The sequence below is a fragment of the Cupriavidus sp. 05N39 genome (genome assembly GCF_056397325.1).
Genome location: NZ_JBFTNE010000011.1, coordinates 1 through 55,785, shown reverse-complemented (window position 1 = coordinate 55,785; position 55,785 = coordinate 1). Strand labels below are relative to the sequence as shown.

Sequence of the window (55,785 nt, the reverse complement as noted above, 5' to 3'; positions counted from 1 at the left end):
CAGGCGATGCGGCTGGTGATCCTGCCGCAGGCCTTCCGCAACATGGTGCCGCTGCTGCTGACCCAGGGCATCATCCTGTTCCAGGATACGTCGCTGGTGTACGTGAGCGCGCTGGCGGATTTCTTCGGCCAGGCCTACGGCATCGGCGAGCGTGACGGCCGCATCGTGGAGATGCTGCTGTTCGCCGGCCTGGTGTATTTCATTATCTGTTTCTCCGCATCGCTGCTGGTTAAGCGTTACCAGAAAAAGGTGGCCGTATGATCGAAATCAATAACGTCTCCAAGTGGTACGGCGCCTTCCAGGTGCTGACCGATTGCACCACCAAGGTCGCCAAGGGCGAGGTGGTGGTGGTGTGCGGCCCGTCGGGTTCCGGCAAGTCGACGCTGATCAAGACCGTCAATGCGCTCGAGCCGTTCCAGAAGGGTGACATCATCGTGGATGGCACTTCGGTGGGCTCGCCCAAGACCAACCTGCCCAAGCTGCGTTCGCGGGTTGGCATGGTGTTCCAGAACTTCGAGCTGTTTCCCCACCTGTCGATCACCGAGAACCTGACCATCGCCCAGATGAAGGTGCTCGGCCGCTCGAAAGAGGAAGCCACCGCCAAGGGCCTGAAGTACCTGGACCGGGTGGGCCTGAAAGCCCAGGCGGCGAAGTATCCTGGCCAGTTGTCCGGCGGCCAGCAGCAGCGCGTGGCGATTGCCCGCGCGCTGTCGATGGATCCGATCTGCATGCTGTTCGACGAACCCACCTCGGCGCTGGACCCGGAGATGGTCAACGAAGTGCTGGACGTGATGGTGCAACTGGCGCAGGAAGGCATGACCATGATGTGCGTGACCCACGAAATGGGTTTTGCCCGCAAGGTGGCCAACCGCGTGATCTTCATGGACCAGGGCAAGATCGTCGAGGACTGCGCCAAGGAAGAGTTTTTCGGCAATATCGACGCGCGCTCCGAGCGGGCCAAGCAGTTCCTGTCGAAGATCCTGCATCACTGATGATGGGTCAAAACCATCAGGCATGACGAAGGCTGTCACTCCCTCTCCCCTCAGGGGGAGAGGGTTGGGGAGAGGGTTGGGGAGAGGGGGGGCTTAGCCAGGAGCCACTGGAGACGAAGCCAACGGTTTTATCCAGCGCGCGGCGGCATTTGATGCGTCCGCCCTCTCCACCGGCTTGCTCTCCCGCAGGCGGGAGAGGGGAGTCCACATTCCCGGATTCAACTCCCACTGCAATCGCGCCTCACAGTATCCGRCTCGCCGACTGGAAATCGGCCGCCTGCAGCGTCAGTTCCCGCATGGCGCCGACCAGCGGCCGCGAATCGTCGCGCCGCCATTGAAAAGAGTAGGCAAGGGGAAGCAGCGGCGGATCGCTGCGCAGGATGCGCAGCGCCCCGCGTTTCGCCAGCGATTGCGCCCAGCTCTGGGGCAGGATGCCGACACCTATTCCTTCGACCAGCATCCCGGCCACGGCGCCCCAGTGATTGCAGACGATGCGCCGTTCCGGCAGGCTGCCCCGGCCATCCAGCCATTCATCGAGCAGGCGCGTCACGCCCGAGCCGGTTGGCAAGGTCACCAGGGGCCTGTCGCCGAGGGTTTCCGGGCTGACCGGGGCGGAGCGGCCAGTTGCCTGTGCCGACATGCACCAGACAAATTTCGCTTGTGCTATCGCATGGGAAGCAACAGTGCCGCGCGTTGACTTGCCGGCCACCACGGCGAAATCGAGCTCGCCGTCTTCGACGCGCTTTTCCAGCGCCTCGCCAATGCTGACATGGGTTTCCAGTTCCAGGCCGGGATGTGCCTCGGTGATCATCCGCACCAGCCGCGGCAGCCAGGTCAGCGCGGTGAGTTCTCCCACGCCGAAGCGGCATTTGCCATGCAGGCCCGCCACGGTGCCGATCTCGATGCGCAGTTCGTCGGCCGCGCGCAGCAGCGCATGGGCGCGCGGAACCAGCCGGTTGCCGGCGTCGGTGAGGGCCGCCTTGTGCCCGCTTCGATCGAACAGTGCCTGACCCAGCGAATCCTCGAGCTCGGCGATGCGCTTTGAGAGCGATGACAGGGAAAGATGCAGTCGCTGGGCCGCAATGGCGAAGCTCGAGCAGGTGGCCGCCCAATAGAATGCCTCGAGTTGTTTGAGGGTCATGATCTGGTGAGATCAGGCCGGCCGGCGCGKGGCGCGCCGGCTTCTCCGCAGCGTTTTCCCCTGGCTGGCGATGCCTGATACTAATTGAATAAAAGAGAACATAGTATCGGAAATAAATTCGCTTTATGGAATAAAGAGGCCGGCATAGAGTGCGTGTCATCGATCCGCACCCATACCCCGACCATGACTTCAGCCACGGATGCCACCGGCTCCACCCGGCCTACCAACCGCGGCTTCGCCGCCCCGCTGAAACAGGCCTCGCGCGAGTTGCAGCGCATCCTGTCCCTGGATGATTTCGAGCACGCTGCCAGGCGCCGTCTGCCACGGCCGATCTATGGCTATATCGCGGGCGCGGCGGAAGACAACCGCTCGCGCCAGGAAAACCGCGCATCCTTCGACGACTACGCGCTGAGCACGCGCGTGCTTGTGGACGTATCCCGGCGCACCCAGAGCGTGGAGCTCTTCGGCAAGACCTATGCCTCGCCCTTTGGCATTGCGCCGATGGGACTGAGCGCGCTGTCGGCTTACCGCGGCGATATCGTGCAGGCGCGCGCGGCGCAGGCGGCCTGCATTCCGATGGTGCTGAGCGGCTCGTCGCTGATCCGCCTTGAAGACGTGTTCGCGCAGGCCCCGGATGCCTGGTTCCAGGCCTATGTGCCGGGCGACGCGGCACGTATCGATGCCCTGCTGGACCGCGTGCAAGCCTCCGGCTGCCGCACCCTTGTCGTGACCGTGGACATTCCGGTCGCGGGCAATCGCGAGAACAATGTGCGCAGCGGGTTCTCAACGCCGCTGCGGCCCAGCCTGCGCCTGGCGTACGACGGCATCACCCGCCCGAAGTGGCTGGCCGGCACGTTCGCGCGCACGCTGCTGCGCCACGGCATGCCGCATTTCGAGAACTCCTTTGCCGAACGTGGGGCGCCGATCTTGTCGGCCAATGTGCTGCGCGACTTTTCCGCGCGCGACCATCTGGACTGGAGCCACCTCGAGCATATTCGCCGCCGTTGGAAGGGCGTGCTGATCGTGAAGGGAATCCTCGGCGCGCAAGACGCCACGCTGGCCCGCGACAAAGGTGCCGATGGCATCGTGGTATCGAATCACGGCGGCCGGCAGCTCGACGGGGCAGTGGCCCCCTTGCGCGTGCTGCCCGAGATCGTGGCGGCGGTTGGCACGCTGCCGGTGATGATGGACGGCGGCATTCGCCGCGGCACCGACGTCCTGAAGGCACTGGCGCTCGGCGCGAAGCTGGTATTCGTCGGGCGGCCCTTCAACTACGCCGCATCCGTGGCGGGCGAAGCCGGCGTGACGCACGCGATCAACCTGCTGCGCGACGAAGTCGACCGGAACATGGCCATGCTGGGAGTTCGCCAGTGCGCCGAGCTGAGTCCGGCCTTGCTACATCACCGCTGACCGCTGACCGCTGACCGCTGACCGGTCGTCGGTCCATTCCAGACTACTATCAAGGAGACCGCATATGAACAGGCATTCTTTTCTCAAGCTGTGCACTATTGCCATCTGCGCCGCCGGTGCGCCGGCGATCCATGCCCAGTCCTACCCCACCAAGCCGGTGCGGCTGGTGGTGCCGTTCTCTCCCGGCGGCACGACCGATATCGTGGCCCGCGTGATTTCGGCGCCGCTGAGCAAGGAACTGGAGCAAACGGTAGTGGTGGAGAACAAGGCCGGGGCAGGCGGCGTGCTCGGCGCGGCCGAGATCGCGAGGGCCAACCCGGACGGCTACGCGCTGGGCGTGGCGACGGTGTCCACCACGGCCACCAATCCAGCCATCAACCCGAAGATTCCCTACGATCCGCTCAAGGACTTCACGCCCATCATCAATATCGCGGCGACGCCCAACGTCCTTGCGGTGCATCCTTCGTTCCCGGCGAAGAACTATCAGGCCTTCATCGCCGAGCTGAAGAAGAACCCGGCCAGGTACAGCTATGGCACGGCAGGCACCGGCTCCATCGGGCACCTGCAAATGGAGCTCTTCAAGAGCCTGGCTAACCTGTCGATCATGCATGTGCCCTACAAGGGCTCGGGTCCGGCGCTGAACGACGCCGTGGCCGGGCAGGTGGGGGTCGTCTTCGATAACCTGCCGTCCGCGCTTCCCTTTATCAAGGATGGCCGGCTGATTCCCATTGTCGTGTCCGCGCCGGCGCGGGTGGCACAGCTGCCGAACGTTCCCACCTTCAAGGAAGTCGGCCTCGAGCCTGCCAACCGCATGGCGTTCTACGGCATCTACGGCCCGAAGGCGCTACCGCAGGCCGTGGTGGAGCGCGTCAACGTGGCGGTGAGGAAATCGCTTCAGGATCCCGCCGTGCGCAGCCGCATCGAAGCGACGGGATCCCTGGTGGTGGCCAATACGCCCGAGCAGTTCCGCCAGCAGATCGCGCAGGAATACGAAATCTACAAGCGTACGGTAGCCGTGCAGAAACTCACTCTCGACTGAGGGCTGGCAGGGATCGGTGCCACAGGGGCATCCGGGGGGATGGTTCAGGTGCAGGCGCTGTTGGCGGCGTTCTTGGCCTGGACTTCGGGCGGGATCGGCACGGTCAGCGTCATCACCGCGCGGCCCTCCTCGAACATCATCAGCTCGCCCGGCGCGAAGGCGGTCCAGGTCTCGTTGTCGGTCAGCGGCGCGGTGGCGATCACCGCCACGCGGTCGTCGGGCGTGGTGACCTGGGCAAAGTCGATCGACAGGTCGGCGTCGATCAGGTGTGCGGTGGAGAATGGCCACTGGCGCACGATGTAGTACAGGCGGGTGGAGCAGTGGGCGAACAGCGCCTGCCCGTTCGACAGCAGGAAGTTGAAGACGCCATGCAGCGTGATCTCGCGCGTGATGTCGGCCAGCGCGTGGCAGAGTTCGTTGAGCGGCGGCTGCGAGCCGGGGAAGCGCTTGCGCAGCCCCTGCATCAGCGTGCAGAAGGCGAGTTCGCTGTCGGTATCGCCTACCGGCTGGTAGACCCCGGACAGGAAGGGCGAGAAGTCCTTCAGGTCGCCGTTGTGGGCGAAGATCCAGTGCCGGCCCCAAAGCTCGCGCATGAAGGGGTGGCAGTTCTCCAGCAGCACCGTGCCCTGGGTCGCCTTGCGGATATGCGAGATGACGTTCTTGGACTTGATCGGGTAGCGCTTGATCAGGTCGGCCACCGGCGAGGTGCCGGCGGACTGGTTGTCGATGAACAGGCGGCAGGCCTTGTCCTCGAAGAACGCCACGCCGAAACCGTCGGCATGGTGATCCGTGACGCCGCCGCGGGCGGCGAAGCCGGTAAAGGAGAACGTCACGTCGGTCGGCGTGGCGCAGTTCATGCCGAGCAGCTGGCACATGGCGGGGCACCGGACCGGCAGCGGGCCGCCGGATTGCAATAGAATGTTCCATTATCCGGCCTGCCCGGGTTATCTGCCAAGCGCATCGCGTTTTGCAGTGCGTTCCCTCCCGATTTCAAAGCCCGTTCAGCGGGTCTCCGAGACATGAGCAATTACAAGATCGCAGTCATCCCAGGCGATGGCATCGGCACCGAAGTGATGCCCGAGGGGCTGCGCGTGATGGACGCCGCCGCGCGCCGCTTCGGCATCGACATGCAGTTCGACCACTTCGACTTCTCCAGCTGCGACTATTACGCCCGCCACGGCAAGATGCTGCCGGACGACTGGTTCGACACCCTGGTCAAGTACGATGCCATCTACTTTGGCGCGGTGGGCTGGCCGGACGCCGTGCCCGATCATGTCTCGCTCTGGGGCTCGCTGCTGCAGTTCCGTCGCTCTTTTGACCAGTACGTCAACCTGCGCCCGGTGCGGCTGATGCCCGGCATCCGCAGCCCGCTGGTGGACCGCGACGGCAATGCGCGCAAGCCCGGCGACATCGATTTCTACGTGGTGCGCGAGAACACCGAGGGCGAGTATTCCAGCATTGGCGGGCGCATGTTCCCCGGCACCGACCGCGAGGTGGTGATCCAGGAGACAGTGATGACGCGCACCGGCGTGGACCGCATCCTCAGGTTTGCCTTTGAACTGGCGCAAAAGCGGCCGGGCAAGCATCTGACTTCGGCCACCAAGTCCAACGGCATCTCCATCACCATGCCGTACTGGGATGAGCGGGTGGAAGCCATGGCAGCGAACTACCCTGGCGTGAAGGTCGACAAATACCACATCGACATCCTGACCGCGCACTTCGTCCAGCACCCGGACTGGTTCGACGTGGTGGTCGCCAGCAACCTGTTCGGCGACATCCTGTCCGACCTGGGCCCGGCCTGTACCGGCACCATCGGTATCGCGCCCTCGGGCAATATCAATCCGGACCGCACCTTTCCCAGCCTGTTCGAGCCGGTGCACGGCTCGGCGCCGGACATCGCCGGGCGTGGCGTAGCCAACCCGATCGGCCAGATCTGGTGCGGCGCCATGATGCTGGAACACCTGGGCCAGCCGGAAGCCGGCGCGGCCGTGCTCGGTGCTATTGAAACGGTGCTGTCGGCAGGGCCGGACCATGCCCCGCTGACCCGCGATATCGGCGGCAAGGCCGGTACGGCTGACCTGGGCCAAGCCATCGCGGAGGCCCTGTGAACGCGATCGCCCAATCCCTCCCGGCCAGCGCGGCCGATGCCCGCGCCTTGCTGCTTGATACCTTCCGCGCCGCGGTGGCGGCGGCCGACCCGTTGCGCATCGTGGCGGACCACCTGCCGCCGCCCAAGCCAGGCGGGCGCACCCTGGTGGTCGGCGCGGGCAAGGCGGCGGCCTCGATGGCACTGGCGGTGGAGCAAGCCTACGCCGCGCTGGACCGCACCCACATGATCGAGGGGCTGGTGGTTACGCGCTACGCCCACGGCCTGCCGACCGAGCACGTCCGCGTGATCGAGGCCGGCCATCCGGTGCCGGACGAAGCCGGCGAGCGCGCCGCAGCCGAGATCCTCGCGCGGGTGAGCGCACTCGGCCCCGAGGACAGCCTGATCGTGCTGGTTTCGGGCGGTGGCTCGAGCCTGCTGTCGCTGCCCGCCGAGGGCATCGCCATGGCGGACCTCAAGGCCACCACGCAGGAACTGTTGCGCTGCGGCGCGCCCATCACGGACATGAACATCGTGCGCAAGCACCTGTCGCGCATCCAGGGCGGGCGGCTCGCCCAGGCCAGCCGCGCTCCCGTGACCACGCTGATCGTGTCCGATGTGGCCGGGGACGACCCGAGCGCGATTGCGTCCGGCCCCACCGTGCCGGACCCGAGCACCTATGCGGATGCGCTGGCTATCCTGCGCCGCTACGGCGCGGTGGTGCCGCCGGTGGTGCAGGACTACCTCGAACGCGGCGCCCGCGGCGAAGTGGCGGAAACGCCCAAGCCCGGCGATCCGCTGTTCGCGCGGGTCGAAAACCGCGTCATCGCCACTGCCCACGGCAGCCTGGTGGCCGCTGCGGATCACTTCCGCGCGCAGGGTATCCAGCCGGTGGTGCTGGGCGACACGGTGACGGGCGAGGCACAGGAAGTGGCGCGTGTGTATGCTGCGCTGGTCCGCGAGATTCGCGCGTACAATGCGCCGTTCGCGGTCCCGCTGGCACTGATTTCCGGCGGTGAATGCACCGTCACGCTGCCGCAGGGCGGTGGCGGGGCGGCCGCAAAGCCCCGTGGCGGGCGTTGCTCGGAGTTCCTGCTGTCGCTGGCGCTGGAACTGGACGGCGCCGATAATGTGTACGCCATCGCGGCCGACACCGACGGCATTGACGGCTCCGAGGACAATGCCGGCGCGTTGCTGGACCCGTCCACGCTAGACCGCGCGCAGGCCGCCGGCGCCCCGGCGCGTGCCCGGCTCGACGCGCATGACGCCTGGGGCTTCTTCGAGTCCGCGGGCGATCTCGTGGTGACCGGCCCCACGCGCACCAATGTGAATGACTACCGCGCCATCCTGATTCTGTAATCCCAAGAAAAGAGCCAGCCGCAACCGGCGGCCGGTTCCCCCCGAAGCCATGACCCAGACTCTCACCATCACCCGCCCGGACGACTGGCACCTCCACCTGCGCGACGGCACGGCCCTGGCGGCCGTCCTGCCCGATACCGCGCGCCAGTTTGCCCGCGCCATCATCATGCCCAACCTGAAGCCGCCCGTGACCACGGTGGCGCAGGCCGCGGCCTACCGCGACCGCATCCTGGCCGCGCTGCCGGCGGGGCTGGCGTTCGAGCCGCTGATGACGCTGTACCTGACGGACAAGACCAGCGCCGAGGAGATCGTCGCGGCCAAGGCCAGCGGCTTCGTGCACGGGGTCAAGCTCTATCCCGCGGGCGCCACCACCAATAGCGACGCCGGCGTGACCGACCTGCGCCACTGCGCCGCCGCGCTCGAAGCCATGCAGCGCGTTGGCCTGCCGCTGCTGGTGCACGGCGAAGTGACCGACCCGGCAATCGATATCTTCGATCGCGAAGCCGTCTTTATCGACCAGGTGATGACGCCGCTGCGCCGCGATTTCCCCGCCCTGAAAGTGGTCTTCGAGCACATCACCACCAAGGACGCCGCCGAGTACGTGCGCGACGCCGAAGGCCCGGTCGCCGCCACCATCACCGCGCATCACCTGCTGTACAACCGCAACGCCATCTTCACCGGCGGCATCCGCCCGCACTATTACTGCCTGCCGGTGCTCAAACGCGAGACCCATCGCGAGGCCCTGGTTGCCGCGGCGGTATCGGGCAGCCCGCGCTTCTTCCTCGGTACCGACAGCGCCCCCCACGCACGCGGCCTGAAGGAACATGCCTGCGGCTGCGCCGGTTGCTATACCGGGCTGCACGCCATGGAGTTGTACGCGGAAGCCTTTGAGGCGGCCGGCGCGCTGGACAAGCTGGAAGCCTTCGCGAGCTTCAATGGCCCGGCCTTCTACAGCCTGCCGCGCAACAGCGGCACGCTCACCCTGAGCCGCGAGGACTGGCAACTGCCGGCCGAACTGCCCTACGGCGATACCACCCTGGTCCCGCTGCGTGGCGGTGAAACACTGCGCTGGAAAGCCCGCTAAGCCACGCTGGCGAAGCGGAAGCGGATGCTGTAGTGGATGTGAAGAACCAGGGCCGGGCTACGTCGGCTTCACATGATGCGGCCGCCGGGACCCGGCTGGCCGCGGCGGTGGCGGAGGTCGACTGGGCCCGGCCATGGTTTCGCCCCTTCGCCGCGCACGGCACGGCACTTGCCTCGGCGCTGCAGGGCGGCGCCGACTTGCGCGCTGCCCTCAGCGAAATGGCCACGCGGCTCGCGTTGCGCAATGCCCGCGGCGTGCCCTTGCGCTTCGTGCCGCAAGCGGAGCTGCCGGCAGGCACCGCCTACGAGGCGCATATCTTCGCCACCGGTGCCGTGCCGACGCGCGACAACCTGCACGACTTCTTCAATGCCCTGATCTGGCTGCATTTTCCCCGGTCCAAGCGCGTGCTGAACCGGCTGCAGGCCCACGCCATCGCCGCGACCGGCGTGCAGAGCCGCCGTGGGAGCCTGCGCGATGCCGCCACCTTGTTCGACGAAAACGCCATCCTCTTCCTGAGTGCCGATAGCGGCCTGGAATCCGTGCTGCGCGGCTTTGGCTGGGAACATCTGTTCGTGGCGCGGCGATCGGTCTGGGTGGGTTGCGGCGACGCGGACGGCGACGGCGCCAGCTGCAGCGTGGTGCCGTTCGGTCACGCCCTGCTGGAAAAACTGGTGCGGCCTTACAAAGCCCTGACCGCGCACGCCTGGCCGCTGGCGGTTCCGCCGGAAGCCGGCGCCGCGCTGCCCGGCTCGCTGGACGATTCCGTGTGCGCCTCGCTCGAGGCCGCCGAACTGCACAGTGGCCGCTTTGCGCCATTACCGGTGCTGGGCATCCCCGGCTGGTGCGAAGCCAATTGCGATCCGGCCTTTTACGCGGATACCAGCGTGTTCCGCAGGGGGCGCCGCGCCCAGGCCGCCTAGCGGGCAAGGCGCGCGGGTGGCGGTTTTGCGGGCCAGGCGGCCAATCGGTGTTAGACTGCGGGCCGCAAAGCAGGCCAGACAATCGCTGCTTGCACCCGCAAGGTGTGCAAGGGGAGGAAAGTCCGGACTCCACAGGGCAGGGTGTTGGCTAATAGCCATCCACGGCAACGTGCGGAATAGGGCCACAGAGACGAGTCTTGCCGCCGGGTTCGCCCGGTGGGAAGGGTGAAACGCGGTAACCTCCACCTGGAGCAATCCCAAATAGGCAGGCATTGAGGCGGCCCGCTGAGCCTGCGGGTAGGGAGCTTGAGCCGGTCGGTAACGGCCGGCCTAGAGGAATGATTGTCACGTGCCGGCAACCGCAAGGAAGCCGGTGCGCACAGAATCCGGCTTATCGGCCTGCTTTGCTTCTCGAATTTCCCGGCGTGGCCAGCCGCCCATCCGCATGGGCGCGCGCTGGCCGGGCCTGCCGTGCGGGGCTTATGCCTCGACGATCTCCATCGTATGCGTGATTTCCGCCGTCTTGGCCAGCATGATCGAGGCCGAGCAATACTTGTCGTGCGACAGCTGGATGGCGCGCTCGACGGTGGCGGGGTTCAGGTTCTTGCCGCTGACCGTGAAGTGGAAGTTGATCCGGGTGAACACCTTGGGATCCTCGCCGGCACGCTCGGCTTCGAGCTTCACGCTGCAGCCGCGCACGTCTTGCCTGCCACGCTTCAGGATCAGCACCACGTCATAGGCGGTGCAACCCCCGGTACCCAGCAATACCATTTCCATCGGACGCGGCGCCAGGTTGTGGCCACCGCCTTCGGGCGCGCCGTCCATGGCCACGATATGGCCACTGCCCGTCTCGGCCACGAAGCTCATGCCGTCGGTGCCCATCCAAGTCACTTTGCATTCCATTTTGTTCGTTCCTGCGCTCTGGTGAGTGCGTATCCGATCACGAACACGCGATTTCGAAACTTGCTTTTTTGAGTATAGGGCACTTGTCCGGAAGTGCCGTAATTCGGCTATTTTGCCGAAAACTGAAGTTTTCCTCTAAGATGACAGTACGATGACAGTGTACGTTTCATCTAAGCATTTGATTTTATTGGATAAAAATTAAAATCCTGTGCTCTGACAATTTTTTACAATGCGAAATGACATTTCGCACTGCAAATTCCCTTGCGCTGCGAAGGCGCTCGTGTATAATTTGAATCATTGAACGACGGCGCACACGGCGCCGCAGAGTGCGAAAGCGAACCGCACCACGAGCCAGCCCCGTCGATCTCCCAGTGTCTCCTCCACCCTCCTCCTTTGGTGGATTCAAACCCAAGCTCGATAGCTTGGGTTTTTTTTATTCTGCGCCCGCCGGCGCAAGCGCGCCGGGCCAGCCAAGTGCTCGTTGCGCTGCTTCTGGCCGTCGCCATCGGTTTGGCGACGAACCACCGGCGGCAGGGATGGCACCATCTTGACGCAATCCCCCAACTTTGCTTGTACTTGTGCCTGATTCCGCAGTATACTCGTCGGCTTTTCCGTCATGCCCGCGGGAAAGAATTCAGGGAGAGCCTGCACACACAAGCAGGAAGGTCAGATCCTAAGGGTCGACCGACGACGCAAGTCATGTTTCGGGCAGGTTCTACAAAGTCTCAGGAAAAATCATGAAGACCTTTTCCGCMAAGCCTSMWGAGGTWAAGCGCGACTGGTACGTGATTGAYGCGACGGACAARGTCCTCGGCCGTGTTGCCAGCGAAGTGGCACGCCGACTGCGCGGCAAGCACAAGCCGGAATTTACTCCGCACGTCGACACGGGTGATTACATCATCATCGTCAACGCAGCCAAGCTGCGTGTCACGGGTACCAAAGAAACCGACAAGAAGTATTATCGTCACTCGGGCTACCCGGGCGGCATTTACGAAACGACGTTTGGCAAGATGCAGCAGCGTTTCCCGGGCCGCGCCCTGGAAAAAGCTGTCAAGGGCATGTTGCCGAAGGGCCCGCTGGGCTATGCAATGATCAAGAAGCTGAAGGTTTACGCCGAAGCTGATCATCCGCATGAAGCACAGCAGCCTAAGGCGCTGGAAATCTAAGGGGGCCATCCATGATCGGAAATTGGAATTACGGTACTGGCCGCCGCAAGAGCGCCGTGGCTCGCGTCTTCATCAAGTCGGGCAAGGGCGATATCATCGTCAACGGCAAGCCCATCAGTGAATATTTCGCTCGCGAAACCTCGCTGATGATCGTGCGCCAGCCGCTCGAACTGACTGCCAACGTAGAGACCTTCGACATCAAGGTCAACGTGACCGGCGGCGGTGAAACGGGTCAAGCCGGCGCAGTGCGCCACGGCATCACCCGTGCACTGATCGACTACGATGCCACTTTGAAGCCGACGCTGTCCAAGGCCGGTTTCGTCACGCGCGATGCGCGTGAAGTGGAACGTAAGAAGGTTGGTTTCCACAAGGCGCGTCGTCGGAAGCAATTCTCGAAGCGTTAATGTGTGTTCGGCGGATCCGGTGCAACCGGATCTGGCTGCGCAAAAAAAACCGCACGGTTCGCCGTGCGGTTTTTTTTTGCCGTGCCTGGCTGCAAGACGCGGGAGTTGCGCTCAATGACGGGTTTTAACCACCTTTTACAAATACTTTGCATCTCCCCGGATACAATCCCTGCTCCTGTCGCCCGGAGAACCCGCCGATGAACCGTTGGCCAGACAACCCGCACCGCGCCGGCCTGCCTGCGCTGTGCACCCGTGGCGCATGAAGTACCGTTTGCCGCGCCCGCGCCGGAGTTCGCTGTCCAGGCGCCTGGCGGTACGTTCGCATCTGCCGTGGCCGATGCGCGCGCTGGCCGCGGTCCTGGTTGTCGTTGTGGGGGCGCTTGTCGCAGGGTGGGCGTATGACGCCGGCCGGCGGCTGACGGGCGCGGCACCGGACATCACGGCGGAGAACGCGGCGCTGCGGCAGCAGGTGGCGTCGATGGCGGCGCAGCGTGAACGCTTGCAGGCGGTGGCCAATACGGCCGAAGCACAGCTGCAGATGGCGCGTGCCGCCCAGGAAGGCCTGGCCCAGCAGTTGAAGGCGGCGGAAGGCGAGGTCGCCCAGGTCAAGGAGGATCTGGCCTTCTTCGAAAGCCTGTTGCCGGCCAGCGGCAATACCTCCGGCATCCATGTCCGGAGTTTTCGCGTCAGTCTCGATGAGGCCGACGCACTGAAAATGCATTATCGCTTGCTGATAATGCAGGGTGGATCCAAGGCTTTTTCATCCTTGCCTGAATTCCGGGGTGAGTTACAGTTGGTCGTTTCGCTGATGAGGGATGGCAATCCGGTCACTTTGAGCCTGCCCGAAGCCGGGACCAGCGCGCTGCCGGGCTTGCGCCTGACGCATTACCAGCGGATCGAAGGTGCTTTCGCGCTGCCCGCCGGTGCCGTGGCGCGGGCGGTGACAGTACGAATTTTGCAAAACGGTCAGTTGCGCGCGACCCAGACGGCAATGCCGTGAGGCTTGCGCTGGGCCAGCAACGAGAAGAGGGACCTATGTTGTTTTCCAAGAAGAAAGGCCTGGCGATCGATACCCTGATTGGCCAGCACAGCGTGATCGAGGGCGACCTGACATTTTCGGGTGGTCTGCGCCTGGATGGACGGGTGCGCGGCAATGTGACGGCTGCCGCCGATCAGACCAGCATGCTGGTCATCAGCGAAAAAGGCGTGGTTGAGGGCGAAGTCCGCGTCGGCCACTTGATCCTGAACGGTACCGTCACCGGCCCGGTGCACGCTACCGAACTGCTGGAGTTGCAACCGCATGCGCGCGTGCAAGGTGAAGTGCACTACGCTGCGCTCGAAATGCACCAGGGCGCGTTAGTGGAGGGACGTCTGGTGCCGCTGGGCGGCGGCGAACCCAAGGCACTCCCCAACCTGCTCCTCGCCTCGGGTGCGCAGGAATCCGCCTGATACCGCATCTCCGGTCAGTCCGGGCAGCAGAACCCCTTGAATTCACAGGGTTTCGGCACGATCTTGCCAGAGCGCTTAAAATACAGGCGTATCTAAATAGGAGAACCCCATGAACGCAGTCGCAGAGGCACCCGTTACCGAGGACATGCCGGCCCCGTTCGTCTTTACCGACAGCGCTGCCGACAAGGTCAAGCAGTTGATCGAGGAAGAGGGCAATGCCGATCTGAAACTGCGCGTGTTCGTGCAGGGCGGCGGTTGTTCCGGCTTCCAGTACGGCTTCACCTTCGATGAAGAGGTGAACGAGGACGACACTACGCTGGACAAGAACGGCGTCACGCTGTTGATCGATTCGATGAGCTACCAGTACCTGGTGGGCGCGGAGATCGATTACAAGGAAGACATCAACGGCGCCCAGTTCGTGATCAAGAACCCCAACGCAAGCACCACCTGCGGCTGCGGCTCTTCGTTCTCGGTGTAAGGCTCGCCAGCGCGCCGCGGATTCGGCGGCAATAGAAAAGCGCACCTCGGTGCGCTTTTTTGTTGCTCAGGACCGCCGACGGCTTATTGATCTCGGCGCCACACAACCGGAAACCAGTCCTCGCGCATCCGCTCGCCGCTGCGCAGTCCGATTCCGGGGAAGGGCGGCGAGGTGCGCCCCGGCCGCTCCAGGTAGCGCACGTCGTCGCCCAGGAAACGGGCCGAGAAGGCGCGGCGGCGCCCCGTGCCGGCATTGCCCGCGGCGCCATGCACCGTGCGGAAGTCGAATACCACGGCATCTCCCGGCTCCAGTTCCGGCATCAGGATGGCGTGGCTGCCGTCGTCCACGTCCGGCATCTCCATGAACTGGTCGTCGCCGGCATAGAAATTCTCATTGCTGGCCCAGCGCTTTGGCCGCACCAGCTTGGGCCAGCGGTGCGAGCCCAGCACCACGCGCAAGGTGTTGGCCGTGGTGACCGGGTCCAGCGGGATCCAGTAGCTCGCGGTCTGCAATCCGTCCACGCAGTAATAAGGCAGGTCCTGGTGCCAGGGCGTGGGCTTGGCCGTGCCGGGTTCCTTGACCAGGATGTGCTCGTGGAACACTTGGACCGCCTCGGCCTGCATGATCTGCCCGGCGATCGCGGCGGCCGGGGAGTGCTCGATGAATCGGGCGAAGGGCGCGATGCGCTGCCAGTTACAGTAATCCTCGAAGAAACGGCCGCGTTCGCCGGTACCCACGTTCTCGATGGCGAAGGGGCCGGGCTCGGCGAGATTCTGCTCGAACCCTTCACGCAGCGAAGTCACCCAATCGGCGAAGGCGCCGCGCAGTACCAGGGCGCCGTCGCGCTGGTATGTCTCGATGTCGTCTGCAGTGATTTGCATGATGGTCCCTTGGGTGGCTGGTCCGGGACGAGTATCGGGCCAGGGCATCAATAGGAAAAGAATATATTTCCTATGTTGTAGTATAGGAAATCATGATCGCGTTCTCCTTCCGCCAGCTTGAGTACTTCGTCGCCGCCGCAGAGCACGGCAGCATCAGCGCCGCGGCTCGCGCCCGTCACGTATCGCAGCCCTCGGTGTCACAGGCGGTGGCCCAGCTCGAAGAGGTGCTGGGCGAAACCTTGTTCCGGCGTCAGGTGAGCCGCGGGCTGGAATTGACGCCGGCGGGACAGCGGTTGCTCGGGCGCGCGCGCGATATCCTGGCGCTGGCGGCCGGCCTGGTCACGGAGGGCGCCGGAGAGGCGGCGCGTGGCCTGAGCGGGCAGCTTTCTCTGACGTGTTTCCAGGACCTCGGCGCCTATTACGCGCCCCGGCTGCTGGCCGGATTCCGCCGCCTGCATCCGCACGTTGCCGTCACGCTGTTCGAAGCCGACCTGGCCACGGTGCACCGCGCGCTCACTGCCGGAAAGGCGGAACTGGCGCTGACCTACGATCTGGGTTTCGACCAGCGCATCCCGCGCTGGATACTGGCCCGGCTGGAGCCCTACGCGTTGCTGCCCGCCGGCCATGCGCTGGCCGGGCAGCCGAGCGTGAGCCTGAAGGACCTGGCGGGCGAGCGGCTGATCCTGGAGGACATCGCGCAGACACGCGAGTACTTCCTCTCGCTGTTCTGGGCACATGGCCTGCGGCCGCAACTGCACCAGTACACCCAGACCTTCGAGATGCAGCGCGGGCTGGTGGCGCATGGCTATGGCGTAGCCCTGTCCTGCACGCGGCCGGCGGGCGATCACAGCTATGACGGCCGACCCATCGTCTGCCTGCCGCTGCGCGAAGCCGTGACGCCCCAGCGCGTAGTGCTGGCGCGTTCGCCGGCAATGCGGCCTTCGCCGGTCGCCGAAGCGTTCATCCAGTGGGTTTACGAGGCGGGGCACGCCGAGCCGGCATAGCGGCGCAGATGCCCGCGTGCTATCGCGGGTAGAGCGCGCCCAATACGCGCGGACCGGCTGCGCCGGTGACGGTCGGCACATTGCCGGGTGCTCGCCGCAGCATCTGGCGCGCCAGCCAGGCAAAGGCGATGCCTTCCACCTGCGATACCGGTACGCCCAGGTCGTCCGAGCTTTGCACCGTCACGCCGGGGAGCGCCCGCGCGAGCAGCGCCATCACGAAGCTATTGCGGGCGCCGCCGCCGCAGACGATCAGCCGCATGGCGTCGGGCGCGTGCGCGCGGACATCTCGGGCGATGGCCTCGGCCGTCAGCGCGGCCAGCGTGGCTTGCACGTCGGCGRGATCAAGCGGCTGGCCGAGCTGGGCGAGATGGCTCTCCAGCCAGGCGGGATGGAAGAGGTCGCGGCCGGTGCTTTTGGGCGGGGCCACGCTGAAGTAGGGCTCGGCAAGCAGGCGCGCCAGCAAGGCCTGGTCGACCTTGCCGCTGGTTCCCCAGGCGCCGTCGGCGTCGTAGGGCAGGCCGTGGTGCCGGTCGATCCAGTAGTCGAGCAGCACATTGCCCGGACCGCAGTCGAAGCCGGTGACGGGACGTGCCGCATCGCTTTCGCCAGCGGCCGGCAGCACGCTGATATTGGAAATGCCGCCGATATTGCAGGCCACCCGCGTCTCGGCTGCATCGCCGAAGAGGGCCTGGTGCAGCGCAGGTACCAGGGGCGCGCCCTGGCCGCCGGCGGCCACGTCGCGGCTGCGAAAATCGGCCACCACATCGATACCGGCAAGCTCGGCCAGCAACGCCGGCTGCTGGCTCTGGCGCGTGTAGCCGATGCCGTCGTAGAGGCCGGGCCGGTGGCGCACGGTCTGGCCATGCGCGCCGATCGCCGCGATGGCGGACGGTGCCATGCCGGCATCGCGCAGCAGCATCGCCACACAAGCGGCATAGACGCGCGCCAGCCCGTTGGCGGCCAGCGCCTCGCGGTGTATTTCATCGTCGCCTGGCTGCTGCAGCGCCGCGAAGGCCTCGCGCAGTTCGGCCGGGAAGGGCTGGTGGGCGGCCGCGAGGACCGCGGGACGCGGTCCCGAGAAATCCACCAGCACGCCGTCCGCGCCGTCCATGCTGGTGCCGGACATGATGCCGATAAAGCAATCCGGGGGTGCGGTCTGCATGCTGGCTGCGGCTCGTTTAGTTGTTGGCGGAAGCCACGTTGTAGGTGCGCAGCGCGTTGATGCGGCTCAGCATCTCGCTCGTATAGCTCAGGAACTGCTGGCGCGCCGGGCCCGACAGCGCGGGCGTGTCGAGCGCGGCGATGGCCAGCGGGTTCAGCGGCACGTCGTTGACGCGGAACTCATAGTGCAGGTGCGGGCCGGTGGCCCAGCCGGTCTGGCCAACGTAGCCGATGACCTGCCCCTGCGACACGCGCTGCCCGCGCTGCATGTTGGCAAAGCCGGACAGGTGGGCGTAGTAGGTGGAGTAACCGCTATGGTGCTTGAGGATGACGATGTTGCCGTAACCGTTCTGCTGGCCGACAAACTCGACCTGGCCGTCGCCCGCGGCCATGACCTTGGTGCCTGAAGGCGCGGCAAAGTCCACGCCCTTGTGTTGTGCCCATTGATGGTGCAGCGGGTGGTCGCGTCCGCCGAAGCCCGACGATACGCGCGAGAACTCCACCGGCGAGCGCAGGAACGGCCGCTTCATGCTGCGACCGTCAAAAGTGTAGTAAGCGCCCTGCGTGCTGCCTTCCGGGGCATACCAGAGCGCCTGGTGCAGCTGGTTGTTGTTGATCAGCTCGACCGCGACCACCCGGCCATTGCGCACAAAAGTACCGTCGCGGAATCCGGCTTCGTACACGATGCGGAAGCGGTCGCCGCTGGTGATGTCGTGATGGAAGTCGATCACGCCGGAGAAGATCGAAAGCATCTGCTGCACGATGTCGTCGGGCACGCTGGCCGCATCCATGGCCTTGAAGAAGCCGCCTGTGGCGATCGCGCCGGACAGCATCTCGTAGTGCAGTTCGTTTTTCACCGATTGCACGCGCGCCTTGTAGACCGGTTCGTCGTCGCCGACGCGCTCGATGACCAATTCGCGCGAGGCCTTTGCGTCACCTCCGAGGTTGGCCTGCAGCGACATCAGCAGGTTGTTCTCGTCGACCTCGGCCTGCACGGTCTGGCCGGGGTTGAGCTCGAACAGGCCGCGCGCCGTGGTGTTGCGGCGGATAAAGGCCTGCGCATCGGGGTCGTCCACGCCGAGCCGCTTGAGCAGGCTGGCAATGGTATCGCCGCGCTGCATGCGCTCCTCGCGCACAAAGGTGGCGTCGGTTTCGGTAAGCTGTTCTAGCTGGGCGCGCAAATCCGGCAGCCGGATGGCCTCCCGTACACGTGGAGCCTGGGGGTCGTCGTAAGCGTTACGGGGGGCCACGCCCATGGCGGCGGCCATGCCCAGCGTGAACACCGTGCCAACCGCTGCCGTCAACTGCTTGCGCCTTCGGGCGTGCAGGGCATTGGTCGGATCGACTAGAACCACCAGCTCACGCGCGAAAACTTCGCGGAGTCTGGACCACATCACGTAAAATTCACTCTTTGGTTCGGGCTGCGCTGCCGCGACGATTTTTTGCCTCGTCTGCCTTCCTCCCCCGAGGTGCGGCGCCTGCCATATTGGTTTGCCGCCTAGAATGGCGGTTGGCCCACGGGATTGTTCCCGTCAGCACAAGAAGCGCGGATTATACCAAAACCGGCCGCAAGCCGTTTTTGAGCCCCGTCTGAATTTTCATGTTTTTCAAAGACTTACGTCATGACTGAAGTTTCCTCCGGCGCTGCCACCTCCTACCCCCTCACGCCCTCCGTGATGCACGCGCTGGAGGTGTCCAAACGCGGTTGCGACGAACTGCTGGTCGAATCCGAATGGCTGGCGAAGCTCGCGCGCAGCGAGGCCACCGGTGTGCCGCTGCGCATCAAGCTGGGCCTGGACCCGACCGCGCCCGATATCCATATCGGCCACACGGTGGTGCTCAACAAGCTGCGTCAGTTGCAAGACCTGGGCCACCAGGTGATTTTCCTGATCGGCGACTTCACCTCCACCATCGGCGATCCTTCCGGGCGCAACGCCACCCGTCCGCCGCTGACCCGCGAGCAGATCGAGGCGAATGCCCAGACCTACTACAGCCAGGCCAGCCTGGTGCTCGATCCGGCCAGGACGGAGATCCGCTACAACAGCGAGTGGTGCGACCCGCTGGGCGCGCGCGGCATGATCCAGCTGGCCGCCAAGTACACCGTGGCGCGGATGATGGAGCGCGACGACTTCACCAAACGGTTCCGCACTGGGATTCCCATTTCGGTGCATGAGTTCCTTTATCCGCTCATGCAGGGCTACGATTCCGTCGCGCTCAAGGCCGACCTGGAGCTTGGCGGCACCGACCAGAAGTTCAACCTGCTGGTCGGGCGSGARCTGCAGAAGGAATACGGCCAGGAGCAGCAGTGCATCCTGACCATGCCGCTGCTGGTGGGCCTGGAYGGCGTGGAGAAGATGTCCAAGTCCAAGGGCAACTACATCGGCGTGGCCGAAGCGCCGGGCGAGATGTTCGGCAAGCTGATGAGCATCTCTGACGACCTGATGTGGAAGTACTTCGAGCTGCTGTCGTTCCGGCCCATGAGCGAGATCGACCTGATGAAGCAGGAGATTTCCCWGGGCCGCAACCCGCGCGACTGCAAGGTGATGCTCGCGCAGGAGATCGTCACGCGCTTCCACAGCGCCGCCGATGCAGACCGCGCGCTGGAAGATTTCAACCACCGCGCGCGCGGCGGCGTGCCCGACGATATCCCCGCGGTCAGCCTGATCGGCGCACCGCTGGGTATCGCCCAGTTGCTCAAGCAGGCCAACCTGGTGCCGTCCACCTCGGAAGCCAACCGCAATATCGAGCAGGGCGGCGTCAAGATCGACGGCGCCATCGTCAGCGACAAGGGTTTGAAGGTGGCTGCCGGCACCTATGTCGTACAGGTGGGCAAGCGCCGTTTCGCGCGCGTGACGCTGGCTTGAGCCCGGCCGGGAACCGCGCATGATCGCGCTGATCCAGCGGGTCGCACAGGCCCGCGTCACCGTCGGCGGACGGACCACCGGCGAGATCGGCGCCGGGCTGCTGGCGCTGGTGTGCGCCGAGCGCGGCGATACCGAGGCGCAGGCCGAGCGCCTGCTCGCCAAGTTGCTGGCCTACCGCATATTCTCCGACACCGACGGTAAGATGAACCTGCCGGTGCAGGACATCGATGGCCGCGGTACGCGCGGCGGCCTGCTGGTGGTGTCGCAGTTCACGCTGGCCGCCGATACCAACAGCGGCACGCGGCCAAGCTTCACCCCGGCCGCGGCGCCGGCGGACGGCGAACGCCTGTACAACCATTTCGTGGCCAGGGCGCGCGCTGCGCATGGCGAGGTGCAGACCGGCGAGTTCGGCGCCATGATGCAAGTCAGCCTGGTCAATGACGGGCCCGTCACGTTCTGGCTGCGGGTACCGCCCGCCGCCGCGCGCTGATGCCGTAGCCGCCGCGCCCACAGGATCGCCGATGACCCAGACCGTTACCCTTTTCATTGCCACCAGCCTCGACGGCATGATTGCCTCGCCCGACGGCGGGGTGGACTGGCTGTTTACCGCCGGCGACTACGGCTTCGAGCCCTTCCTCGCCAGCGTCGACCGTATCGTGTCGGGCCGTGTCACCTACGAGCAGAGCCTCGGCTTTGGGCCGTGGTCCTATGGCGACCGCCCCTTCCACGTGTTCAGCAGCAGCGCCGAACCGCTAGCGCGGCCCGAAGGCGGACCCTGGCGGATCGAACAGGAGGCCGAGCCGGTGCAGCAATGGCTGGCCCGCTTCAAGCATGAGCACAAGGACCGCGACGGGCACATCTGGCTGCTCGGCGGCGCGCAGGTGGCGCAGGCTTGCCTGGCCGCCGGCCTGGTCGATGCGATGGAACTGTTCGTCCATCCCGTCGTGCTGGGGCAGGGCATTGCCCTGTTCACCGGCAGCGGGCGTTCGGACTGGCGCCTGGAGGCGCATCGCGCTTTCGACGACGGCCTGCTACAACTCAGCTACCGCCTTACCTCACCGCCGGGACCGGCCACGGCCTGATCCCGCACGCCGCGCTGCGCGCGGCGCCTACCAGCAAGGAGAGACACATGAAACTCTGTAGCAAGGCTTTTGCCGACAACGGGCCCATTCCCGTCGAATTCGCCTTCTGTGCGATCGATCCCGCCACGCACGTGACACTGTCGAGCAACCGCAATCCCGACCTGCACTGGGACGAGGCCCCGGCCGAGACGCGCTCCTTTGTGGTGATCTGCCATGACCGCGACGTGCCCAGCCGTGGCGATGACGTCAACCAGGAAGGCCGCGAAGTGCCCGCCTCGCTGCCGCGCGTGGACTTCTTCCACTGGGTGCTGGTGGATATTCCGCCCGGCCTGCGCACGATTTCGGCCGGCAGCCACAGCGATGGCGTGATCGCTCGCGGCAAGCCGGGCCCCGAGGCAACCGGCGGCACCGCCGCCGCGGGCGGCCTGCGCCACGGCGTGAACGACTACACCGGCTGGTTCGCCGGCGACCCGGACATGAAGGGCGATTACTACGGCTACGACGGCCCCTGCCCCCCGTGGAACGACACCCTGGTGCACCACTACGTGTTCACCGTCTACGCGCTTGACCTCGACCGCCTGCCGCTGGATGGCACCYTCACGGGGGCGCAGGTGCGCGAAGCGATCCAGGGCCACGTACTGGCGCAGGCAGCGATCACGGGCACCTATACCCTCAATCCGAAGCTCGCCGGCCACCCGGCACAGTAAGCTACCGGCAGGCGGTGCGAAGGTACTGTCTGCCAGGGCCGCCACGAGACCGCGTAGCGTCGCGTAAAGGAAACGGCATGTCGCAATTGCCCGGGCCGCATTCGCTGGCCTTCACCCACCTGATCCTGATTCGTCACGGTGAGACCGCCTGGAACCGCGAGCGGCGCCTGCAAGGGCAGCTCGACATCCCGCTCAACGCCACTGGCGTGGCACAGGCAGATGCGCTGGCCCGGGCGCTGGCGGCAGAGCCCATCGACGCGGTCTACGCCAGCGACCTGTCGCGCGCAATGCAGACGGCGGAGCCGCTGGCCGGGGCGCTCGGCCTCGCAGTGCAGCCGGATCCCCGTCTGCGCGAACGCTGCTACGGTGCGCTCGAAGGCATGACCTACGCGGAAGTGGCCGAACAATTGCCCGAGGATTTCGCCAGGTGGCAGGCGCGCATCCCGGACTATGCGCCCGATGGCGGGGAGTCCTTGCTGGCCTTCCATGAGCGCGCGGTGGAAGCCGCGCTGGCGCTGGGGCGCCGCCATCCCGGCGAGCGCATCGCCCTGGTGGCGCACGGCGGTGTGCTGGACTGCCTGTACCGCGAGGCCAACGACATGACGCTGGAAGCGCCGCGGCGACATGAACTGCTCAACGCCAGCATCAACCGCCTGCGCTGCGACAGCGTGCGGCTGACGGTCATGCAATGGGCCGACGTGGACCACCTCGAAGCGCTGACCCTGGACGAAGTCGACCGCCGGGTCCCTTAGCCCCGCTGGCCGCTGCCCGTCAGACGCGCAGGCGGAAGGGCGTGAAATTGGTGTTGCGGTCGTAGTAGTCTTCGCGTTCGGCCTGCTTGAGGAATCGCACCACCTTGTAGGTGACCGGCGTCATCACCACTTCCCAGCCGGTCTTGAGGATGTATTGGGCGATGGCCACCTGGATCACCTTTTCCAGCGGCCATATGCCGTAGAAGGCGATCACGTAGAACAGCGAGGAATCGACCAGTTCACCGGCCAGCGTGGAGCCGATGGTGCGCGTCCACAGCCAGCGGCCTTCGGTCCACAGCTTCATCTTGGCCAGCACGTAGCTGTTGGCGAAGCTGCCGCAGCAGAACGCGATCAGCGAGCCCAGCGCGATGCGCCAGGTATTGCCGAAGACATCTTCCAGGCTCTTCTGGTAGTCGCCCATGAAGGGCGCCACCGGCATCTTCAGCACCACCAGGCTCATGAAGGTGGCGAACGCCAGGGCGGCGAAGCCGGCCCAGACCACGCGGCGGTCGCGCCCGTAGCCGTACACCTCGGTCAGCACGTCGCCAAAAATATAGGAAATCGGGAAGAACAGCACGCCCGCGCCGAAGGTCACCGGGCCGATCCACGGCAGCGTGACCTGGGCCGCCTTGGCCGCGCCGATAAGATTGGAGCAAAGCAGGACCGTGACGAACGCCACCATCACGAGGTCGTAGTAACGGTAGACGCGCCCGGTGTGGCCGGGCGTGGCTGTGGATGTGGTCATCGGGGTGTTCCGGGGGCGGCCTTGCCGCGATTATGCCAGCCACGCAAACACCGTGCCTGTGACGCAGGCGAACGCAGCCCTGGCCCGGAGGCCAAGGCTGACCGAAATGGCCCCGGGGCTAGATGTTCAGCTTGCCGATCTTGGAGCCATCCAGCGAGATGTCGAACATCAGGCCTGCATTGGTCTGCACGAAGCCGATCACCGGCTGCTGGCCGGTGATGGTATCGAGCTTGCCATTGGCTCCGACCTTGGCGAGCGCCACGCTGGCATCGGCGCCGACCGTCCAGCCGCTGCTGTTGACGAACTTGTTGTAGGCCTCGGGCGTCATGAACATCAGCACCACGGCCTTGGACTGGCCGCCTGCCGTCAGGCCGATCATGCCCGAGGTGGTGCGGTAATAGCCCACCGACGCTCCCTTGGAGCGCAGCACGCCTTCGCCATATTCGCCGCCGATCCCCAGGCCTGCCGACAGCACGCGCGGGAAGATCAGGATCCCCTGCGCGCGATTGGCCAGTTCGCGCGAGCCATCGACCGTCGAAAACAGCCGGTTGATTGCGCCATCGGCGCCCGCGTCGATCTCTTGCCTCTTTGCCGCGGCATCGGTTGGCGAATTGGTGCCCGTGGTGGTGCAGCCCGCGGCAAAGGCGGTGGCCACGACCAGGCCCGAGCCCGCCATCCGGGTAACAAACTGGCGTCGATTCATGTGCTCTCTCCTGTCTGGGAAAAGTTAGCCGGCCGTCTGGCGTCTGACGTCGCCGTGTTTCGGCGGTCGGGGCTAAGTCATTGTGGACAAGGAGGCAGCCGCCAGCAATGCACGACAAAAGAATTGTCTGCGGGGCTCGAAAGTATTTAATGCGGGGAGCGTTGGGAGGAATCCTATGCGTCGCCTGTGGCGGCCCGAGTGCGGGAAGCGGTCGCGAGGGCTACGGGGAGACCGGGCTACAACCGCCTGGCCTCAACGTCAGGATCCCCCCTTGCGTGCGCACGTTGTTGCAAGCGGTTGCTCTTTCCGGCTTACGCCGGCGGCAGCTCGCCGCTTTCGACGCTCTCGCCGGGCGCGGCCAGGCCGAAGTGGCGGTAGGCGGCGGCAGTGGCCATGCGGCCTCGTGGCGTGCGCTGCAGGTAGCCCTGCTGGATCAGGAAGGGTTCAAGCACGTCCTCGATGGTGTCTCGCTCCTCGCCGATGGCGGCGGCAAGGTTGTCGACGCCTACCGGGCCGCCGCTGAATTTGAGCAGGATCGCTTCCAGCAGCTTGCGATCCATCAGGTCGAAGCCGACTGCGTCCACGTCGAGCATGGCGAGGGCGGCGTCGGCGATGGTGCGTGTGATGTTTCCGTCTCCCTTGACCTCCGCATAGTCGCGCACGCGGCGCAGCAGGCGGTTGGCGATCCGTGGCGTGCCGCGCGCGCGGCGCGCGATTTCCAGCGCGCCCATCGGGTCGATGCGGGCCCCCAGCAATTGCGCGGAGCGCGTGACGATGCGGCCCAGTTCCTCGGCGGTGTAGAACTCCAGCCGCGCGACGATGCCGAAGCGGTCGCGCAGCGGGTTGGTCAGCATGCCGGCGCGGGTGGTGGCGCCGACCAGCGTGAAGGGCTGCAGATCGAGCTTGACCGAGCGCGCGGCCGGGCCTTCGCCGATCATGATGTCGATCTGGTAGTCCTCCAGGGCCGGGTACAGGATTTCCTCGACCACCGGCGAGAGGCGGTGGATCTCGTCGATGAACAGGACGTCGTTGGCTTCCAGGTTGGTCAGCAATGCGGCCAGGTCGCCGGGGCGCTCCAGCACCGGGCCGGAGGTCTGGCGCAGGTTGACGCCCATCTCACGGGCAATGATGTGCGCCAGTGTCGTCTTGCCCAGTCCCGGCGGCCCGAACAACAGGACATGGTCGAGCGCTTCGCGGCGGTTGCGCGCGGCATGCATGAAAATGTCCAGCTGGCCGCGCACTTTCTCCTGGCCGACGTATTCGTCGAGCAGCTTGGGACGCAGCGCCCGCTCGAACGCCTCCTCGTTGGGGGAGACGGCGGTAGGGGCGATCACGCGATCGGCGCTCCGGTCGGTGGCTAGCTTGTCGGTTTCGATCATGTTTCTGGTGCGGGCAAAGTGGTTGGATTGTAGCCCTTCCGGGCACGGCGCCGGCCGCACGGGCCCGGCGCAGCCAGCGCAGACTCAATCCTGGAGGCCCCTCCGGCTTGCCCTCGATCCGGCCCGGTCAGCCCTTGGACAGGGATTTCAGCGCCAGCTTGATGCCGTCAGACACGCCGGTGCCCGCCGGCACCTGCTTGATGGCCAGCGCCGCCTCTTTCTCCGAATAACCGAGCGCCAGCAGCGCGTTGAGGATGTCGACGGCGTTGTCGTGCACCGGCGTGCTGCCGGGCGCGTGGCCAAGCTCGGCGCCGAGCTTGCCCTTGAGTTCGAGCAGCAGGCGCTCGGCGGTCTTCTTGCCGATACCCGGCACCCGCGTCAGGCGTCCGGCTTCCTGCAGCGTGATCGCCTGCGCCAGCTCGCTGACCGACATCCCCGAGAGCACCGCCAGCGCCATGCGCGCGCCGATGCCGGTGATCTTGATCAGTTCGCGGAAGGTGTTGCGCTCGGTGGCGCTGCCGAATCCGTACAGCAGGTGCGCGTCCTCGCGCACGATCTGCTGCGTCAGCAGGGTGACGGGCTGGCCGACGGCGGGCAGGTTGTAGAACGTACTCATCGGCACGTCGATCTCATAGCCGACGCCGTGGCAATCGACCAGCAGATGCGGGGGATTCTTCTCGATGAGTGTGCCGGCGATGCGTCCGATCATGGTGTGGTGTCTGCTGCGAATTGCGGCGCGCGCGCCTGGAATCAGTGAAGTGCGACAGCAGCGGCGCCCGAAGCGTCTCGCCATCGCGAAGCCCGCCAGTGTAGCCCAGCGTGCGGCGCGCCGGCGATCCGCGCGCCGCTTTCCCGGTTTGCTCCGGGCTAGCGTCCCGGTGTGTCCACCGCTTGCCGGCCCAGCGCCGGATCATCAGTGAAGAAGCCGTCGATACCGGCGGCGAGGAAGGCCTGTACCTCGCGCACCATGCCGGCGGGACTGCGCGTGGCATCGTCGCCGCCGGTGCGCAGGTTGCGCGGCAGGAAGCTGTTCTCCGGGCGGAAGGTATAGGGATGGACCAGCAGCCCGGCGGCGTGCGCGCTGCGCACCAGCGCGGTCGGCGTGCCGAGGTTGCCGCTGGCGTCGCGCGGCACCACGCTGGATTTCTCCGGGCCGATGCCGTTGGCGTAGCTGGCCACCTCGCGCAGCCCGACCGGCGTCATCATGTCGGCGAACGTGCGCGTATCGCCGGCCAGGCGCCAGTCGGCCGGGCGGTTCCTGGCGCCGCCCATCAATTGCACGAGCTTCACGTTGGGCATGCTGTTGCCCAGGCGCTGGTGCAGATCGCGCAGGTTGCCAGTCTCGAACGACTGCACGAACACCGGCGCGCTGCGCGTGTATGCGTGTGCCCGCAGCGTGGCCACCAGCTTTTCTTCCAGCGGCAGGCCGATGCCGCGGAAATAGCTCGGGTGCTTGGTTTCCGGATAGAGCCCGATCACCCGTCCGCTGCGCTGCGAAGCCCTGGCCACCATTTCGATGATTTCGTCGAAGGTGGGGATTTCGTACTTGTCGTTGTACTGGGTATTGGCCTTGCGCAACTGCGGAATGCGCTCGCGCGCGCGCAGCGTCTTCAGTTCGGCCAGCGTGAAGTCTTCGGTGAACCAGCCATCCAGGCGCTCGCCGTCGATCACCTTGATGCGCTTGCGGCTGGCGAACTGCGGCAACTCGGCTACGTTGGTCGTGGTGCCGATCTCGTTCTCGTGGCGGGCCACCAGCACGCCGTCGCGGGTCATTACCAGGTCAGGCTCGACTACATCGGCGCCGTCCTCGATGGCGCGCTCGTAGGAAGCCAGCGTGTGTTCCGGGCGCAGCGCACTGGCGCCGCGGTGTCCGATCACCAGGGCCTTGGGTGCGGCAGGCGCCGGGCTCGGGGCCGGAGTTGCGGGCGTGGTGGCAACAGGCGGCGCCGCGCAGCCGGAGAGGATCGCGGCGGCAAGCGCGGACAACAGTGCGGGCACGCGGAGGGATCGGGACGAACTCAAGGCGCGGAACGAGCGGGGCATGCGGCATCCTTTGACAGGGAACCGCTCGATTGTAAGAGACTTGCCGGTGCCGGCCGGGACTAGCCGATCAGGCGGCCGCGCCGTACGCGCATGCCTTTGCGTATCAGGTCCGGAGCCAGCCCGGTCAGCGCGTCGAGCGTGTTGCTGCCATTGGCATGGCAGATGGCCATGCCAAGCGCATCGGCGGCGTCGGAGCTGGGCCGGCCCGTCAAGCTCAGCAGGCGCATCACCATCTCCTGCACCTGCTCCTTGTTGGCGCGGCCGTAGCCGACGACTGCCACTTTCAACTGGAGGGCGGTGTACTCGAACACCGGCAGGCCGTAACTCACCAGGCCGCAGATTGCCGCGCCGCGAGCCTGGCCCAGCAGGAGGGTGGATTGCGGGTTGACGTTGACGAACACCTTCTCGATCGCTGCGCAATCGGGGGCGTAGGTGCGGGTGACTTCGCTGATGCCGTCGAAGAGGGTCTTCAGCCTTGCAGGCAAGCCGCTGTCGCCGTCGCTCTTGATGGTGCCGGAGGCGATGTAGGTTAGCTTGTTGCCGTGCTTTTCCAGCACGCCGAAGCCGGTGGTGCGGAGGCCGGGGTCGATGCCGAGGATACGCATGGGGTTTGTTGCTCGGCTAATGAGGGTGATTGCGTGATTGGGGGATTGTAGCGCTGAGTTTGCTTTTGGGGATTTTTGGGGGGTGTAGCTAAAGGCAACTGCTTGACTTCAAAGTCAAAGGCTTAAAGTCAAAAGCAGTTTCACCACCCCTGCGGGGCGGCGACCTACTTTCTTGTCTTGCCAAGAAAGTAGGCAAAGAAGGCGCCCCATACGGCCTGGTACACCTTGACGGCTCGCTTCGCATCGCGGGCTGGTGTGGCCCGCCCCTGGGGCGCTCCACACGGCTACACCGAATTTTGATCGGGCGATATCGCTGTTTCTTTGTGCTGGTTGGCGCCCTCTCCCGCTTGCGGGAGAGGGCGGGCGCTTGCTATGCCACGATGGGTTGTTTGCCCAGCCCGTGACAATCGCCCGGACCAGGCCCGGACCTCAATGCCGGAAGTGGCGGACGCCGGTCAGCACCATCGCCACGCCGCGCTCGTCCGCGGCGGCGATCACTTCGTCATCGCGCATGGAGCCGCCCGGCTGGATCACGCAGGTGGCACCTGCGTCCACCACCACATCCAGGCCGTCGCGGAACGGGAAGAACGCATCCGAAGCCACCGCCGAACCCGTCAGCGTCAGCCCTGCATTCTGTGCCTTGATGCTGGCGATCCGTGCCGAATCGACCCGGCTCATCTGGCCGGCGCCAACGCCCAGCGTCATCCCGCCGCCACAGAACACGATGGCGTTCGACTTGACGAACTTGGCCACGCGCCATGCAAACATCAGGTCGGCCATTTCCTTCGGGGTCGGCTGGCGCTTGGTCACCACGCGCAGTTCGTCCTGTTGCACGTTCCGGGCGTCCGGGCTCTGCACCAGCAGGCCGCCGCCGACGCGCTTGAAGTCAAACGGGTTGAGGCCCGCGCCCAGCGGGATTTCCAGCAGGCGCACGTTCTGCTTGGCGGTGAACACCGCGCGCGCGCCGGCGGTGAAGGACGGGGCGATCAGCACTTCGACGAATTGCTTGGCCACGATCTGCGCGGCGGCTTCGTCGAGTTCGGCATTGAAGGCGATGATGCCGCCGAAGGCCGAGGTCGAGTCGGTCTTGAAAGCCTTTTCATAGGCTTCCAGCGCGTTGGCGCCTACCGCCACGCCGCACGGGTTGGCGTGCTTGATGATCACGCAGGCGGCGCCGTTGGCGGGGCTGAAGGACTTGACGCATTCCCACGCGGCGTCGGCGTCGGCGATGTTGTTGTAGGACAGTTCCTTGCCCTGCAGCTGCTTGTAGTTGGCCAGCGCGCCTTCGGGTGCCTTCAGGTCGCGGTAGAACGCGGCCGACTGGTGCGGGTTCTCGCCGTAGCGCATTTCCTGCACCTTTTCGAAGGCCAGGTTGAGCGTCTGCGGGTAGGCGCTGCGAGTCTGGTGCGACTTGTCCGCGCCGAGGCTGGTCAGGTAGTTGGTGATTGCACCGTCATACTGCGCGGTGTGGGCGAACACCTTGGTGGCCAGGCGGAAATTGGTCTCGTAGCCGACGCTGTTGGCGTTGGCGCGCATTTCGGCCAGCACCGGCGCGTAGTCGGCCGGGTCCACCACGACGGTGACGTCGCGGTGGTTCTTGGCAGCCGAGCGCAGCATGGTGGGGCCGCCGATGTCGATGTTCTCGATGGCGTCCGGCAGCGTGCAGTCATCCTTGGCCACGGTCTGCTGGAACGGGTACAGGTTGACCACCAGCAGGTCGATGGTGGGGATGTTGTGCTCGGCCAGCGCGGCCATGTGCTCGGGCAGGTCGCGGCGGGCCAGGATGCCGCCATGCACCTTCGGGTGCAGGGTCTTGACGCGGCCGTCGAGCATTTCGGGGAAACCGGTGTAGTCGGCCACTTCCGTGACCGGCAGGCCGGCTTCGGCGAGCAGCTTGGCGGTGCCGCCGGTGGASAGCAGCGTGACGCCGAGCGTGTTGAGCTCGCGGGCAAATTCGACGATGCCGGTCTTGTCGGATACGGAGAGGAGGGCTTGCTTGATCATGGCTGTGGGGAACACTTCAAAGTAAACCGTGCTGCTGCAACTTCTTGCGCAGCGTATTGCGATTGATGCCCAGGTAGGCGGCAGCGAGCGACTGGTTGCGCTCGGCGCGCGCCATCACTGCTTCAAGCAGCGGCCGTTCCACGGCTTCGAGCACCATGTTGTACATATTCGACGGCTCTTCGCCGTCCAGGTCGCGAAAGTAGGCACCCAGGCTGTCCCGGATGCACTGGTCGATAGCGTTGCGGCTCATGCGGCAAGCAACTCCCCGTTATTGTTGTTGTTCGACTCGTTGCGTTTCTCTTCGTCGGCGTCGTCCGCGCCCTCCTCCACGTAGACCAGGCGCTCGGACAGCTGCGCCTGCTCGTCGAAGAAGGCGTTGACCGCGGCCAGCTGGGCCGTGGTGCTGTCCAGCGTGTTCATGCGGTGGCGGAACAGGTTGGCGCCGGCCAGGCCGCGCGTGTACCAGGCAATGTGCTTGCGCGCGGTGCGCACGCCGGTGAACTCGCCGTAGAAGTCGTAGTGATCTTCCAGATGCGCGTTCATGATGGCGCGGATTTCGGCGACTTCCGGCTGCGGCAGCAGCTCGCCGGTGGCGAGGTAGTGCTCGATCTCGCGGAACAGCCAGGGCCGGCCCTGCGCCGCGCGGCCGATCATGATGGCATCGGCGCCCGTCACGGCGAGCACATGCTTGGCTTTTTGCGGCGAGGTGACATCGCCATTGGCGACCACGGGAATCGAGACCGCTGCCTTGACCGCGGCAATGGTCTCGTACTCGGCTTCCCCCTTGTACAGATCGGCGCGCGTGCGGCCGTGCACGGTGAGCATGCTGATGCCGGCATCCTCGACCATGCGGGCCACGCGCAGCGCATTGCGGTTCTGGCGGTCCCAGCCGGTGCGGATCTTGAGCGTGACGGGCACGCGGTCGCCAACCGCGGCGACCACCGCCTCGACGATGCGAACCACCAGCGGCTCGTTCTGCAGCAGCGCCGAGCCGGCGGCGACATTGCACACCTTCTTCGCCGGGCAGCCCATGTTAATGTCGATGATCTGCGCGCCGCGATCCACGTTATAGCGCGCCGCCTCGGCCATCATGGCGGGCTCCGCACCCGCGATCTGGACCGAGATCGGCTCGACTTCGCCGGTGTGGTTGGCGCGGCGCATGGTCTTCTCGCTCTTCCACAGCTGTGCGTTGGAGGCGACCATCTCGGACACCGCATAGCCCGCGCCGAGCTGCTTGCACAGCTGGCGGAAGGGCCGGTCCGTCACACCGGCCATGGGCGCGACGAACAGGTTGTTGCGGAGTTGGTGCGGTCCGATTTGCACGATATAAGACTGGCGAGGGCCGCCAGGCGGCCCGCAACGAGACAAAAATGAAAATGGCATACCCTGCCGAAACGTTGCTCGGCGTCATTCAGTGGGCATGTGCGAGGGCAGGATTTTACCGCCAAACGGCCCGGGTTGCTCAAGATTTGAGCAAATATTGCTCCGGTCCGGGTGGCAGGCGAGGGTGCCGGCGCCGCCGCTAGCGGCGCGTGCCGTACATCATCTGGCGCGCCAGCGCGTCCTTGAGCGGGCCCAGGCAGGCAAGCGCCGCCAGCGACGCGCCGCGCGCGTGGGCGGCGAGCGGGTAGGAGACGCCGAACACGCGGGGCAGCAGGTCGGTTACGCCGATGGTGATGGCGCGATCCCGCTTTTGTTGCGCCGCAAACGCCAGCAAGGCCTGCGGTCCGCAGCCGGTGCGCAGGGCGCCAGCCAGGGCAAATGCGTCGCGCAGGCCCAGGTTGAGGCCCTGGCCGGCGACGGGATGGAGTGTCTGCGCCGCATTGCCGACCGCGACGATGCGGCCCTGCACGGTGACTGGTGCGGCATTCAGTCCGAGCGGGAAGGCGTGCCGCTTGCCGATGCCGGTGAAGCGGCCCATGCGCGGGCCGAAGGCTTGCTCCAGCTCGGCGAGGAACTCGGCTTCGGGCAATGCCAGGCGGTGCGCCGCCCGCTCCGGCGGACAGCACCAGACCAGGGCGTAGCCGGGCGTGCCGTGCTCCTCGTGTGGCAGCAGGGCCAGTGGCCCTTCCTCGGTGAAGCGTTCCCAGGCCCAGCCCGGCTGCGGGCGCGAGCACGCCACATGGGCAACGATCGCGGTCTGGCCATAGTCGCGCCGGTATTTTTGACCCTGGACGCCGCGGGTGGACTGCTGATGGAACAGCCCGCCTTCGGCTTGCACAGCCAGGCGCGCGTTAAAGACGACCGGCTGGCGGTCATGCGTATGGCCGCTCAGGTGTACCAGCCCGACGCTTTCGTCTGCAATGCGGTCCGCGCCGGCTTGCGGGGCGCGCTGCTCCAGGCGATCGATGCGCGTGTCGTAGGCTCGCGCCAGGCGCTCGCCGTCGGTGCCGGGGGCGGCATGGATCGCCTGGCCCAGCGCGCGCTCAAGTGATTCGCACAGATCGCCGTAGCGCACCACGTAACCGAGCGCGGGAACATCGTAGTCGTCGCGGTGCAGCTTGACGTGGCCAAAGCGCCCGCGTTGCGACACGTGGATATGCTCGATCGGCGTGACCGCCCGGGGCCAGGCGCCGATCTGCTCCAGCAACTGGCGGCTGCCGTAGGACAGCGCAATGGCACGCGGGTCGCGCGCCGCGCGCGCCGGGGTGGCGGCGTCGATCAGCGTCAGGCGCCACGGGCTCCTGCGCAGCAGCAGGCATGCCAGCGCGAGGCCTACCGGCCCTGCGCCGACGATGGCGATATCCGGGAAGGCCGCGCCGGGGGCGCGTTCAGTGCTTGCCGGACTCATGCGCACTGTCGTCAGGTTGGGCGGCCGGGTGACTGTCGTTGCCCACGTTGTCCGAGCTGGCCTCCACGGCCTGCGCGCCCCGCTTCCAGCAGTTGGCATCCGTGCGGTGCTTGCCCGCCGCGGCATCGCGCAAGGCGTTGTCCAGCTTCTGCTGGCTGAAACCGGGGAAGGCCTGCAGGCGTTCCACCAGCGCCGCGTGATTGACCGCGTTGAGCGGCACCACGCAGCCCCGGGGCGTGCCGTCGGCGGCCGGGTCGCCGACCAGGATCAGCCAGGCGGGGCCAGCCCACGGTTCACGGTTCGAGACCCGCACCACCACGCGTTCGATCGCGTCCCACTCAAGCTCTTCGCGCTGGCCGTCGGGGCGATGCACCACCACGCGGTCATCGTAGAGATTGACCACGAACGGTTGCGCGGGATCGTAGGAGGGCGCGCGGCTGGTTTCCACGCGATTGCCTACCGGAAGTACCTTGCGTAGCCAGCCAATCATCGTGCACCTCCCGCGTCGCGCATCAGCGCTTCAATTTCGTCAGCCTTGACCGGGGCGCCGCGCGTCATCAGCTCGCAGGCGCCATGGGTCACCACGGCATCGTCCTCGATGCGGATGCCGATATGCCAGAAGCGCTCCGGCACATCCGGTGCCGGGCGCACGTAAATGCCGGGCTCCACCGTCAGCACCATGCCGGGCTCCAGCGGACGCCAGGGGCGCTCGCCCTCTGCCGGCGCGGCGCCGGGCACGCGGTACTCGCCCACGTCATGCACGTCCATGCCGAGCCAGTGGCCAGTGCGGTGCATGTAGAACTGGCGGTAGCTGCCGTTGGCCAGCACATCGTCGATGCTGCCGCAGCGGTCGCGGTCGAGCAGGCCGGTATCGAGCATGCCCTGCGCCAGCACGCGCGTGGCGGCGTCGTGCGGCACGTTGTAGGGCACGCCGGCGCGGGTCTCGGCAATGGCGGCTTCCTGCGCGGCCACCACCAGGTCGTACAGCTCGCGCTGGGCCGGCGAGAAGCGGCCGGAGACGGGGAAGGTGCGGGTGATGTCGGAGGCGTAGCCATCGAGCTCGCAGCCCGCGTCGATCAGGCACAGTTCGCCGTCGCGCAGTTCCGCAGGGCCGGCGCGGTAGTGCAGCACGCAGGCATTGGGTCCGGCGGCGACGATCGAGTTGTAGGCGACGCTCTGCGCGCCATGGCGGCGGAACTCATACAACAACTCGGCTTCCAGGTGGTACTCGCGCAGCCCCTGGCGCGACGTGCGCATGGCGCGCACATGGGCCTGTGCCGAGATCTCGGCGGCGCGGCGCATGGTGGCTATCTCGCCAGCGTCCTTGAACAGGCGCATCTCGTCGAGGATGGTGCGGATGTCGAATGCCGCCGACGGCGCCGTTACGCCGGCGCGTCCTTGCATGCGTACCGTTTCCAGCCAGCGGCGTACCTGCATGTCGGTGCGGGTGTTGGAGGCCAGCGGGTAAGCCACCACAGCGTGGTTGGCCAGCAGCGGCGGCAGCAGCGCATCGATCTCCTCGACCGAATGGGCTTCGTCGAAGCCGAAGGCGGCCTGCGCGCCTTCCGGGCCATAGCGGAAGCCGTCCCAGATCTCGCGCTCCTCGTGCTTGGGGCGGCAGAACAGGATGCTGCGCTCGGCGCCGGATGCCTGTGCCACCATCACCAGCACCGCCTCGGGCTCGGTGAAGCCGGTCAGGTAATAGAAATAGCTGTCGTGGCGATAGGGGTAGTCGCTGTCGCGGTTGCGCATGGCTTCCGGCGCGGTGGGCAGGATCGCCACGCCGCCGCCGGCGGCGCGCAGTTGCTGCAGCACGCGGGCGCGCCGGTCGCGACAGGCGAGAAGGAGGGCGGAGTCGGGTGCGGACATGTGTGGGGCCACGTGGATGGGGAATAGGGCAGATTCTACCGCCGCCGGATTGCCGGCGGCGGTACTTGGCCTGGCAGGCCGCTCAGTGCAGGGGCGCGGCGGCCGCGCCGCGCCGGGCTTGTACCTGGGCATCCAGGGCCGCCAGCTGGGCCGGCGTGCCGACGTTTTCCCAGATGCCATCGAAGCGCTCCCCGCTGGCCAGGCCGGCGGCCACCGCCGCGCGGTAATAGGGCGTCATGGCAACTTTCTGCCCCGGCTCGATGGCGATGAACAGCCTGGTGTCGTACAGGCCTATATTGCCGAAGGTCAGGGCCGGAGCTGCCGGCGTTGGCGCGGGCAACAGCACGCCATCCGCACCCAGCGCGAAATCGCCGTCCGGATGGAACGGCGGATTGGGCACCATCACCAGGTGCATGCGTGGCTCGGGCGCGCCGGCCATGGCAAGCGCGCGGGGCAGCAGGGCGCGGAAGTCGAAGTCGGTGAAGATGTCGCCGGATACGGCCAGGAAGATCTCCCCGCGCGCGGGCGCGGCCGACAGCAGCGGCAGCGCCTGGGCAATGCCGCCGGCGGTTTCCAGCGCGCTGGACTCGGCCGAGTACGCCAGGCGCACGCCGAACCGGCTGCCGTCGCCGAGCGCTTGTTCGATCTGCCCGCCAAGCCAGGCGTGATTGATCACGATGTCCTTGAAGCCGGCACGCGCCAGCGCCTCGATCTTCCAGGCGATCAGCGGCTTGCCGCCGACCGCCAGCAGCGGCTTGGGGCAGGTATCGGTGAGCGGGCGCATGCGCTCACCGCGCCCGGCTGCAAAAATCATGGCTTTCAATGCACGGTCTCCGGCGCTTATTTCAGCGCGTGGTTCAGCAGGTACGTCATCGCGATCAGGGTGGCCATGCCGCCGGCGATGGTCCAGCCGATGCTGCGTGTTTTCGCTGCAATGACGATGGCCACCAGGCCGGCCACCAGGCGCGCGTTGCCGGGGCCGATATCGACCTGGCCGCCGCGCATCAGCAGGTCGGGCGCAATCAGCGCGGACAGCATGGCGGCCGGCACGAACTGCAGCGCGGTGCGGAACCACGACGGCAGCCGCACCCGGCCTTCCACGGCGATGAACGACAGGCGGATCAGGAAAGTGGCGAGGCCGGCGCCGATGAACACCAGCAACAAGGTCATCTCGCTCACGCGGCGGGCTCCGTGGAGGCCGGCTTGGGCTGCCCGCGGCCCTTGCCCAGCAGCAGCATGCCGGCGGCAATGCCTCCGAGTGCCGCCACCATCAGGCCAAGTTTGTGCGGCATGCCGAAACAGGCCACGGCCAGCGCCGTCGCCACCAGCGCCGCGGCGGCGTGGGAGCGGTGCTTGATGCCCGGCACGATGATGGCGATAAAGGTGAGCGGCAGGAAGAAATCGAGCGGCCAGTCGCGCGGAACCTGGGCGCCGACCAGCACGCCCGCCAGCGTCGAGACCTGCCAGCTGGCCCACAGCGCGAAACCCGCGCCAAAGAAGAACCAGTGGCGGTAGCGCTTGTGCGCGTCGTCGTCGGACAGGCGCCGCGTCATGGCGGCGAAAGCCTCGTCGGTCAGCAGGTAGGCGATCAGCGCCTTCCAGCGGCCCGGCAAGTGCGCCAGCGCGGGAGCCAGGGTGGCCGAGTACAACGCATGACGCAGGTTGACCATGGCCACGGTCACGGCGATCAGCACGGCCGGCGTGCCCGCCGCCCACAACTGCGTCAGGATCATCTGCGAGGCGCCGCCGAATACGATCGCGCTCATGGCGCAGGCCAGCCATGCGGGCATGCCGGCGTTGACTGCCAGCACGCCATAAATCAGGCCGAACGGCGCCACGCCGAGCAGCATGGGCGCCAGCGCGCGCACGCCCGCCCACCATTCGCCCCGGCGGGTGAGGGGCGGCGGAGGTTCGCTACCGGGCGTGATGAGCGTCACATGCGTCACTGCGGGATATCAGAACGTATAGCCGACAGGTCGCTCGACGCCGTCGAGCGCGTCGAACAGGCGTACCAGCTTGCGCAGTTCGATGTAGCGGCCGGCCACCTGGCGGGCGTACTTCAGCACCAGCGGCAGGTTGGCCAGGTAGCCGTCCTTGCCGTCGCGGTGGTACAGGCGGGCAAAAATGCCGAGTATCTTGAGGTGGCGCTGCAGGCCCATCCACTCGAAATCCCGGTAGAACTCGCCAAAATCGGCGGCCACCGGCAGCCCGGCCTTGCGCGCGCGTTCCCAGTAGCGGATCAGCCAGTCGAGCTGCTSCTSYTCGTCCCAYTCKATRTAGGCRTCGCGCCASAGCGAGACCGCGTCRTAGGTGRYSGGGCCGATCACSGCGTCCTGGAARTCCAGGATGCCGGGGTTGGCCCCGCCGTCCAGCACCATCAGGTTGCGCGAGTGATAGTCGCGGTGGACATAAACCTGCGGCTGCGCCAGGTTGTTGGCCAGGAGCGTCTGCATCACTTCGGCCAGGCCGGCTTCCTGGTCGGGCGTCAGCGTGACGCCGAGGTGCCGTGCTACATACCACTGCGGGAACAGGTCGAGTTCGCGCTGCAGCAGCGCGCGGTCGTAGGCGGGCAGGGCGCCGGGCCGGGTCGCGAGCTGGATTTTCACCAGCGAAGCGGATGCATCGTCATACAACTGGCGCGCGCTGCCAGCGTCCAGGCGGGACAGGTAAGTGGTGTTTCCGAGGTCGCTCAGCAGCAGGAATCCTTGCTCTAGATCCTGCGCCAGTACCCTGGGCACGGTCACGCCGGCTGCGCCGAACAATTCCGCCACATGGATGAAGGGGCGGCAGTCCTCCTGCGCGGGCGGCGCATCCATCACGATGACGGTGGGATATTCCGGGTGGCTGGTGGTGGCACGGAAGTAACGCCGGAAGCTGGCATCGGCGGATGCCGGGGTGCAGGAATCGGGGTTGACGGGCCAGGATGGACCGAGTCCGGACACCCAGACTTTGAGCTGGTCGAGACGCGGGTCGAGTGGATGAGCTGCCATGCCGGAAAGGGAGAATAGGATGCCCCGTATAATACCCGACCAGACCCGGGCCCCGGGGCGGCTCCCAGGCGGGCCGTCCATGGCCCGACAGCCTGCTCCGGCGGCGGCTGGCGGCTGCTGTGCCGCCGCCGCCGCTCTGACTCATGACCCGCTCGCATGACCGAACAACGACGATCACCGAACCAGAAGGCAAGCAAGACATTGGCGCGACGCCCCGGAAGCGCATTGCGCCCGCTCGTGTTGGCCATGGCCGGCTGGTCGGTGGGCGTTCACGCGCAGGCCGTGAGTTCCGCCATCCCCGACCTGCCGGTGGCCGAGCCCGCCGCCGAACAGGTGCCCGAGACCCCGCCGGTACCCGGCGAGCTGGTGCCACGCCTGGCCGAACCGGGCAACGCCAAGACCAGGCCCGCCGAGCCGGACGACAATCCGCCCACCTTTGCCTCGGGCGACCGCATGACCGGCTATAACCAGCGCGGCGTGGAACTCGAAGGCAACGCGGAGCTGCGCCGCGCGGGCGGCGTGGTCAAGGGCGACAAGCTCACTTACGACCAGGACAGCGACGAGGCTTTCGTCCACGGCAACGCCCGTATTTCGCGCGACGGCTCGCTCGCGGTCGGGCCGGAAGCCCGGCTGAAGGTGGAGGCCAACGAAGGCTACATGCTGTCGCCGGACTACTATTTCCAGGAAACCGGCGGCTCGGGCAAGGCCGAGCGCATCGATTTCATCGACAAGAACCTCAGCACGATCAAACGCGCCACCTATACGACCTGTTCGCCCGACAATGCGGACTGGTATTTCAGTGCCCGCGAGCTGGATATCGACAGCGACCGCCAGGTCGGCACCGCCTACGGCGGCGTGCTGCGCTTCTTCGACGTGCCGATCATGGGGGCGCCGGTGTTCAGTTTCCCCTTGAACAGCGAGCGCCGCAGCGGCGTGCTTCCGCCGCTGTTCGGATATGGCTCCAAGTCCGGCGCGGACCTCACGGTTCCGTACTACTTCAATATCGCGCCCAACCGCGACCTGACAATATTCCCGCGTGTGTTGACTTCCCGCGGGGTGCAGCTGGGCTCCGATTACCGCTATATCGGCGAGGGTTATTCGGGACGCATCCGCGGCGAATTCCTGCCGGACGACCAGAAGACCAAGACCAACCGCTGGGCATACTCGGTCCAGCACTACCAGAACATCGCCAAGGGCCTGAACGCGTACGTCAACCTGAACAAGGTATCGGACGACCAGTACCCCGACGACCTGACCCGCTCGGTAACGCAGGCAACGCTGCGCCAGTACACGCAGGAAGGCGGAGTCAGTTACAACTGGCAGGATCTGACTGTATTGGCGCGGGTGCAGAAGTTCCAGACGCTGGCGCCGAGCCAGCCCTCGTACGAACGCGTGCCGCAGCTCAATGCGAAGTACATTCGCTACGACCTGGGCGGTTTCGATGTGCAGGTGGATACCGATTACACGCGCTTTCGCATTCCGCTGAGTACAAGCGGCACGCAGCAGCCCCAGGGCGAGCGGGTCTATTTCCAGCCCTCGATCAGCTACCCGATCCTCCGGCCGGGCTGGTTCGTCACGCCCAAGGTGACGTTCAGTGCCACCCAGTACCAGATGGAGCCGTCCACCAACACGCCCGGTGCGCCGAATACGCTGACCCGGACATTGCCGACCGTGAGCCTGGACTCGGGCATGACCTTCGAGCGCGACGCGCCGAGCGTGAGCCGGCTGTTTGGCGTCAACTACGTGCAGACGCTTGAGCCACGCCTGTTCTATGTCTACACGCCATTTCGCGACCAGAGCCAGTTCCCGCTGTTCGATACGGTACAGTCCGACTTTGGCTATGGTCAGATTTTCAGCGAGAACCCGTTCACCGGTTATGACCGCATCGCCGATAACAACAAGGTGACGGCGGGCGTGACCACGCGCCTGATCGAAGCCAGCAGCGGGATCGAGCGCTTCCGCGGCACCATCGCCCAGCGCTATGACCTGACCGGCCAGCGCGTGCAGCTCAACGGCACCGACCCTGCCGGCCAGACTGGTTATTCCGATCTGCTGGCCGCCACCACGATCCAGATGTTCAAGGGTTACTACCTCGATGCCGGGCTGCAGTACAACCCCTCGAGCGACCGTGTGATCTATTCGAATATCGCCTTCTCGTGGCGGCCCGAGGTGCGCAAGACGCTGAATATCGGCTATCGCTACCGCCGCCCGACCTCGGTGACGGACAATACCGCCATTGACCAGTTCGAGATTTCGAGCCAGTGGCCAGTGACCCAGCGCACCTATGGCATTGGCCGGGTAGCGTTCGACCTGAACGCGAGCCAGCTGGTCGATGCGCTGGCCGGCTTCGAATACGCGGCGGATTGCTGGGTGGGACGTGTCGTCTACCAGCGCTTCCGCAACACCACGCAGGGCTACACCGGGCGCATCTTCTTCCAGGTGGAGTTCCGCGGGTTGTCCAAGATTGGCTCCAATCCGCTGGATGTGCTGCGGCTGAACGTGCCGGGTTATGAGCCCGTCGTCGCCAGGCCTGTGATCCCATCCCAGCTCGACCACTATGAATGACGGACCATGATGAAACGTCAAGAATTCACCGCGATCTCCTCCTTGTCGTCCCGCCTGACCGGCTGGCAAAGCCTTTTGCTGAGCGCGCTGCTGGCTGCTTTCGCGCTGCCCGCCGCGGCGCAGCTGAAGGCTCCCGGGCAGAAGGCCACCGGCATTTTCATGCCCCAGGCCGGTGGCAGCGCCGCTGCTTCGCCCAGCCAGCCGCGCCTGGGCGTATCGCAGCCCGGCACGAGCGCCCAGCGCTCGCAACTGGTGGACGAGGTGGTGGCGATCGTCAACAGCAGTGTGATTACCCGGCGTGAACTGCTGGACCGCGCCGACGATATCGAATCGCAGTTGCGCCAGGCCAACCGGCCGGTGCCGGCGCGTGCCGACCTGCTGGGCGAGGTGCTGGAGCGCCTGGTGATGGAGCGCGTGCAGACGCAGGCCGCGCAGGAAGCCGGCATCAAGGTGACGGACCAGGAAGTCGACCGCGCCATCGAGTCCGTGGCGCAGCAGAATAAAATGAACGTGACCGACCTGCGCAGCCAGGTCGAGCGCACCGGGATGACCTGGACCAAGTACCGGGATGAGTTGCGCAAGCAGGTGCAGGTGATCCGCCTGCGCGAGCGCGAGGTGGATTCCAAGATCCAGGTCTACGACGGCGAGATCGACAACTATCTCGCGGCGAATGGTGCACCGGGCACTGCCGCTGCTGCCACTGGCCCCACCGAATACAACGTGGCCCAGATCCTGGTGCGCGTGCCGGACGATGCCTCGGAGGCGCAGAAGGCGGCCTTGCGCGCCAAGGCCGAAGGGCTGCTCAAGCAGGCCCAGGGTGGCGCGGATTTCGCCGAGCTGGCGCAGGCATCCGATGCGCCCGAGGCCGCCAAGGGCGGCTCGCTTGGCTTCCGCGAGATCGGCCGGCTGCCGGCGCTGTTCGCCAATGCCGTGCTTGACCTGCAGGTCGGTGGCGTGGCGCCGCAAGTGATCGAGAGCGCCAACGGCTTCCACGTGCTCAAGCTGCTGGCCAAGCGCAACGCGCCGGCGGCGTCGTCGAGCCCGGCCGCCGCCGACAAGATTACCCAGACCCAGGTACGCCATATCCTGATCCGCACCGGCCCCAACATGCCGGAGGCCGAAGCGCGCCGCCAGCTGGTCACGGTGCGGGACCGCATTACCCACGGCGGAGACTTTGGCGAAGCGGCCAAGCGATTCTCCCAGGACGGATCGGCGTCGAACGGTGGCGATCTCGGCTGGGTATCGCCGGGCGAGCTGGTGCCGGAATTCGAGCAGGCCATGAACCGGCTGCGCCCGGGCGAAGTGTCTGAACCCGTGGTCAGCCAGTTTGGTGTCCACCTGATCCTGGTGGTCAATCGCCGCGAGACCGAAGTTTCGCCGGAGAAGCAGCGTGATTTCGCCCGTGCCGAGGTACGCGAGCAGAAGCTGCGCGCGGCCTATGAAGACTGGCAGCGCCAGTTGCGCCAGGCCGCCTACGTGGAATACCGCGTCAACCGCCAGCGCTAAACACGCCAAACAGAAGACATCGCCGCCATGTCAGAGCCGCTCGCGCTAGCCATCACCACCGGGGAACCCGCCGGCATCGGTCCCGACATCACCGTGGGTGCCTTGCTGCAACTTGCGGGCGAGCATCCGCAAGTGCGCTTTCACGTGCTGGGCGACGCGCGCCTGCTGGCCGCGCGTGCCGCGGCGCTGGGCGCGGCGCACGCCTGGGCGCACAGGCTGGCGGACGGCAGCGTGGTGAGCGAAGACATCGCACTGGACGTGCCGTGCGAAGCCGGCCGGCTCGATGCGCGCAACGGGGCCTACGTGCTGGCCTTGCTCGATGCCGCGATTGACGGCTGCACCGGTGGCGCGCACGGCACGCCGCGCTATGCCGGCATGGTGACCGCGCCGGTGCAGAAGAGCACCATCAACGATGGCGGCGTGCCCTTCACCGGCCACACGGAATACCTTGCCGAACGCGCCGGCGTGCCGCGCGTGGTGATGATGCTGGCCGGCCCGCAGCCCGCGCATGCCAACGCCATGCTGCGGGTGGCGCTGGCCACCACCCACCTGCCATTGCGCGCGGTGCCCGATGCGCTGACGGTGGCCATGCTGGTGGAGACGCTGACCATCGTCGACGCCGACCTGCGCCGCCATTTCGGCATTGTCCGCCCGCGCATCCTGGTGACAGGCCTGAACCCCCACGCCGGGGAAAGCGGCCACATGGGCCATGAGGAGATCGACGTGATCATCCCCGCGCTGGCCCACGCCGTCGACGCGGGCATCGACGCACGCGGCCCATACCCCGCCGACACGCTGTTCCAGCCCCGCCACCTCGACGGGGCCGACTGCGTGCTGGCGATGTACCACGACCAGGGCCTGGCGCCGCTCAAGTACGGTACCTTCGGCCACGGCGTGAATATCACGCTGGGCTTGCCTTTTATCCGCACATCGGTCGACCATGGCACTGCGCTCGACCTGGCCGCGAGCGGCCGGGCCGAGCACGGCAGCATGATCGAGGCGATCCGCAGCGCCATCGCCATGGCCGGCCACGCCAACGGCCGGCCGCGCGCCGCGCCGCTGGCGGCAACACGCTGACGCCCGAGCGAGACCCAACTATGCGTTCCAACGTACACCAGGGCCATGTGGCCCGCAAACGATTCGGACAGAACTTCCTGGTCGATGACGGCATCATCCATGGCATCGTCAGTGCCATCGACCCGCAGCATGGCGATGTCCTGGTCGAGATCGGCCCCGGTCTCGGCGCGCTGACCCAGCCGCTGCTGGAGCGCCTGCCGCAGATGCAGGTGGTCGAGCTCGACCGCGACCTGGTGGAGCGCCTGCGGCGCCGCTACGGCGATCGCCTGGTGATCCACGCGGGCGATGCGCTGGCCTTCGATTTCGGCAAGCTGTGCGAAGCCGGCAGGCCGCTGCGTATCGTCGGCAACCTGCCGTACAACATCTCCAGCCCGCTGCTGTTCCATCTGGCCGAGTTCGCCGACCAGGTGCGCGACCAGCATTTCATGCTGCAAAAGGAAGTGGTCGAGCGCATGGTGGCCGAGCCCGGCAGCAAGGCTTTCGGGCGGCTGTCGATCATGCTCCAGGTGCGCTATCACATGGAGCATGTGCTCGACGTGCCGCCGGCGTCGTTCAATCCGCCGCCCAAGGTCGACTCCGCCGTGGTGCGCATGATTCCCTGGCCGCGGCAAGCCGACGGCCTGTTGCGCTCGCCTTATCCCGCCTGCAACCTGACGGTGCTGGGCGATGTGGTGGCCGCGGCTTTCTCCCAGCGGCGCAAGGTCCTGCGCAATACGCTGTCGATGCTGCGCGACCAGGTCGATTTCGACGCGCTTGGCTTCGACCTGGCCCGGCGCGCGGAGGAAGTTCCCGTCGCCGAATACGTTGGGCTGGCACGGCAACTCGAGGCCACGCCCTGATGATGCGCGCGCCCATGCCCCATTGGTGGCGCTGCTGAAGGCAGCGGCACGTCGTCATCCCCCGATCCCGACTCTAGCCGCCGCAGCCCGGTCGGCAGGCCTGTGCCCCCGCCGACCGGTGCCCGCGGCGCTTCTCTTACCGAAGGAAATGCCATGACTAGCGAAACGCAGGCGCCCCAGCGCAAGGTCATCCTCACCGGCGACCGCCCCACCGGCCAGCTTCACCTTGGCCACTACGTTGGCTCGCTCAAGAGCCGCGTGGCACTGCAGGACACCCACAAGCAATATCTGCTGCTGGCCGACACCCAGGCCATGACCGACAACGCGCACGATCCGGAAAAGGTGCGGCGCAACGTGCTGGAGGTGGCGCTCGACTACCTGGCGGTCGGCATCGACCCGGCCAAGACCACCATCACGGTGCAGTCGCACCTGCCGGCGCTGGCCGAACTCACCCTGATGTACCTGAACTTCGTCACGGTGGCCCGGCTGGAGCGCAATCCCACCATCAAGGAAGAGATCCAGGCACGCGGCTTCGGACGCGATATTCCCGCTGGCTTCCTGTGCTACCCGGCCTCGCAAGCGGCCGACATCACCGGCTTCAAGGCCCAGGTGGTGCCGGTGGGCGAGGACCAGGCGCCGCTGATCGAGCAGACCAACGAGATCGTGCGCCGCATCAACCACCAGGTTGGCCGCGAGGTCCTGCCCGAAGCCGCCGCGCTGATCCCGCGCTTCGGCCGCCTGCCCGGCGTCGACGGCAAGGCCAAGATGAGCAAGTCGCAAGGCAATGCGATCCCGCTCGCGGCCACGCCTGAGCAGATCAAGGAAGCGGTCATGCGCATGTACACCGATCCCAACCACCTCAAGGTGTCGGATCCGGGGCAGGTCGAGGGCAATATGGTGTTCACCTACCTCGATGCGTTCGACGAGGCGGTCGATGAAGTGGCCGAACTGAAGGAACACTATCGGCGCGGCGGACTGGGCGATATGGTGCTCAAGCGCCGGCTGGAGGGCGTGCTGCAGGCACTGCTGGCGCCGATCCGCGAGCGCCGCGAGGCACTGGCAAAGGATCCGCAGCACGTGTTCGATATCCTGAAGCAGGGCACGGAGCAGGCCCGCGTCGTTACCCAGGCGACGCTGGACGAAGTGCGCGAGGCGCTCGGCATGTTCAGCTTCTAACCCCGGCGCATCCGCGCGGGCGTAGCAAAAGAGCCGGCGCATGCCGGCTCTTTTGCATCTTTTGCGTCTATTGCGCGGTAAGCCGGGTGCGTTCGCTCAGGCCCGCCGGTTGACCAGCACGATGCCGGCCAGCACCAGCACCGCCGCCACGGCAAACCGCATGCCCACGGCATCGTGCATCAGCACCACGCCGAATGCCACACCGAACAGCGGCGTCAGGAACGAAAACACCGATAAGCGCGAAGCCAGATATTGGCGCAGCAACCAGAACCACGCCAGGTAGCTGGCAAAGGCTATCAGCACCGACTGGTAGAACAGGCTCGCCAGCACCAGGCCGTCAACCCGCGCATGCAGGTGCTGGCCGGCGGCAAGCGCCATGGCCAGCAGCATCACCGCCGACACGGCCAGTTGATAGAGCAGCGTCTTGCTGGCCGGCGCCGATGCCAGCCGGCTGGCACGTACCACCACCGTGGTGGCTGCCCACAGGAATCCGGCAAGGATGCCCAGCGCATCGCCCAGCAGCGTGCTGCCGCCATGCGCGGCAGGTGCGGCGATGCCATCGGCAAAAGCCAGCGCCATGCCGCAGAAGGCCAGCCCCACGCCAACCCACTGCCCGCGCCGCAGCCGTTCCCCGGCGACGGTCATGTGCAGCCCGAGCGCGGTGAAGATCGGCGCGGTATAGAGGAACACCGCCATGCGCGAAGCGCTGGTGTGGCCAAGGCCAACGAAGATGCAGAAGAACTCTGCGCCGAACAACAGGCCGGCCAGCAACCCCGCGCCCAGCGTGCCATCGCGCTGCCACAGCGGCGTGCGGCGCCAGGCAGCGAAGCCGAACACCAGCAAGGCCGCCACCGCTGAGCGCACGCCAGCCTGGAGCACCGCGCCCATCGACGGCGCTGTCACTTTGATCACCACTTGCTGCAGCCCCCATGCCAGGCAGAGCACGACCATCAGGGTGATGGCCATGCCGTCGAGCGGGCGCCGGGTGAGCGGTTGGGCGCTCACTTCAGGGGCGGCTGGCGTCGCGCGTGGAATTGCGCTCGATCAGTTCGATCTTGTAGCCGTCCGGGTCTTCGACGAAGGCGATCACGGTGGTGCCGCCCTTGACCGGGCCGGCCTCGCGCACGACATTGCCGCCGGCGGCGCGGATGCGCTCGCAGGTGGCCGCCGCGTTGTCGGTCTCCAGCGCGATATGGCCGTAGGCGGTGCCCATTTCATACTTGTCGACGCCGTAGTTATAGGTCAGCTCAAGCACGGCCGTTTCGGATTCCGGGCCGTAGCCGACGAAGGCGAGGCGGTACTTGTATTCGGTGTTGTCGCTTTCGCGCAGCAGTTGCATGCCGAGGATGCGGGTGTAGAAGTCGATCGAGCGTTGCAGGTCGCCGACGCGGAGCATGGTATGGAGGAGTCGCATTTTGGGAGAGATATGATTTTTCTTGAATGGGGCGGATATTCTAAACGGGATGCGCAAGGCGGGTATGCCGCTGGCGCTGATCGCCATTTTTCCGTTTGAAATCAAGGGTCTGATACTCGCATTGCAGGGTTGCGGCCGGCACCTTGCCACGCGCCTGGCGGAGTGCCAGGCCAGGAGGCCGGGCTCAGAACGTCGGCAGCAATTCCGGCGGATGCGCCCTCAATTGCGCCCGGGCATCCCGGAATTCCGGAAAGATCGATGCCACCGTATCCCAGAACCTGGGGCTATGGTTCATCTCCTTGAGATGTGCCAGCTCATGCGCGGCCACGTAGTCGATCATCGACAAGGGAAAATGCATCAGCCGCCAGTTCATCCGGATCTTGCCGTCGGCGGTGCAGCTGCCCCAGCGCGTCGCGGCCGATGTCAGCGCAAACGCGCTGTGCCGCACGCCGAGCTTGTCGGCGTAGATATCGAGCCGCTGCGCCAGCAGCCGCTTGGCCTGGTGCTGAAGCCACCCTTGCACGCGATCCTTGATCTGCTGCTCATCGGCATGCACAGGCAGCGCAAGATGAAGAATGCGGCTGTCGGCGTCGAACACCAGTACGCCGGTGGGCGATTCGAGTTTCAGCGTGATGGGCTTGCCCAGAAAGGGCAGGCTCGCGCCTTCGCGCCATTGCACGGTGGGCAGCACGCGCCGGGCTTCGCGATGCTGCCATTCCCCCAGCTTGTTGAAGATCCAGCGCTGTTTTTCGAAGATGGCGGACTCGATGTCGGCCAGCGTCACCCAACGCGGCGCCGTGATGGACAGGCCGCGGTCGTCCACGGTGAAACCGATGGTACGGCGCGACGAGCGCTTGAGCGTGTAGTGCACGCCGCGTTCGCCCACCAGCAGCAGCCGCGCATTGGGCTGCGGCTGTGGCCAAGGTTGCGAGGCGGGCGGGACCGGTTGCGCAGGCGTAACCCCCGGTGCCATGCCCGGTGCCATGTCGGCGCCGGCCAGGGCGTCTGACAGCGGCAGCTCCATCTGGGAGCCGGGGGCATCGGGGGACGGGCGCAGCAATTTCATGCGGGCGTTTTGCTCCGGTAGCTCTCGCCATCGATTCTACGCATATCTCGTTCGATCCACGCCTCAACCTCTTGGTTGACCTGGTCCGCGGTCTTGTTGGCCGAGGAAATCGGCGCGCCGACAGAGACCGTGATCATCCCGGGATATTTCAGGAACGAGTTGCGCGGCCACAGCCGCCCGGAGTTGACGGCCATCGGAATCACCCACGCGCCCGTTTCCACCGCGAGGCGGGCGCCGCCGCTCTTGTAGCGGGTCTTCTCCAGGCCGGATGGCGTGCGCGTACCCTCCGGGAACATGATGATCCAGGCGCCTTCAGACAGCCGCTCCTTGCCCTGCCGCACGGCGGAGGCGAAGGCGCGCGTGCCTTCCTTGCGGTTGATATGCACCATCTTGAGCATGCCCAGCGCCCAGCCGAAGAAGGGCACCATCAGCAGTTCGCGCTTGAACACGAAGCACATCGGCTTGGGCAGCGTGGCCAGGTAAGCGACCGTCTCCCACGCCGACTGGTGCTTGGACAGCACCACGACCGGCTTGTCGAGCATGCCGTCGAAATGCTCGCGGCCTTCGTAGCGGTAGCGAATGCCGCAAATCACGGCGGCCGCGGCGGTGACCATCCGCGGCCAGCCGCGCACGAAGCGGTAGCGGCGGTCGGCATTCATGAAGGGAAAGACAATGAAGCACGCGCAGGCATACGGCGGCGTCACTACCAGAAGGAACAACGCGAACAGCAAGGAGCGGAGGAAAATCATCGGTGCGGGAATTGGGTTCAGGAACCGGCCTGGCGCGGAGCGCCATCGCCGGTGAGCAGCCAGCGCGCGAAAGCGCGCAGGTCGTCGTGGATCAGCGTGCCGGGCGGCAGGCCGCCCTTTTTCTCGGTCTTGGCGCCTTTGCCGGTCAGCACCAGGTGCGGGGCGCAACCCACCGCCAGCCCCGCCTCGAGATCGCGCAGCGAGTCGCCTACCAGCGGCACGCCCTTGAGCTCTACGCCAAAGCGTTCGGCCAGCTGCTCAAGCATCCCGGCCTTGGGCTTGCGGCAATCGCAGCCGTCCGCCGCCGTATGCGGGCAGAAGAAGACCGCGTCGACGCGTCCGCCGAGATTGGCCAGCGCCTTGTGCATTTTCTCGTGCATGGCGTTGAGCGCGCTCATCTCGAACAGGCCGCGGCCGATGCCGGACTGGTTGCTGGCGATCACCACGCGATAGCCGGCCTGATTGAGCGCGGCGATCGCTTCCAGGCTGCCATCGATGGGGATCCATTCGTCGGGCGTCTTGATGAACTGGTCGCTGTCGAGGTTGATGACCCCGTCGCGATCGAGCACGACAAGCTTGGGCGGTGTCTGCGGCATGATGGCCTTCCGTTATGGTGCCCGGCCGCTCAGGCGGCCAGCTTGGAGATGTCGGCCACGCGATTGGCCAGCACGTGCAGCGAGGCCAGCAGCGCCAGCCGGTTGGCACGCAGTTGCGCGTCTTCGGCCATCACCATGACGTCGGTGAAGAACTGGTCGACCGCCGCGCGCAGCTGCGCGAGGTCGCGCAGCGCGGTGGCGAAGTCGCCGTTGGCGAAGGCGGCGTCCACCTGCGGGCGCACGCTTTCCACCGCCTTGTGCAGCGCGCTCTCGGCGGCTTCCTGCAGCAGCGCCGGCTGCACGGTGCCAATGGGGTCGGTGTTCTTGCGCAGGATGTTGGTGATGCGCTTGTTGGCCGCGGCCAGCGCTTCGGCTTCGGGCAGCGCGGCAAAGGTGCGCACCGCTTCCAGGCGGGCCAGGATGTCGTCCAGGCGCTGCGGGCGCAGGCTCACCACGGCTTCCACCTCGTTGGTGGTGTAGCCCTTGTCCTTCAGGTAGCCGCGCAGGCGGTCGTACAGGAAGTCGGCGATCGCGGCTTGCGCGGGCTTGACCGCGGCGATGCCGGCGAAGGCCTGCTGGGTGAGCTCCAGCAGTGCGTCGATCGACAGCGGCAGCGGCGTCTCGACCAGCATGCGCAGGATGCCGAGCGCGTGGCGCCGCAGTGCGAACGGATCCTTCTCGCCGGTGGGCGACAGGCCGATGCCCCAGATGCCGACCAGCGTCTCCAATTTGTCGGCCAGCGCGACAGCCAGGCTCACCGGGCCGGCGGGCAGGGCGTCGCCGGCAAAACGCGGGCGATAGTGCTCGGAGCAGGCCAGCGCCACGGATTCGGCTTCGTCGTCGTGACGCGCGTAGTAGGTGCCCATGGTGCCCTGCAGCTCCGGGAACTCGCCGACCATGTCGGTCAGCAGGTCGGCCTTGGCAAGTTCGGCGCCGCGCATGGCGGCCGCTTTTTCCACGGCAATGCCGGCGGCGCCCATCGCGTCGGCGATGTGGCCGGTGATCTGCTGCAGGCGCTGCACGCGGTCGAGCTGCGAGCCGATCTTGTTGTGGTAGACCACATTGGCCAGTTGCGGCACGCGCGAGGCCAGGGTCTTCTTGCGGTCCTGGTCGAAGAAGAACTTGGCGTCGGCCAGGCGCGGGCGCACCACGCGCTCATTGCCGCTGATGATGGATTCCGGCGTGTCCGTGGCCAGGTTGGAAACCACCAGGAAGCGGTTGCGCAGGTGGCCTTCGGCATCGGTCAGCGCGAAGTACTTCTGGTTGGTCTGCATGGTCAGGATCAGGCATTCCTGCGGCACTTCGAGGAAGACCTCCTCGAAATGGCAAGGATAGACCACCGGCCATTCCACCAGCGAATTGACTTCGTCGAGCAGGGCATCGGGCATGACGACCTGGTCGGCGCCGGCCTGCTCCAGCAGCGCGTTGCGAATGCGTTCACGGCGCTCGGTGTAGCTGGCCAGCACGCGGCCTTGCGATTCCAGCACGGCGGCATAGTCGCCGGCCCGGGCAATCTCGATCTCGCCGCCAGACAGGAAGCGGTGGCCCTGGGTGGTCCTGCCGGCCTGGAGCCCCAATGCACTGACCGGCACCACTTCGGTGCCGAGAAGGGCCACCAGACGGTGCGCGGGGCGCACGAAATGCACGGTGCTGCCGTCCGGACGCTGGTAGCTCATCACCTTGGGGATGGGCAGCCTGGCGATGGTGTCGTCCAGTGCCGCCTGCAGGCCGGCAACCAGTTCGGCGCCGCGCGCGGTGTAGCGGTAGAAGAAGGCGTCGGCCTTGCCGTCGGAGGCGCGCTCCAGGGTTTGCCAGTCGATCGCTTCGACGCCCACCGATTTGGCCAGCGCGGCCAGCTTCTTGGCCAGCGGCGCCGTCGGCTCGCCGTTGGCGTCCAGCGCCACCGTCAGCGGCAGCACTTTTTCGCGCTGCTCGCGGTCTGGCGCGCTGCGGCGCACGCCGGTGACTTGCGCGGCCAGCCGGCGCGGCGTGGCGAAAGAGGTGACGGCGGCGCCGTCATCCAGCAGGCCACGCTCGGACAGGCCGGCGAACAGGCCCTGCGCGAAGGCGTCGCCCAGGCGCGCCAGCGCCTTGGGCGGCAGCTCTTCGGTGAACAGCTCGATCAGCAGCGTATCGTTCGAATCGGTCAGGGTTTGCGACATGAATCGTTTCCAACAAGTTGTGGCACGCGCTGCGCCTTAGCAGCGCGGTGCAATAGTAGGTTCTACGCCGGACAACAGCCACAGGCCGTTTTGCTGGCGGAATTGCAGCGTGGTCGCTACGCACTGGCTGTCCGTGCTGCCGCCGCTGCTTGCGCTGCTGCCGCGGGTGCCGGGGGCGGGACGCGGTGCGAAGAAGCGGGCATCGAGCCGGCGCAGGCGCTTGTCGTAGCGGATCTCGTCGATGCGGCCGCTTACCCAGAAATCGATCTTGGGCGGCAGCTGCGCGGCCGAGTAGTACGTCTTGATCTGGCGGCGTACCCGGCCGTTCACTGTCTCGGTCTCGGTCCACGTGAGCGGGTAACGGATCGCGCTTTCATAGGCGCGCAGCGGCACGCGGTGCCAGCCCAGATCCCTGGAGCCCGACAGGTCGCACGAGAACGTGCGCACCAGCTGGGTCCACTGGTCCAGCGAGTTGTTCGGGCCGAAGGCGCCGTGCCAGTGCCGGTCGATGGCCTGCTGCAGTGCCTGCGGATTGGCTTCGCAGACATTGGACAGGTCGGCCGGCAGGTACAGCGCCTGCGGGCTCGGCACGGGCGCCGAGGCCTGGGCGGCGCCGGACGCTCCCAGGGCCAGCATCGCCAGGGCAGCGCATCCGCGCAGCGCGCCGCGCGCCGCGCGGGTCATGCGGCGGCCTCGCGTTCGCACATCGGAAAGCCGAGCGACTCGCGCGAGTCATAGTAGGCCTGGGYCACCAGCCGCGACAGGTTGCGGATGCGGCCGATATAGGCCGCGCGCTCTGTGACCGAGATCGCGCCGCGTGCGTCCAGCAGGTTGAAGGTGTGGGCGGCCTTGAGCAGTTGCTCGTAGGCGGGCAGCGGCAGGCGTTTGGCGGCGTCGGCCGGCGCGGCCTGCCCGGCGTCCTGCTTCGCCTCGGCGGCGCCCATCAGGCGCTTGGCTTCCGCTTCGTGTTCGGCGAAGTGGCGGAACAGGATCTCGGTATTGCTTTGCTCGAAGTTGTAGGTGGATTGCTCCACTTCGTTCTGGTGATAGACGTCGCCATAGGTCAGGCGGCGCGTCTTGCCGTTTTCTTCCCACTCGGTCCACACCAGGTCATAGATGTTCTCGACCTTCTGCAGGTACATCGCCAGGCGCTCGATGCCGTAGGTGATCTCGCCGGTGATSGGCTTGCAGTCGATGCCGCCSACTTGCTGGAARTAGGTGAACTGSGTCACTTCCATGCCGTTGAGCCAGACTTCCCAGCCCAGGCCCCAKGCGCCSAGCGTGGGATTYTCCCAGTCGTCCTCGACGAAGCGGATGTCGTTCTGCTTCAGGTCCAGGCCCAGCGCTTCCAGCGAGCCSAGGTACAGCTCGAGGATGTTCTCGGGCGCGGGCTTGAGCACGACCTGGTACTGGTAATAGTGCTGCAGGCGGTTGGGGTTCTCGCCATAGCGCCCGTCCTTGGGGCGGCGCGACGGCTGCACATAGGCGGCGCGCCACGGCTCCGGCCCGATCGCGCGCAGGAAGGTATGCACGTGCGAGGTGCCGGCGCCGACCTCCAGATCGATGGGTTGCAAGAGTGCGCAGCCCTGCCGGTCCCAGTAGGCCTGCAGGGTGAGGATCATTTGTTGGAAGGTCAGCATAAGCGAAGACTAGTAAGGGCCTGCACACAGGCCAGCAAGCAAGCAAGGGCGGGCGCCGGGCGGCAAAGTTGCCACGGCGCCTCACGAAGATCGTGCCAAACCCTGAATTCTATCGGTTTTTTTCAGGCTGCCCGCCATCGGCACGACCCTTGCATGAGTCACGACATCCAATCCCGCCCGCGGGGCTGGTATGTGGTGTCGGCGTTTTGCAACGAATCGGGTAAACACCGAAGCCCTCTAAAGCTCTGCCGGATACTGGCCGTTAGTGTTTTTGTATACAGTATTAAGCAGAGCTGTGCATAACAGCCGAAACCGTCCGAATCAATTCATCAGGGGGACACCGGTCATGTCGCTACTTTCTCGGAAGCCTTATCTCGTCGCCATCGCAGTGATGATAGCCGCCGCCTTGCTGTCGGCAGTGGCTGGCGTGGCAGCCTGACACGCCTGCTGGGCTGTCTGCGGCCCGGCCGCCGTCAGCGTTGCTGGCGGCGGCGCCAGGCCGCCAGGGCCAGCACCAGCAGGCAGGCTGCCAGCGCCGGACTATTTCCCCAGCGCACATATGGGGTGAAACCCTGTGTGCCCTGCACATTGGCGGTGAGCGTGCCGACCGTGAAGGTCGGCAAGCGCGCGGCCACCACGCCGTCCGGCGTCACCACGGCAGTCATCCCGGTATTGGTCGAACGCAGCATCGGCCGGCGCATCTCCAGCGCGCGCATGCGCGAGATCTGCAGATGCTGGTCCAGCGCAATGGTGTCGCCGAACCAGGCCAGGTTGGTCACATTGACCAGGATATTGGCCGGCACCGGCTGGCTGCGCAGCGTCTCGGCGATTTCCTCGCCGAACAGATCCTCGTAGCAGATATTGGGTGCCACCATGATGCCGCGCACCGGCAGCGGGGCCTGGTCCAGTCCGCCGCGGCGGAAGTCCCCGAGCGGCATCTTCATCATGTCCACGAACCAGTGGAAACCCAAGGGAATGAACTCGCCGAACGGCACCAGGTGGTGCTTGTTGTAGCGATACAGCCGTTCGGTCAGCGGACCCAGGCCGAAGACGCTGTTGGTGAAATCGACCGGCGAATCCGCGCCGGCGGCGCCAAACAGCACGGTGGTGCCGCTGGCCACGGTGAAGTCGCGCACCGCGATGGCGATGTCGACGGGCAGGTCCTGCAGGATCACCGGGAAGGCGGTCTCGGGCGTGACCACGAGATCGGCCGGGGCGGCCGTGATCAGGTCGCGGTATAGCTCGATGGAGCGCTGCACGCCGGCCGGTTCGAACTTGATGTCCTGTGCCACATTGCCCTGCAGCAGCCGCACGGCAATGGGCTTGCCGGCCGGGGTAGTCCAGGCGACCGGCACCAGCGCGGCGCCGCCCAGCGGCAGCGCCACGGCTCCCGCCAGCGCGAGCGCGCCGGTGCGCTTGCCGCCCGGGCCGGCGCTGCCGAAGCCGCGCACCGCTGCCACCAGCAATGCAGCCACAGTTGCCGCCAGCGCGCCGATGCCGTAGACCCCGATCAGCGGCGCGAAGCCGGCCAGCGGACCATCGGTATGGGCGTAGCCGCTCGACAGCCAGGGAAAACCGGTGAACATTACGCCGCGCAGCCATTCGGACAGCCCCCAGGCCGCGCCGAAGGCGAGCGGCGCCAGCAGCGTCACGGAGGCCGCGCGCGTCCGGCGCGCCATCAGCCAGTGCCATGTCGCGGCGGCCAGCGCCGGAAAGAGCGCGATGAAGCCGGCAAGCAGCAGCACGGCAAGCAGCGCCATCCAGGCTGGCATCTCGCCATAGACGTGCATGCTGATATAGAGCCACCACACGCCGGAGAGGAACCAGCCCAGGCCAAAGGCGTAGCCGGTCGCGGCCGCGCCGCGGGTGCGGGGCGCATCGGCGACCAGCGCCACCAGCCCAGCCAGCGACAGCAATTGCAGCCACCACCAGGTATGGGGCGCGTAGGCCTGGGTATGGGCGACGCCCAGGATGGCGGCCAGCAACAGTCGGGGCAGGCTCACGCCGCGCGCGTTGTCGCGCCCGGCGCTGGCGGCGCCGGGCCATGCCTGGAGCAAGCGCTTCATGCGCCGTCCACTTCGGGCGGGTTGAGCGGGGCCTCGCGGCGCACCAGCAGCAGGTGCGCCTGGCGGGCATCGGCGCGCAGGACTTCGAAGCGCATCGGGGGCAGTATCACCACTTCGCCGCGATGCGGCACGTGGCCAAGGTGGTTGCTCAGCAAGCCGCCCACGGTGTCGACGTCGTGATCGGAGAAGTGCGTGCCGAAGGTTTCGTTGAACTGCTCGATCTCGGTCAGGCCATGCACGCGCCAGCCGCCATCGGGCAGTTGCACGATCTTGTCATGATCCTCGTCAAGGTCGAACTCGTCCTCGATGTCGCCCACGATCTGTTCCAGCACRTCCTCGATSGTSAMCAGGCCGGCSACGCCGCCRTAYTCGTCCACCACSATSGCRATGTGGTTGCGGTTGATGCGGAASTCGCGCARCAGGATATTGAGGCGCTTGGACTCGGGGATGAATACAGCCGGGCGCAGGGTCTCGCGCAGGTCGAACTCCTCGTCGGTGTAGTACCGCAAGAGGTCCTTGGCCAGCAGGATGCCGATGATGTTGTCGCGGCTGCCTTCGTAGACAGGAAAGCGCGAGTGCGCCGTCTGCCGCATGAAGGGGATGAAGCTCTCCGGCGCGTCGGCGATATTGACGGTGTCCATCTGGCCGCGCGGCACCATGATGTCGCGCGCGGTGAGTTCGGAAACCTGGAACACGCCCTCGATCATGGAGAGGGAGTCGGCGTCGATCAGGTTGCGCGCATGCGCATCCTGAAGCACCTCGAGCAATTCAGCGCGGGTATCGGGCTCGGGGGAGATGAAATCCGAGAGCCGTTCGAGCAGGGATCGGGGACGGTCGGCTGACTTCGAACTGGGGTAAGGGTCGTTCATGGCGCGGCGAGCGCGGGGTGGATATCGGTTGAAGGATACACTAAAAGGG

Annotated in this window: 56 protein-coding genes and 1 other RNA gene (1 of these 57 only partly in view); 25 read left to right on the top strand and 32 right to left on the bottom strand. The window is 66.3% G+C overall.

Annotated elements, in window-relative coordinates; genetic code table 11:
• On the top strand, positions 1 to 261 hold the end of the coding sequence (gltK, locus tag AC1DN0_RS07665) for a glutamate/aspartate ABC transporter permease GltK (protein WP_276286617.1). Its footprint begins 423 nt before the window's first position; the window shows 261 of its 684 coding nt (coding positions 424-684); the start codon falls outside the window, past its left edge; the stop codon is at positions 259 to 261.
• A complete protein-coding gene (locus tag AC1DN0_RS07660) occupies positions 258 to 992 on the top strand; it encodes an amino acid ABC transporter ATP-binding protein (RefSeq protein ID WP_276286616.1) in 735 nt (244 codons plus the stop codon). Before gltK ends, AC1DN0_RS07660 begins: the two co-directional genes overlap by 4 nt.
• Positions 993 to 1,233: 241 nt before the next feature.
• Here the strand turns inward: AC1DN0_RS07660 and AC1DN0_RS07655 are convergent, their stop codons facing one another.
• Positions 1,234 to 2,133, bottom strand: coding sequence for a LysR family transcriptional regulator (locus AC1DN0_RS07655; RefSeq protein ID WP_441629176.1), 900 nt, complete (start codon positions 2,131 to 2,133; stop codon positions 1,234 to 1,236).
• Positions 2,134 to 2,316: 183 nt separating this feature from the next.
• Between AC1DN0_RS07655 and AC1DN0_RS07650 the strand changes: the two genes are divergently transcribed.
• Positions 2,317 to 3,543: an alpha-hydroxy acid oxidase gene (locus AC1DN0_RS07650; protein WP_441629174.1), complete on the top strand. Its 1,227-nt coding sequence runs from the start codon at positions 2,317 to 2,319 to the stop codon at positions 3,541 to 3,543.
• 64 nt (positions 3,544 to 3,607) lie between these two features.
• The gene (locus tag AC1DN0_RS07645; protein ID WP_441629172.1) at positions 3,608 to 4,582 is read left to right on the top strand and encodes a tripartite tricarboxylate transporter substrate binding protein BugE; all 975 of its coding nucleotides are present in this window, start codon (positions 3,608 to 3,610) and stop codon (positions 4,580 to 4,582) included.
• 44 nt (positions 4,583 to 4,626) lie between these two features.
• Here AC1DN0_RS07645 and AC1DN0_RS07640 read toward each other — a convergent pair whose 3' ends face one another.
• Positions 4,627 to 5,457: a class II glutamine amidotransferase gene (locus AC1DN0_RS07640; RefSeq protein ID WP_276290167.1), complete on the bottom strand. Its 831-nt coding sequence runs from the start codon at positions 5,455 to 5,457 to the stop codon at positions 4,627 to 4,629.
• Positions 5,458 to 5,601: 144 nt separating this feature from the next.
• On the opposite strand from AC1DN0_RS07640, the gene AC1DN0_RS07635 reads away from it, so the two are divergent.
• The 5 genes from AC1DN0_RS07635 (at position 5,602) to rnpB (ending at position 10,441) form a co-directional block, all read left to right on the top strand.
• Complete coding sequence (locus tag AC1DN0_RS07635; protein WP_441629170.1) at positions 5,602 to 6,690, top strand: tartrate dehydrogenase; 1,089 nt, start codon at positions 5,602 to 5,604, stop codon at positions 6,688 to 6,690.
• 5 nt (positions 6,691 to 6,695) lie between these two features.
• Positions 6,696 to 8,027, top strand: a complete 1,332-nt coding sequence (locus tag AC1DN0_RS07630) for a glycerate kinase type-2 family protein (protein ID WP_441629210.1) — start codon at positions 6,696 to 6,698, stop codon at positions 8,025 to 8,027.
• Positions 8,028 to 8,076: 49 nt separating this feature from the next.
• Positions 8,077 to 9,111 (top strand): dihydroorotase, encoded by a 1,035-nt coding sequence (pyrC, locus tag AC1DN0_RS07625; RefSeq protein ID WP_447429197.1) that lies wholly within the window; start codon positions 8,077 to 8,079, stop codon positions 9,109 to 9,111.
• 95 nt (positions 9,112 to 9,206) lie between these two features.
• Positions 9,207 to 10,031 carry a DUF3025 domain-containing protein gene (locus AC1DN0_RS07620; protein ID WP_441629208.1) on the top strand — a complete coding sequence of 275 codons (825 nt, stop codon included), beginning with the start codon at positions 9,207 to 9,209 and terminating at the stop codon, positions 10,029 to 10,031.
• A gap of 66 nt (positions 10,032 to 10,097) precedes the next feature.
• Positions 10,098 to 10,441, top strand: an RNA gene (gene rnpB / locus AC1DN0_RS07615) — RNase P RNA component class A.
• A gap of 70 nt (positions 10,442 to 10,511) precedes the next feature.
• Here the strand turns inward: rnpB and AC1DN0_RS07610 are convergent.
• Positions 10,512 to 10,934, bottom strand: a complete 423-nt coding sequence (locus tag AC1DN0_RS07610) for an OsmC family protein (protein ID WP_441629166.1) — start codon at positions 10,932 to 10,934, stop codon at positions 10,512 to 10,514.
• Between the two features lie 737 nt (positions 10,935 to 11,671).
• On the opposite strand from AC1DN0_RS07610, the gene rplM reads away from it, so the two are divergent.
• From rplM to erpA, 5 genes are all read left to right on the top strand, one after another.
• On the top strand, positions 11,672 to 12,100 hold the full coding sequence (rplM, locus tag AC1DN0_RS07605) for a 50S ribosomal protein L13 (protein ID WP_477145632.1): 429 nt from the start codon (positions 11,672 to 11,674) through the stop codon (positions 12,098 to 12,100).
• 11 nt (positions 12,101 to 12,111) lie between these two features.
• The gene (gene rpsI / locus AC1DN0_RS07600; RefSeq protein ID WP_045237843.1) at positions 12,112 to 12,504 is read left to right on the top strand and encodes a 30S ribosomal protein S9; all 393 of its coding nucleotides are present in this window, start codon (positions 12,112 to 12,114) and stop codon (positions 12,502 to 12,504) included.
• 337 nt (positions 12,505 to 12,841) lie between these two features.
• Complete coding sequence (locus AC1DN0_RS07595; RefSeq protein ID WP_477103879.1) at positions 12,842 to 13,504, top strand: DUF6776 family protein; 663 nt, start codon at positions 12,842 to 12,844, stop codon at positions 13,502 to 13,504.
• Positions 13,505 to 13,539: 35 nt separating this feature from the next.
• Positions 13,540 to 13,953, top strand: a complete 414-nt coding sequence (locus AC1DN0_RS07590; RefSeq protein WP_045237844.1) for a bactofilin family protein — start codon at positions 13,540 to 13,542, stop codon at positions 13,951 to 13,953.
• Between the two features lie 109 nt (positions 13,954 to 14,062).
• Complete coding sequence (gene erpA / locus AC1DN0_RS07585) at positions 14,063 to 14,431, top strand: iron-sulfur cluster insertion protein ErpA (RefSeq protein ID WP_017225530.1); 369 nt, start codon at positions 14,063 to 14,065, stop codon at positions 14,429 to 14,431.
• A gap of 83 nt (positions 14,432 to 14,514) precedes the next feature.
• Here erpA and AC1DN0_RS07580 read toward each other — a convergent pair whose 3' ends face one another.
• Positions 14,515 to 15,312 (bottom strand): phytanoyl-CoA dioxygenase family protein, encoded by a 798-nt coding sequence (locus AC1DN0_RS07580; protein WP_441629162.1) that lies wholly within the window; start codon positions 15,310 to 15,312, stop codon positions 14,515 to 14,517.
• A 92-nt stretch (positions 15,313 to 15,404) separates the two neighbouring features.
• Between AC1DN0_RS07580 and AC1DN0_RS07575 the strand changes: the two genes are divergently transcribed.
• Positions 15,405 to 16,316, top strand: coding sequence for a LysR substrate-binding domain-containing protein (locus AC1DN0_RS07575; protein ID WP_477111575.1), 912 nt, complete (start codon positions 15,405 to 15,407; stop codon positions 16,314 to 16,316).
• Between the two features lie 19 nt (positions 16,317 to 16,335).
• On the opposite strand, the gene AC1DN0_RS07570 is transcribed toward AC1DN0_RS07575, so the two are convergent.
• Positions 16,336 to 17,478 (bottom strand): anhydro-N-acetylmuramic acid kinase, encoded by a 1,143-nt coding sequence (locus tag AC1DN0_RS07570; protein ID WP_477145631.1) that lies wholly within the window; start codon positions 17,476 to 17,478, stop codon positions 16,336 to 16,338.
• Positions 17,479 to 17,494: 16 nt separating this feature from the next.
• Positions 17,495 to 18,871, bottom strand: coding sequence for a M23 family metallopeptidase (locus tag AC1DN0_RS07565; protein WP_276290159.1), 1,377 nt, complete (start codon positions 18,869 to 18,871; stop codon positions 17,495 to 17,497).
• A 228-nt stretch (positions 18,872 to 19,099) separates the two neighbouring features.
• Here AC1DN0_RS07565 and tyrS point away from each other — a divergent pair, with 228 nt between their 5' ends.
• The 5 genes from tyrS to AC1DN0_RS07540 all read left to right on the top strand — a co-directional run bounded on the left by tyrS (position 19,100) and on the right by AC1DN0_RS07540 (position 22,882).
• Entirely contained in the window at positions 19,100 to 20,341 is a 1,242-nt protein-coding gene (tyrS, locus tag AC1DN0_RS07560; RefSeq protein ID WP_477145630.1) for a tyrosine--tRNA ligase, read from the top strand.
• A gap of 19 nt (positions 20,342 to 20,360) precedes the next feature.
• Positions 20,361 to 20,831, top strand: coding sequence for a D-aminoacyl-tRNA deacylase (gene dtd, locus AC1DN0_RS07555; protein ID WP_441629154.1), 471 nt, complete (start codon positions 20,361 to 20,363; stop codon positions 20,829 to 20,831).
• 31 nt (positions 20,832 to 20,862) lie between these two features.
• Entirely contained in the window at positions 20,863 to 21,423 is a 561-nt protein-coding gene (locus AC1DN0_RS07550) for a dihydrofolate reductase family protein (RefSeq protein ID WP_441629152.1), read from the top strand.
• Positions 21,424 to 21,470: 47 nt separating this feature from the next.
• Entirely contained in the window at positions 21,471 to 22,130 is a 660-nt protein-coding gene (locus tag AC1DN0_RS07545) for a YbhB/YbcL family Raf kinase inhibitor-like protein (protein ID WP_477145629.1), read from the top strand.
• Positions 22,131 to 22,207: 77 nt separating this feature from the next.
• The gene (locus AC1DN0_RS07540; RefSeq protein ID WP_441629148.1) at positions 22,208 to 22,882 is read left to right on the top strand and encodes a histidine phosphatase family protein; all 675 of its coding nucleotides are present in this window, start codon (positions 22,208 to 22,210) and stop codon (positions 22,880 to 22,882) included.
• A 19-nt stretch (positions 22,883 to 22,901) separates the two neighbouring features.
• Here AC1DN0_RS07540 and AC1DN0_RS07535 read toward each other — a convergent pair whose 3' ends face one another.
• From AC1DN0_RS07535 to AC1DN0_RS07460, 16 genes are all read right to left on the bottom strand, one after another.
• Positions 22,902 to 23,627 carry a queuosine precursor transporter gene (locus tag AC1DN0_RS07535; protein ID WP_441629146.1) on the bottom strand — a complete coding sequence of 242 codons (726 nt, stop codon included), beginning with the start codon at positions 23,625 to 23,627 and terminating at the stop codon, positions 22,902 to 22,904.
• 118 nt (positions 23,628 to 23,745) lie between these two features.
• On the bottom strand, positions 23,746 to 24,330 hold the full coding sequence (locus AC1DN0_RS07530) for a BPSL1445 family SYLF domain-containing lipoprotein (protein ID WP_441629144.1): 585 nt from the start codon (positions 24,328 to 24,330) through the stop codon (positions 23,746 to 23,748).
• Between the two features lie 311 nt (positions 24,331 to 24,641).
• Positions 24,642 to 25,709, bottom strand: coding sequence for a Holliday junction branch migration DNA helicase RuvB (ruvB, locus tag AC1DN0_RS07525; RefSeq protein WP_045237856.1), 1,068 nt, complete (start codon positions 25,707 to 25,709; stop codon positions 24,642 to 24,644).
• A gap of 127 nt (positions 25,710 to 25,836) precedes the next feature.
• Entirely contained in the window at positions 25,837 to 26,418 is a 582-nt protein-coding gene (gene ruvA, locus AC1DN0_RS07520; protein WP_045237857.1) for a Holliday junction branch migration protein RuvA, read from the bottom strand.
• Positions 26,419 to 26,576: 158 nt separating this feature from the next.
• A complete protein-coding gene (locus AC1DN0_RS07515) occupies positions 26,577 to 27,752 on the bottom strand; it encodes a glycerophosphodiester phosphodiesterase (RefSeq protein WP_441629141.1) in 1,176 nt (391 codons plus the stop codon).
• Between the two features lie 59 nt (positions 27,753 to 27,811).
• Positions 27,812 to 28,357, bottom strand: coding sequence for a crossover junction endodeoxyribonuclease RuvC (gene ruvC, locus AC1DN0_RS07510; protein ID WP_045237859.1), 546 nt, complete (start codon positions 28,355 to 28,357; stop codon positions 27,812 to 27,814).
• Positions 28,358 to 28,786: 429 nt separating this feature from the next.
• On the bottom strand, positions 28,787 to 30,361 hold the full coding sequence (gene purH / locus AC1DN0_RS07505) for a bifunctional phosphoribosylaminoimidazolecarboxamide formyltransferase/IMP cyclohydrolase (protein ID WP_441629139.1): 1,575 nt from the start codon (positions 30,359 to 30,361) through the stop codon (positions 28,787 to 28,789).
• 16 nt (positions 30,362 to 30,377) lie between these two features.
• The gene (locus AC1DN0_RS07500; protein ID WP_006156396.1) at positions 30,378 to 30,611 is read right to left on the bottom strand and encodes a Fis family transcriptional regulator; all 234 of its coding nucleotides are present in this window, start codon (positions 30,609 to 30,611) and stop codon (positions 30,378 to 30,380) included.
• Positions 30,608 to 31,684 (bottom strand): tRNA dihydrouridine synthase DusB, encoded by a 1,077-nt coding sequence (dusB, locus tag AC1DN0_RS07495; RefSeq protein ID WP_035867993.1) that lies wholly within the window; start codon positions 31,682 to 31,684, stop codon positions 30,608 to 30,610. Before dusB ends, AC1DN0_RS07500 begins: the two co-directional genes overlap by 4 nt.
• Before the next feature lie 199 nt (positions 31,685 to 31,883).
• Complete coding sequence (locus tag AC1DN0_RS07490; protein ID WP_441629135.1) at positions 31,884 to 33,152, bottom strand: UbiH/UbiF/VisC/COQ6 family ubiquinone biosynthesis hydroxylase; 1,269 nt, start codon at positions 33,150 to 33,152, stop codon at positions 31,884 to 31,886.
• Entirely contained in the window at positions 33,133 to 33,642 is a 510-nt protein-coding gene (locus AC1DN0_RS07485; protein ID WP_441629133.1) for a hypothetical protein, read from the bottom strand. Before AC1DN0_RS07485 ends, AC1DN0_RS07490 begins: the two co-directional genes overlap by 20 nt.
• Positions 33,639 to 35,021, bottom strand: a complete 1,383-nt coding sequence (locus AC1DN0_RS07480; RefSeq protein WP_441629131.1) for an aminopeptidase P N-terminal domain-containing protein — start codon at positions 35,019 to 35,021, stop codon at positions 33,639 to 33,641. The genes AC1DN0_RS07485 and AC1DN0_RS07480 overlap by 4 nt, the downstream gene beginning before the upstream one ends.
• A gap of 82 nt (positions 35,022 to 35,103) precedes the next feature.
• Positions 35,104 to 35,844, bottom strand: coding sequence for an N-acetylmuramate alpha-1-phosphate uridylyltransferase MurU (gene murU, locus AC1DN0_RS07475; RefSeq protein ID WP_441629129.1), 741 nt, complete (start codon positions 35,842 to 35,844; stop codon positions 35,104 to 35,106).
• A 17-nt stretch (positions 35,845 to 35,861) separates the two neighbouring features.
• Entirely contained in the window at positions 35,862 to 36,200 is a 339-nt protein-coding gene (locus tag AC1DN0_RS07470; protein ID WP_441629127.1) for an AzlD domain-containing protein, read from the bottom strand.
• Positions 36,197 to 36,871, bottom strand: a complete 675-nt coding sequence (locus tag AC1DN0_RS07465; protein ID WP_276289810.1) for an AzlC family ABC transporter permease — start codon at positions 36,869 to 36,871, stop codon at positions 36,197 to 36,199. The genes AC1DN0_RS07470 and AC1DN0_RS07465 overlap by 4 nt, the downstream gene beginning before the upstream one ends.
• Before the next feature lie 105 nt (positions 36,872 to 36,976).
• Positions 36,977 to 38,011 carry an aminoglycoside phosphotransferase family protein gene (locus AC1DN0_RS07460; RefSeq protein ID WP_477145628.1) on the bottom strand — a complete coding sequence of 345 codons (1,035 nt, stop codon included), beginning with the start codon at positions 38,009 to 38,011 and terminating at the stop codon, positions 36,977 to 36,979.
• A gap of 156 nt (positions 38,012 to 38,167) precedes the next feature.
• Between AC1DN0_RS07460 and AC1DN0_RS07455 the strand changes: the two genes are divergently transcribed.
• The 5 genes from AC1DN0_RS07455 (at position 38,168) to trpS (ending at position 45,174) form a co-directional block, all read left to right on the top strand.
• Positions 38,168 to 40,576 (top strand): LPS-assembly protein LptD, encoded by a 2,409-nt coding sequence (locus AC1DN0_RS07455; protein ID WP_441629123.1) that lies wholly within the window; start codon positions 38,168 to 38,170, stop codon positions 40,574 to 40,576.
• A gap of 9 nt (positions 40,577 to 40,585) precedes the next feature.
• The gene (locus tag AC1DN0_RS07450) at positions 40,586 to 42,082 is read left to right on the top strand and encodes a peptidylprolyl isomerase (protein ID WP_477103883.1); all 1,497 of its coding nucleotides are present in this window, start codon (positions 40,586 to 40,588) and stop codon (positions 42,080 to 42,082) included.
• 27 nt (positions 42,083 to 42,109) lie between these two features.
• Positions 42,110 to 43,159: a 4-hydroxythreonine-4-phosphate dehydrogenase PdxA gene (pdxA, locus tag AC1DN0_RS07445; RefSeq protein ID WP_441629121.1), complete on the top strand. Its 1,050-nt coding sequence runs from the start codon at positions 42,110 to 42,112 to the stop codon at positions 43,157 to 43,159.
• A 20-nt stretch (positions 43,160 to 43,179) separates the two neighbouring features.
• Positions 43,180 to 43,998: a 16S rRNA (adenine(1518)-N(6)/adenine(1519)-N(6))-dimethyltransferase RsmA gene (gene rsmA / locus AC1DN0_RS07440; RefSeq protein WP_441629119.1), complete on the top strand. Its 819-nt coding sequence runs from the start codon at positions 43,180 to 43,182 to the stop codon at positions 43,996 to 43,998.
• Positions 43,999 to 44,151: 153 nt separating this feature from the next.
• The gene (gene trpS / locus AC1DN0_RS07435; protein WP_441629117.1) at positions 44,152 to 45,174 is read left to right on the top strand and encodes a tryptophan--tRNA ligase; all 1,023 of its coding nucleotides are present in this window, start codon (positions 44,152 to 44,154) and stop codon (positions 45,172 to 45,174) included.
• 96 nt (positions 45,175 to 45,270) lie between these two features.
• Here the strand turns inward: trpS and AC1DN0_RS07430 are convergent, their stop codons facing one another.
• The 10 genes from AC1DN0_RS07430 to AC1DN0_RS07385 form a co-directional block, all read right to left on the bottom strand.
• Positions 45,271 to 46,140 (bottom strand): DMT family transporter, encoded by an 870-nt coding sequence (locus AC1DN0_RS07430; RefSeq protein ID WP_441629203.1) that lies wholly within the window; start codon positions 46,138 to 46,140, stop codon positions 45,271 to 45,273.
• A gap of 40 nt (positions 46,141 to 46,180) precedes the next feature.
• The gene (gene gloA / locus AC1DN0_RS07425; protein ID WP_035868018.1) at positions 46,181 to 46,588 is read right to left on the bottom strand and encodes a lactoylglutathione lyase; all 408 of its coding nucleotides are present in this window, start codon (positions 46,586 to 46,588) and stop codon (positions 46,181 to 46,183) included.
• 184 nt (positions 46,589 to 46,772) lie between these two features.
• Positions 46,773 to 47,654, bottom strand: coding sequence for a M48 family metallopeptidase (locus AC1DN0_RS07420; RefSeq protein WP_441629115.1), 882 nt, complete (start codon positions 47,652 to 47,654; stop codon positions 46,773 to 46,775).
• The gene (locus AC1DN0_RS07415; RefSeq protein WP_441629113.1) at positions 47,651 to 48,403 is read right to left on the bottom strand and encodes a lysophospholipid acyltransferase family protein; all 753 of its coding nucleotides are present in this window, start codon (positions 48,401 to 48,403) and stop codon (positions 47,651 to 47,653) included. Before AC1DN0_RS07415 ends, AC1DN0_RS07420 begins: the two co-directional genes overlap by 4 nt.
• Positions 48,404 to 48,420: 17 nt before the next feature.
• Positions 48,421 to 48,999, bottom strand: a complete 579-nt coding sequence (gmhB, locus tag AC1DN0_RS07410) for a D-glycero-beta-D-manno-heptose 1,7-bisphosphate 7-phosphatase (RefSeq protein ID WP_441629111.1) — start codon at positions 48,997 to 48,999, stop codon at positions 48,421 to 48,423.
• A 29-nt stretch (positions 49,000 to 49,028) separates the two neighbouring features.
• Positions 49,029 to 51,161, bottom strand: a complete 2,133-nt coding sequence (gene glyS / locus AC1DN0_RS07405) for a glycine--tRNA ligase subunit beta (RefSeq protein WP_441629109.1) — start codon at positions 51,159 to 51,161, stop codon at positions 49,029 to 49,031.
• A 36-nt stretch (positions 51,162 to 51,197) separates the two neighbouring features.
• A complete protein-coding gene (locus AC1DN0_RS07400) occupies positions 51,198 to 51,845 on the bottom strand; it encodes a hypothetical protein (protein WP_441629107.1) in 648 nt (215 codons plus the stop codon).
• Complete coding sequence (glyQ, locus tag AC1DN0_RS07395) at positions 51,842 to 52,801, bottom strand: glycine--tRNA ligase subunit alpha (protein ID WP_477145627.1); 960 nt, start codon at positions 52,799 to 52,801, stop codon at positions 51,842 to 51,844. Before glyQ ends, AC1DN0_RS07400 begins: the two co-directional genes overlap by 4 nt.
• 473 nt (positions 52,802 to 53,274) lie before the next feature.
• Positions 53,275 to 54,867, bottom strand: coding sequence for an apolipoprotein N-acyltransferase (gene lnt, locus AC1DN0_RS07390; RefSeq protein ID WP_477103870.1), 1,593 nt, complete (start codon positions 54,865 to 54,867; stop codon positions 53,275 to 53,277).
• Entirely contained in the window at positions 54,864 to 55,736 is an 873-nt protein-coding gene (locus tag AC1DN0_RS07385; protein ID WP_477145626.1) for an HlyC/CorC family transporter, read from the bottom strand. The genes lnt and AC1DN0_RS07385 overlap by 4 nt, the downstream gene beginning before the upstream one ends.
• Between the last annotated feature and the right edge of the window lie 49 nt (positions 55,737 to 55,785).

Bases quoted from the DNA above. Each gene is read 5' to 3' on its own strand.
- AC1DN0_RS07660 (WP_276286616.1), top strand. From the start codon at position 258: ATGATCGAAATCAATAACGTCTCCAAGTGGTACGGCGCCTTCCAGGTG.
- AC1DN0_RS07650 (WP_441629174.1), top strand. From the start codon at position 2,317: ATGACTTCAGCCACGGATGCCACCGGCTCCACCCGGCCTACCAACCGC.
- AC1DN0_RS07645 (WP_441629172.1), top strand. From the start codon at position 3,608: ATGAACAGGCATTCTTTTCTCAAGCTGTGCACTATTGCCATCTGCGCC.
- AC1DN0_RS07640 (WP_276290167.1), bottom strand. From the start codon at position 5,457: ATGTGCCAGCTGCTCGGCATGAACTGCGCCACGCCGACCGACGTGACG.
- AC1DN0_RS07635 (WP_441629170.1), top strand. From the start codon at position 5,602: ATGAGCAATTACAAGATCGCAGTCATCCCAGGCGATGGCATCGGCACC.
- pyrC (WP_447429197.1), top strand. From the start codon at position 8,077: ATGACCCAGACTCTCACCATCACCCGCCCGGACGACTGGCACCTCCAC.
- AC1DN0_RS07610 (WP_441629166.1), bottom strand. From the start codon at position 10,934: ATGGAATGCAAAGTGACTTGGATGGGCACCGACGGCATGAGCTTCGTG.
- rpsI (WP_045237843.1), top strand. From the start codon at position 12,112: ATGATCGGAAATTGGAATTACGGTACTGGCCGCCGCAAGAGCGCCGTG.
- AC1DN0_RS07595 (WP_477103879.1), top strand. From the start codon at position 12,842: ATGCGCGCGCTGGCCGCGGTCCTGGTTGTCGTTGTGGGGGCGCTTGTC.
- AC1DN0_RS07590 (WP_045237844.1), top strand. From the start codon at position 13,540: ATGTTGTTTTCCAAGAAGAAAGGCCTGGCGATCGATACCCTGATTGGC.
- erpA (WP_017225530.1), top strand. From the start codon at position 14,063: ATGAACGCAGTCGCAGAGGCACCCGTTACCGAGGACATGCCGGCCCCG.
- AC1DN0_RS07580 (WP_441629162.1), bottom strand. From the start codon at position 15,312: ATGCAAATCACTGCAGACGACATCGAGACATACCAGCGCGACGGCGCC.
- AC1DN0_RS07575 (WP_477111575.1), top strand. From the start codon at position 15,405: ATGATCGCGTTCTCCTTCCGCCAGCTTGAGTACTTCGTCGCCGCCGCA.
- AC1DN0_RS07565 (WP_276290159.1), bottom strand. From the start codon at position 18,871: ATGTGGTCCAGACTCCGCGAAGTTTTCGCGCGTGAGCTGGTGGTTCTA.
- dtd (WP_441629154.1), top strand. From the start codon at position 20,361: ATGATCGCGCTGATCCAGCGGGTCGCACAGGCCCGCGTCACCGTCGGC.
- AC1DN0_RS07550 (WP_441629152.1), top strand. From the start codon at position 20,863: ATGACCCAGACCGTTACCCTTTTCATTGCCACCAGCCTCGACGGCATG.
- AC1DN0_RS07540 (WP_441629148.1), top strand. From the start codon at position 22,208: ATGTCGCAATTGCCCGGGCCGCATTCGCTGGCCTTCACCCACCTGATC.
- AC1DN0_RS07535 (WP_441629146.1), bottom strand. From the start codon at position 23,627: ATGACCACATCCACAGCCACGCCCGGCCACACCGGGCGCGTCTACCGT.
- AC1DN0_RS07530 (WP_441629144.1), bottom strand. From the start codon at position 24,330: ATGAATCGACGCCAGTTTGTTACCCGGATGGCGGGCTCGGGCCTGGTC.
- ruvB (WP_045237856.1), bottom strand. From the start codon at position 25,709: ATGATCGAAACCGACAAGCTAGCCACCGACCGGAGCGCCGATCGCGTG.
- ruvA (WP_045237857.1), bottom strand. From the start codon at position 26,418: ATGATCGGACGCATCGCCGGCACACTCATCGAGAAGAATCCCCCGCAT.
- AC1DN0_RS07515 (WP_441629141.1), bottom strand. From the start codon at position 27,752: ATGCCCCGCTCGTTCCGCGCCTTGAGTTCGTCCCGATCCCTCCGCGTG.
- ruvC (WP_045237859.1), bottom strand. From the start codon at position 28,357: ATGCGTATCCTCGGCATCGACCCCGGCCTCCGCACCACCGGCTTCGGC.
- AC1DN0_RS07500 (WP_006156396.1), bottom strand. From the start codon at position 30,611: ATGAGCCGCAACGCTATCGACCAGTGCATCCGGGACAGCCTGGGTGCC.
- AC1DN0_RS07490 (WP_441629135.1), bottom strand. From the start codon at position 33,152: ATGAGTCCGGCAAGCACTGAACGCGCCCCCGGCGCGGCCTTCCCGGAT.
- AC1DN0_RS07485 (WP_441629133.1), bottom strand. From the start codon at position 33,642: ATGATTGGCTGGCTACGCAAGGTACTTCCGGTAGGCAATCGCGTGGAA.
- AC1DN0_RS07480 (WP_441629131.1), bottom strand. From the start codon at position 35,021: ATGTCCGCACCCGACTCCGCCCTCCTTCTCGCCTGTCGCGACCGGCGC.
- AC1DN0_RS07465 (WP_276289810.1), bottom strand. From the start codon at position 36,871: ATGCTGCTCGGCGTGGCGCCGTTCGGCCTGATTTATGGCGTGCTGGCA.
- AC1DN0_RS07455 (WP_441629123.1), top strand. From the start codon at position 38,168: ATGACCGAACAACGACGATCACCGAACCAGAAGGCAAGCAAGACATTG.
- AC1DN0_RS07450 (WP_477103883.1), top strand. From the start codon at position 40,586: ATGAAACGTCAAGAATTCACCGCGATCTCCTCCTTGTCGTCCCGCCTG.
- pdxA (WP_441629121.1), top strand. From the start codon at position 42,110: ATGTCAGAGCCGCTCGCGCTAGCCATCACCACCGGGGAACCCGCCGGC.
- rsmA (WP_441629119.1), top strand. From the start codon at position 43,180: ATGCGTTCCAACGTACACCAGGGCCATGTGGCCCGCAAACGATTCGGA.
- trpS (WP_441629117.1), top strand. From the start codon at position 44,152: ATGACTAGCGAAACGCAGGCGCCCCAGCGCAAGGTCATCCTCACCGGC.
- AC1DN0_RS07430 (WP_441629203.1), bottom strand. From the start codon at position 46,140: ATGGCCATCACCCTGATGGTCGTGCTCTGCCTGGCATGGGGGCTGCAG.
- gloA (WP_035868018.1), bottom strand. From the start codon at position 46,588: ATGCGACTCCTCCATACCATGCTCCGCGTCGGCGACCTGCAACGCTCG.
- AC1DN0_RS07420 (WP_441629115.1), bottom strand. From the start codon at position 47,654: ATGAAATTGCTGCGCCCGTCCCCCGATGCCCCCGGCTCCCAGATGGAG.
- AC1DN0_RS07415 (WP_441629113.1), bottom strand. From the start codon at position 48,403: ATGATTTTCCTCCGCTCCTTGCTGTTCGCGTTGTTCCTTCTGGTAGTG.
- gmhB (WP_441629111.1), bottom strand. From the start codon at position 48,999: ATGCCGCAGACACCGCCCAAGCTTGTCGTGCTCGATCGCGACGGGGTC.
- glyS (WP_441629109.1), bottom strand. From the start codon at position 51,161: ATGTCGCAAACCCTGACCGATTCGAACGATACGCTGCTGATCGAGCTG.
- AC1DN0_RS07400 (WP_441629107.1), bottom strand. From the start codon at position 51,845: ATGACCCGCGCGGCGCGCGGCGCGCTGCGCGGATGCGCTGCCCTGGCG.
- lnt (WP_477103870.1), bottom strand. From the start codon at position 54,867: ATGAAGCGCTTGCTCCAGGCATGGCCCGGCGCCGCCAGCGCCGGGCGC.